Raw genomic sequence first — 57,671 nt, forward strand, 5'->3', positions numbered from 1 at the left:
CACCCTGCATGAAGCGGAAATGACCCTGCTGATCGCCGTCGCCCTGGTGGTGCTGGTGGTGTTCCTGTTCCTCGGTAACTTCCGTGCCTCCCTGATCCCGACCCTGGCCGTGCCGGTGTCGCTGGTGGGCACGTTTGCGGTGATGTACCTGTACGGTTTCTCCCTGAACAACCTGTCGTTGATGGCGTTGATCCTGGCGACCGGGTTGGTGGTGGACGATGCCATCGTGGTGCTGGAGAACATCTCCCGGCATATCGACGAAGGCGTCCCTCCTATGACGGCAGCGTACAGGGGGGCCGAAGAGGTGGGTTTCACCTTGCTGTCGATGAACGTCTCGCTGGTGGCGGTGTTCCTGTCGATCCTGTTCATGGGCGGGATCATCGAGAGCCTGTTCCGCGAATTCTCCATTACCCTGGCGGCGTCCATCGTGGTCTCACTGGTGGTCTCGCTGACCCTCACGCCGATGCTCTGCGCCCGCTGGCTCAAACCTCACGTGCCGGGGCAGGAAAACCGCCTGCAGCGCTGGAGTCAGCGCCTCAATGAACGAATGGTCCGTGGTTACGCCATTAGCCTGGACTGGGTACTGCGCCATCGACGCCTGACCCTGCTGAGCCTGCTGGTGACCATCGGCGTGAACGTCGCGTTGTATGTGGTGGTGCCGAAAACCTTCATGCCACAGCAGGACACCGGCCAACTGATCGGTTTTGTGCGTGGCGACGATGGGCTGTCCTTCAACGTGATGCAGCCGAAGATGGAAATCTTCCGCCGCGCCGTGCTCAAGGACGAGGCGGTGCAAAGCGTCGCCGGTTTCATCGGTGGTAACAACGGCACCAACAACGCCTTCATGCTGGTGCGCCTCAAGCCGATCAAGGAACGCAATATTTCTGCACAAAAGGTCATCGAGCGCCTTCGTAAAGAAATGCCCAAGGTCCCTGGCGCTCAGTTGATGCTGATGGCCGACCAGGACTTGCAGTTCGGTGGCGGTCGCGAGCAGACCACCTCGCAGTATTCCTACATCCTGCAAAGCGCGGACCTGGCGTCGCTGCGCACCTGGTACCCCAAGGTCGTGGCGGCCTTCCGGGCCCTGCCGGAGCTGACCGCCATCGATGCCCGCGACGGTGGTGGGGCGCAGCAGGTGACGCTGGTGGTGGACCGCGACCAGGCCAAGCGCCTGGGCATCGACATGGACATGGTCACTGCGGTGCTCAACAACGCCTACAGCCAGCGGCAGATATCGACCATCTACGACAGCCTCAACCAGTACCAGGTGGTGATGGAGGTCAATCCCAAGTATGCCCAGGATCCGAGTACCCTCGAGCAGGTCCAGGTGATCACCGCCGATGGCGCGCGCGTACCGCTGTCGGCCATTGCCCACTACGAGAACAGCCTGGAGGACGACCGGGTCAGCCATGAAGGCCAGTTCGCGTCCGAGGGCATTTCCTTCGACATGGCCGAAGGTGTCACGGTGGAGCAGGGCACCGCGGCCATCGAGCGGGCGCTTGCCAAGGTTGGGATGCCCGAGGATGTCATCGCGAAAATGGCCGGCACCGCCGATGCGTTCGCCGCCACCCAGAAAAGCCAGCCGTTCATGATTCTTGGGGCGTTGCTGGCGGTGTACCTGGTGTTGGGTGTGCTCTATGAAAGCTACATCCATCCTCTGACCATCCTGTCTACGTTGCCATCGGCCGGGGTCGGCGCGTTGCTGTCGATCTACGCGCTGGGTGGCGAGTTCAGCCTGATCTCGCTGTTGGGGCTGTTCCTGCTGATCGGCGTGGTGAAGAAAAACGCCATCCTGATGATCGATCTGGCGTTGCAACTGGAACGGGCCGGACAGACACCACTGGAGTCGATCCGCAGCGCTTGCCTGCTGCGGTTGCGGCCGATCCTGATGACCACGCTGGCGGCGATCCTTGGCGCCTTGCCGCTGTTGCTCGGCGCCGCCGAAGGCTCGGAAATGCGCCAGCCATTGGGCCTGACCATCATCGGTGGATTGGTGTTCAGCCAGGTACTGACGCTCTACACCACCCCGGTGGTTTACCTTTATCTCGACAAGCTGCGCCATCGCTTCAATCGCTGGCGTGGCGTGCGCACTGATGCTGCCCTGGAAACTGCGCTATGACCGACCGTTCGCCTTTCAATCTTGCCGCAATGCTGGCGACCGCCCGTGGCTCGCGGGTGCTGAGCCTGGCGCTGTGCGTGGCGATGCTCAGTGCCTGCGCCGTCGGCCCGGATTATCAACGTCCCCAGGCTAGCGCCCCGGTGCAATACAAGGAGGCCCAGGGCTGGCGCCAGGCCAACCCCAGCGATGCGTTGGCCCGCGGCGCCTGGTGGGAGCTGTACGGCGATGCGCAACTCAATGGCCTGGTGGACAAGCTCAATGCGTCCAACCAGACCGTGGCCCAGGCCGACGCCCAATACCGGCAGGCCCGGGCGCTGGTGCGCAATGCCCGTGGTGCATTTTTCCCCACCGTCGACCTGAGCGTTGGCAAGACGCGCTCCAGCCAGGGCACCGGCAGCAGCAGTTCGAGCCTGAGCAGTTCGTCCAGCGGCATTCGCGACACCTACAACGCCCAGGCCGGCGTCAGTTGGGAGGCGGACGTGTGGGGCAAGCTGCGCCGCACCCTGGAAGCCGACGAGGCGAGCGCCCAAGCCAGTTTTGCCGACCTGGCGGCGATGCGCCTGAGCCAGCAGTCGGAGCTGGTGCAGAACTACTTGCAGTTGCGGGTGATCGATGAACAGAAGCGCCTGTTGCAGAACACCGTCGACAACTATCAGCGCTCCTTGAAAATGACCGAGAACCAGTATCGTGCCGGCGTCTCCGGCAAGGACGCGGTGGCCCAGGCGCAAAACCAGCTCAAGACCACCCAGGGCGACCTGATCGACCTGATCTGGCAACGGGCCCAGTTTGAAAACGCCATTGCCGTGCTGGTCGGCCTGCCGCCGGCCGAATTCAACCTGGCCGAGACCCAGGACATCCCCTCGCTGCCGCAGATCCCGGTGGCGCTGCCGTCGCAGTTGCTCGAACGCCGGCCGGACATCGCCTCTGCAGAACGCTCGGTGATGGCCGCCAATGCCAATATCGGCGTGGCCAAGGCCGCTTATTACCCGGACCTGACCCTGAGCCTCAGTGGCGGCTACAGCAGCAGTACCTACGACAACTGGGTGAGCGTGCCGAACCGCTTCTGGTCGGTAGGGCCGCAACTGGCGATGACGCTGTTCGATGGCGGCCAGCGTTCGGCAGAGGTCGACCGTACCGTCGCAGCCTACGACCAGACCGTCGCCACCTATCGCCAGACCGTGCTTGACGGCTTGCGCGAGGTGGAAAACTACATGATCCAGCTCAAGGTGCTGGAAGACGAAGCCCGCGTGCGCCAGGAAGCCCTGGACGCCGCCCGCGAGTCCCTGCGCTTGACGCAAAACCAGTACAAGGCCGGGTTGATTGCCTACCTCGACGTGGTGACCGTCCAGGCCACCGCGCTGAGCAACGAACGCAGCATGCTGAGCCTGCAACAGAGTCGCTTGATTGCCAGCGTGCAGTTGATCGCCGCGCTGGGCGGCGGATGGGACGGGCAGATGCAGGCGAGCGAACAAGCTGCAGCGCACTGATACCCACCACTGTCCCTGTGGGAGCGAGCTTGCTCGCGAAGCGGTGGTTCAGCTTGCAGAAATGTTGACTGAGCAGCAGCCATCGCGAGCAAGCTCGCTCCCACAGTGGCTTGCGGTGGAGTCAGTCCCGCTTTTGGCCGATGCACTGCCTACGTCCTGTCGCGATGGCTTGTTATAGTTCAAGCTTCTTTTCAGTCGGTAAAGGATCACTGCCATGTCGCAATACCAAGCGTTCAGCGTCGAACTTGCAGACAACATTGCCCATGTGCAGATCAATCGCCCGGAAAAGATCAATTCGATGAACGCCGCGTTCTGGAGCGAGATCATCGAGATCTTCCAATGGATCGACGACACCGATGCCGTACGGGTGGTGGTGCTCAGCGGCGCCGGCAAGCATTTTTCTTCGGGGATAGACCTGATGATGCTGGCAGGCGTGGCCAACGAACTGGGCAAGGATGTGGGGCGCAATGCGCGGCTGCTGCGGCGCAAGATCCTGCAACTGCAAGCTTCGTTCAACGCCGTGGACAATTGCCGCAAACCGGTACTCGCCGCGATCCAGGGCTATTGCCTGGGCGGCGCCATCGACCTGATTTCAGCGTGCGACATGCGCTATGCCGCCGAGGATGCCCAGTTCTCCATCAAGGAGATCGATATCGGCATGGCCGCCGATGTTGGTACATTGCAACGCTTGCCCCGGATCATCGGGGACGGCATGCTGCGTGAACTCGCTTATACGGGGCGCACCTTCGGTGCCGACGAAGCGCGCAGCATCGGCCTGGTCAATCGTGTCTACAGTGACACCGCCAGCCTGCTCGACGGCGTGATGGGCATCGCCCGGGAAATTGCCGCCAAGTCGCCGATTGCCGTGACCGGCACCAAGGAAATGATCAGCTACATGCGCGACCACCGCATCGACGACGGCCTGGAATACGTCGCCACCTGGAACGCCGCCATGTTGCAATCGACTGACCTGCGCGGGGCCATGGCCGCCCATATGAGCAAACAGAAACCCGAATTTCTGGATTGACTGACCATGATTTCACGCTGGACCACCGCAGTACTCGATACCGCTCTTCCTGGCGGCTGGGCCGTTGCCCGCTGTCCGGAGGGCTTTCTGTTCGATGACAACGGCGCGCTGTTCCCCGCGAATGGCTCAAGCGCCAAGACCTGTCGATCCTCGCCGAGCACGGCATCGGTCACCTGGATGGCGAACCGGTCTACCTGTTGGAGTTGCACAGCCCACTGGACATACCAGGCTGCAACTGGAAAGGCCTGCGGGCGTTCATGCTCGAAGGCGACCACACGCTGTACAAGGTGTTGGGCTATGCCGCGCAGATCGGCACCTGGGCCCGGGAACATCGTTTCTGTGGCAGTTGCGGCAAGCGCATGGGCCAGATTCCGCTGGAACGGGCCATGTACTGCGATGCCTGCGACCTGCGCCACTATCCGCGGATTTCACCGAGCATGATCGTGTTGATCACTCGCGGCGATGAGGTCCTGCTGGCCCGTTCGCCGCGTTTCGTCCCGGGCGTCTACAGCACCCTGGCGGGGTTTGCCGAGCCGGGTGAGTCGGCCGAGGATTGCCTGGTGCGTGAGGTTCGCGAGGAAGTCAGCATCGAGGTGAAGAACATCCAGTACATGGGCAGCCAGTGCTGGCCGTTCCCTCATTCGATGATGCTCGGTTTCCACGCTGAATATGCCGGTGGCGATATCGTGCCCCAGGAAGATGAAATCGAGGACGCCCAGTGGTTCAACGTCCATGACTTGCCACCGTTGCCGGCTTCACGTTCCATCGCCCGCTACCTGATCGACCTGTATGTGGCGCGGCGCCTAGGCCATGCTGAACCAGTGCTGCCAGGCTAGGCGCACGGTCAAGCCCAGCACCACGGTGATGAACACCGGTCGGATGAACTTCGCACCGCCACTGATGGCGGTGCGAGCGCCGAAGAACGCGCCGACCATCACCGACAGGCCCATGCTCAGGCCGATGACCCAGTCCACTTGCCCGGAAAAGATGAACACCGACAGCGCCGCGATGTTGCTGACGAAGTTCATGCTGCGTGCCACGCCACTGGCCTTGACCAGGTCGATGGGGTAGAGCAGCAGACTGCTGACCGTCCAGAACGCGCCCGTACCCGGCCCGGCCACCCCGTCATAGAAACCCAGGCTGAAGCCTTGGGACGATTGCCATGTCTTCTTGATCGGGGCATCGCTGTCCAGCGGTGCCTTGGGCGTGCCGCCGAACAACAAGTACAGGCCACAGGCGAAGACGATCACCGGCAGCATCTTGTTCAGCCATTCGGCGGGCAGGTAATGAGCGACGATGGCGCCGGTCAGGGCACCGACCAGGGTGCCGACGAGGGCATGTGTCCACTGCCGTGGATGAAACAGCTTGCGTCTGTAGAAGGTGAAGCTGGCCGTCGCCGAACCGAAGGTCGAACTGAGTTTGTTGGTCCCCAGGACCAGATGGGGGCAAACCTGCCGTCAGCAGGGCAGGCGTGGTCAACAGCCCACCGCCACCGGCAATGGCATCAATGAAGCCGGCAATGAACGCGACAACAGCAAGGATAGCGAGGGTAGTGAGGTCAACGCTGAGTTCAAAAGGCATGGAATAGGCTTATTTAGCAGATCGCAGAAGGGCTGCGGGGAAGGCCGGTATGTTACCCATAATGGTGCAGGGCTGCGACAACCTCTAAGATCGGCGACATTCCCTGTGGCGAGGGAGCTTGCTCCCGCTGGGCTGCGCAGCAGCCCCAAAAAGCTTTCCACCCTCCACCTGACACCCGAATGTGTTTGTCTGGCGGAAGTGGCCGCTGGACGATTTTTTTTTGAAATCAAGGGGTTGTCAGCCTAGGCAAATGAGTACATAATTGCGCCCATCGAACGCACTGGGACGTAAAAAATCTCAATGTTTTCAAGGAGATAGCGGCGCCCAGGTGCCCTGTATCCCGATCAGTTTGTACTGCGGTTGATGTGGCAGTATCGCATCAAGCGTTCTGAGGCCGAATAGCAAAATGGTTATGCAGTGGATTGCAAATCCACCTACGCCGGTTCGATTCCGACTTCGGCCTCCACTTTTAAAAAGCTCTGTAGATCTATGATTTACGGAGCTTTTTTATTTGTGAAGCATTGAAAGCTTTTGTCTTTAAAAGCACATGAGCGACCTTGCTTCACAGGGGAGGGATGTATATATTCCCCCTCTTGCTGCACGAGCCAGGACATCGGCCTCTGGATTTTGCCGACGTTCCCATGGCTAATCGCGCTACCGCCCGAATGGCGAAACTGGTAGACGCATGGGACTTAAAATCCCCCGCTCGTAAGGGCGTGCCGGTTCGATTCCGGCTTCGGGCACCATCTAAAATCAAGGGTTTGCGAGCGAAAGCTAATGCAAACCCTTGTTCGTTTCTGCTTCTGAAAACTGCTGCCGGAACGCAGTCCAAGCCTGCGGGTATTTTCAAGCGCAAGCCTCTACACTCGGCGTTGAGATTAGCAAGGTAAGTGGTCTGGCGGTCATGTCCTCCAGGCCCTGCCCAGTGCGCTAATCCTTTAACCATGGAGAGGTAACGAGTGAAAGCAATCGCAACGATGAGTCTGTTGGCCTTGATGAGCAGCGCTGTATACGCTGGGGAGACAACGTCCGCTGATGGAAAAACGCTGGCCGTGAACTTTGGCGAGCCGACCGTTAAACAAGTTCTGCATTACCGGAAAATGTACGATAAGAAACCCTTTCCCGATGCGGAAATTTATTACTACAGCAACGGTTTGTACAAAATCATCTCTCAGGGAGAAAATCATTACGGTGTCTACGTCTTGCAGGGCCAGCACACCGACGAGACATACACCGTGAAGTTCATCTCCCTGCCTTCCCTGGACTGGGGAAATAAAACGGCGTATCACCAGCTCACCTTCATTCGAGGTGATGCACAAAACGTCTTTATCCAGAACGCAATTGTCGACACTGGCGAGGCGATAGCCCAGCAGAACGGGACCTATACGCAGGAAAAAAATACTGTGGTCAATCCGATCAGTACCGCCTGGCAGAAAAAGTGAGCCTGTTGCCCTCCAGTCCAGCGGCTGATGGCAGATTTTCGGGCAACTTTTTATAATCTAATTTCTATAAAACAATAGGTTGCATGATGTTTCTCATGCAACCTATTCGGGTGGTCATCACTGCTGGTGCTTCACAACCGCCGCCGAAACGCCTCAAGAATGTCCCGCGTCCCCTTTTTCATTTGCAGTTGGGCAATGGCGTCCAGCGGGTGCCAGAGGCAATCGCTGATTTCATTCTGTGGCTTGGCCGCCGTCGTGTCGCTGACCGACGCTTCGAACACATGATGTTCGGTTTGCCCGTCACTGATTCGCATCAAGTAGAGCAGGTTCTCGACGTTCAGGCCGGTTTCTTCTGCCAATTCCCGGATGGCTGCCCCGGCATGGGTTTCGCCGCGCTCGACGGTACCGCCCGGCAACGCCCAGCGGCTATTGGCTTTGCGAACCAGGAGGATGTGGCGATTTTCCTCGCAGATGACGGTCGCTCGAATTTTCATGGTCGTGCTCGATCTGTGACTGTCATTAAACTGAAATATAACTGCAATATTTGAGCCTGGCATTATCTGCTTCGCTCAAATCCCGAGTTTTTCAAGGTCTTATCCAATACGACCGCGACGGAGCGGGAAAGAGTGAGCTTATTTCAGGCCGCCGTCGTTCCAGTCCAATCTCTCCGACCGCTAGCACTAGGCTTTCGACCGGTTATCGCCTCAAATGAATCAGCTTCAAAAAAATGAATCCATGTTGGGTGCATTGGCCGGCCCCGGTAGGGGAAGGAAGCGAGAAATGACCACCGTTGAAGACTTCAAGATCAAGTCCCATGAGCTCCTTGTGGAGCTCGATACGGCAACGTCGGAAATGATGAAACTCATATGTGTCCATCAAATGAGCGGATCGACCTGGGATGAGGCGGTCCAGCGTCAACACGAAGCTTATGAGCGGTGGGTCGCTTATCTGAATGAGCGGGGATAGGCGCCATGTCGGCGCCGAAGGCGAAAACTCTTTGAACGGCGACTCAACGACTGTGCCTAATCCTTGGACCGACAAAAGGACTGGGCCGTGTCTGAATTAGTCAGTTAGAGGGGCACGTGGAGTCAAGGAAGGCCCCTCATCGCCGGAGCACGGCAAGGGCAGCCCGCAAGCGGCATTGGGAGCTACCCCGGTCACTGGTTTATCCAGTTGCCATTCTTTGTGGCTTTGCACCGTTGTCTATCAATTTCGAGGTGCAAAAAAGCCCGTGTTCCATCAGTTTTCCAACCGGTAGAACTCAAGGGGCACATGCCTGGCGCAGTGGCTCAGCGAAACTTGGGCAGAGGGCGTTCAGTGGGCTTTAGCGACGTCAGTGCGCTTTGAATCGACGGGGCGTCTTTCTCGATATCATTGAGCCGGTCCCGGATGCGCACTGCGGTGGGATGCCCGCCTTGGTGGTCGACCCAGTCGGCGATTTCCTTGCAGGCTGCCGTGAGCCTGGCCTGACGCGATTCGAGCAAGGTGAGCAGGGTGGTGATGGACTCTTTTTCGGACATGTCGCACCTCCATTCAGGGGTTGATGAGGCAGCACGAAACCCGCCAGGGGCGGGCTGTGCCGTGGTTTAAGCGTAGTTGAGTTATTTCAGGTCTGTCGAAGAATCCGGCGTCCGGCTAGACAGCCGGTTCGCCGCAAACAATGCGAGGGGTGTTAGCTGGATTCCTTGACCCAGGACGGCGTGACGCTCGCCCGCCAGCGCACGTCGGTAATACCGTATTTTTCGGCAAGGGGCTTGGAGACCCGCTTGACCTTTTCTCTCCCGAATTTCGGGATGCGCCCGACCCCCGCGTCGCAGCTGGCCCAATGCCAAGCCTCGGAGTTATTCATCACTTCCGCGCGAATAATGAATGACTTGGGTTCGCCATGGAGCATGTAGTCGATAATGTAAAGCGATGGCCCGCCCATAAATCCTCCCTAATTAGTCCTATACGGATGGATACAAAGGCATGCGGAAAATTCCATCGAATTTCCAGACGGTCAAATTTAATACGACCCAGGCTCAAGCGCGGAGCAACACCCGAGCGGCCGGAACTCGCGGCAAGGAACCAAACCCGGTTACCCTTCTCCAAGGTGAGCTTCAACACCATAGGCCAGGGAACAAAGGCGACGTAGCGCGGCATCAACAAAAGGCAAAACATGAAAAACATCGCCAGGGTGCTGTTCATCGCAGCCCTCGCCATCGGTTTGTCGGGCTGCATTGGCGCCCCTATCGAACTGACGCCGCAAACTGAACAACGCTTGCACGAACAACCCCCGATCCGTTTCCTGCTGACATTCGATGATGGGCCCAGCGCCTCGTCTCTCTGGAACCCTAGCCTAGAGGTGCTCGACGCACTCGCAGACAACCCGGTACAGCCCGGCATCAAGGCGGTGTTTTTCCTGCAGACCCGCGCACGGCGCGCCGGTGGCAGTGATATTGGCCGCTCAGTGATGCGCCGTGAGCAGCAGGAGGGTCATGTGCTGGGCTTTCACACGGCGACCCACTGGCACACCAATCACCGCTCCCTGGATCCTGAGGAGCTGGAACAATCGCTGACCCATGGCGCAAGCGATATCGCCTCTATCACGGGGGCTGCACCGACCTTGCTGAGGCCGCCATTCTGGAGCTTCGACAGGCGCACTGCTGCCGCCTACCGAGAGCATGGCCTGCACATTCTGTTGACCGACTTGAGCGCAAATGACGGCAAAGTCTGGGGTATCACGATGAGCCCGCGGCGGCGGATCAACCTGACCCGACAACTCTCCGAGGTGCGCGAGCGCATCGCCGCCGGGCAACTGCCAGCGGTGGATGGGGTTATTCCGGTGGTGGTGACGTTTCACGACATCAATCGTTATACCGCCCGGCATGCTCGCGAATACCTGCAAATCCTGCTCGACAGTGCCGAGGCTACCGGCGTGAGGACCGACGCCAAGCCGTTCTATGATGACCACCAGGCGCTGGAGCGAGCGGCGTTGGCTCGGACGGTCGATCACAGCACCGAGCCTGTACATTTGCCGGGGCTATGGGACTGGTTGTGGGATTCGGATTCACACTGAGGGCGCCATGAATGCGGCGGGTGTCGCGACGTTCGGTTGGCCGCCCAGCGCAATCAGCGTGTATGGTAGGCCGTGCACCCTTGGTTAAAGTCGGAGGTAACCAATGAGTACTGCAATGCTGACGAAAATGCACATCAACGGTTATGACGTGCTTAGCGTAAACAGCGGCCCATGGAGGGTCTGTACCCAGGCTGACCGGTTGGGTTCCTTTGCTTCCCGTGAGGAAGCGCTGGCCTACGCCGCCGCGTTGCCGACCCGCAGAAGCCGTAGCGGCCGGCCTGTGAACACCAAATAGGTGAGGGCGGTACGTCCAATATCTTGGTGACAGGTACACCGCCGTCGCGAGCAAGCTCGCTCCCACAGTATTTTCCGGGTGGTCACCAAAAATCCCCTGTGGGAACGAGCTTGCTCGCGATGACGGCTAGTCAGCCTGTACCCGTCATTGTGATCAGGCGCGTGCCAATTCCAGCGGGACTTCCAGGGTAAACAGTGCGCCTTGCCCCGGTCCGTCGCTCTGAACATAGAGGCGGCCATTCATTTCAACCGCCGCCAGGGCACAGCTGTGCAAGCCAAACCCATGGCCGTCCTTGCGGGTCGTGAAACCGTGATTGAAGATGCGGGCCAGGTTTTCCGGGGAAATGCCTTCGCCTCGGTCCTTGACGCTGAGGCATAGCGTCGTTTCGTCGAGGATGCGGATCCCCAGGGTCATTTCCCGCGGGTGCTCGCTGATGTGCGACATCGCGAATTTGGCGTTGCTGATCAGGTTGATCAGGATCAGCAGCAACCTGTGCTTGTCCCCCATGATCGCAGGAACGTCCTGATATTCCTTGAAGACAGTGACGTGGTGCCGACTGAGCGCGCCCGAATTCATGCGTAGCGCATCTTCGAACAGATCGCTGACATTGAGCGGCTCGATCAGCCTGGCGGCCCCTGCATAGGTTTGTTGAGTGGTGACGATTTCCTTGATGTGATCGATGCTCTTGGTCAACTGCGCCAGCTCATCGATAAGCACTGCCTGTTCCGCGGCGATGGCGTCGACCAGTTCGTTGAAATAACGCGGCAGCAACCGGCCTTTTTCATCATGGGTGATGAACTGGCCAAGATCCTCGGCATGTTCATTCATCATTTTAACCGCCTTGGTGAGCCCGATCGTCTTGCTGTTCCTCAGCTTACGGGTCACGAGCTCGGCTGAAATGTTCACGCTGTTGAGCACATTCCCGACGTTGTGCAACACATTCGTGGCTATTTCGGCCATACCCGCCATTCGGGCTGCATCCACCAGTTCGCGTTCGGCCTCCATCAGCTCTCGTGTGCGCTCTTGCACGCGCTCTTCAAGCCGTTCATTAGACGTTTGCAGTTGCTGGTTGATTTGGTTGATGACGGCGTAACTGCGAACCAGCCGCACTGCCAGGTAGACCAGCAACAGTGCCATCAGGCTGGCGCACACAGCCAGGTAGAGATGATATTGACGGTCCGTCGCGGCGGTCCTGCGCTGTGTTTCGTTCAACAGCTCATTGATATTGTCCAGCTCCTGGGCAACCGGAATGACACTGATGCGGTCAAGCAGGTCATTGACGACAGGTTGTTCCTGGACAATGGTCTTGACGTGCTGGGTCAGGGTCATGAAGGGAGGCTGATAGATCGCGGGCAACTGGTGAATGTAAGGCTCCAGCTCTGTCAATTTGCCTTGCACTTCCTTGGCCTTGTCCGTCGTGACGTAAAGCGCGAACTCCAGTGTTGTCAGGGTCAACTCACGCACATTGGACGCTGCGGTCAGGCGCTCCATGGCGTTTTCGATATTCATGTCGTTGAGTAGCGCTTGAATCTGGTTTTCGACCTGCGGCAACGCATCCAGGGATGTGCGTAGATTGGCGTTGTGCTGTTCGAACTGCTCCACCAGCAAAGTCTTGTTGTTGACGGCATCCACGTAGCCCTTGCGCCTGGAGGCCCAAAGCGCCGCCAAGGGGCCGGAATTATTGAGTCGCTCCAACTGTTGCCAGCGACTGTCGGCCTCTGGTGGCGGGGCCAGTGACAGGTTGTTGTTGACGCCGATCTTCTTCCTCAGGATCTTGCCGTTCCAGTTCGCGTCGGATTGTTTGAGTTGACGAATGAAGTCGCGGGATTCGAAGTAGGTCGATGAGTCGTACGTGTATGACTTGATCAAAAAGAATATCAGCGCGGAAAACACAACAAGCGCGACGGCCAATAGGGCGGGCCATTTATATTTTTTGATAATAGTGGTCACGCTATTCTCCTGTTCAGGGCGCTTATCGAAGGAGTCGGTGAATTCCCGAGGGGGGAGAGATGCTCGAGGCGGGAGCCGGAAGGGGGGAAAGGTAAATATCGTGCGGGTTGGCGTGCCGGTCTGCTGTGGCCTGGGTACACGTTGGGCTCCCTGCTAACGATGAACATCGGGTTCATGGCTGAGTGTAGCGCTAACGAGCGGGGTGATGCTTGCCTGGGGCGCTGCGCAATGGAGCAGGCGCGGCCGGGCAGGCCGCGCCCGTGGCGTTACTTGATGTCGATGAAGGGCAGGGCGCCGTTTGGCAACACGGTGGTGGGCAAGACACCATTCCAGCGTTCGGCCTTGGTCAGTTCCACCAGGTTCTGATTGCTGGCCAGGGCCTGGGCCCGTGCCTTGATGGCTTCTGCTTCGGCTTTGCCGCGCAACTCGGTCGCCAGTGCGTCTGCCTTGGCTTGCGCCACTTGCGAATCGGCCTCTGCCTGGGCCTGAGTCACGCGAATCTGCGCTTGCACCTGTTCGGTGGCGAGCTGTTGCTCGCGGGTCTTGACCTGGACTTCCGCGGCCATGCGCGCTTCGATGGCTTTTTCATAGGCGTCACTGAAGTCGATGTTTTCGACCTGGACGCTGTCGATGATCACCGGCCCGGTAATGGTGGCCTTGATGGCCGTGGAAATATCGTTGACCAGTTGGACGCGGTTCTGCACGGCAGCCACGGCGTTGAACTTGCCAAAGACGTTTTCCACCTGGGTAGGCACTTGGCGGCTGATCATCCGGTCGCGGATACCTTCAAGGTCCTTGAACTGGGTATAGACCTTCGCAACATCGGAAGGCGCGATGTGCCAGGACACGGACACCTTGAGCTGGGCAGACTGCTGGTCCTTGCTGTAGGCCTGGAGGTCTTCATAAGCCGTCACTTGGCTCTGGACGCTGATCAGGCGTACCGACTCGATAAAGGGGGTCTTGAAGGACAGCCCTGGTTCAATGACGCCGACCAGCGCCCCATTGCGCAGCAGCACACCACGCTCGGTTTCATCGATCGTGTACCAACTGCCGAAGAACACGCACAACAGGGCGATGCCCGCGATTGCAGCAACGATGGAACCGATGGTTTTACTGGTCACTTTTCTTTCCTTGAGCGGCTGGGGAGGGTTTGCCATAGCTGTGTCCAATGTTGAAGCTTCAATCGGCATTCTGAATGCCAGACACGAAAAAGCCCTGAATAATCAGGGCTTTAACGTTAAAAAATGGCGGAGGCGATGGGATTCGAACTCATGGACCTGTTACAGTCGACGGTTTTCAAGACCGTTGCCTTAAACCACTCGGCCACACCTCCGTATTGCGTTGCGGGCGCCATAATACCCGAATGAAACACACTGTCAAACTCTCTACGTAGCTTGTTACAGAGCGTCTGTTATGATCCTTGCCACTGAATGTTTCAAAACCGGAGGAGTGTCGCCATGCGCGAACAGGATTACGCAGTGAACAACAGCGTGCAGGCTGAGCAGCTAGAGGTTAGCCGCGTCCTGCGCAACACTTATGGCTTGCTGGCACTCACACTCGCTTTCAGCGGTGTGATGGCCTACGTCGCACAACAGATGCGGGTGGGTTACCCGAACATCTTCGTCGTGCTGATCGGTTTCTACGGCCTTTTCTTCCTCACCAACAAACTCCGTGATTCGGCCTGGGGCCTGGTGTCGGCTTTCGCCCTGACCGGCTTCATGGGCTTTCTGCTCGGCCCGATCCTCAATCGCTACCTGCAAATGCAGGGCGGCGCCGAAGTCGTCAGCTCGGCCTTCGCAATGACCGCGCTGGTATTTGGTGGCCTGTCGGCCTACGTGCTGATTTCCCGCAAGGACATGAGCTTCCTGGGTGGCTTCATCACTGCAGGTTTCTTCGTGTTGCTGGGGGCGACGCTGGCCAGCTTCTTCTTCCAGATCAGCGGCCTGCAACTGGCGATCAGCGCCGGCTTCGTGCTGTTCTCGTCGGTCTGCATCCTGTACCAGACCAGCGCCATCATCCACGGGGGCGAGCGCAACTACATCATGGCTACTGTCAGCCTGTATGTATCGATCTACAACCTGTTTGTCAGCCTCCTGCAACTGTTCGGCCTGATGGGTCGCGACGACTGATTGCATTGGTGATGAGTGAGGAACCCGCTTTGGCGTGAGGCTCTTCACTTGGAAACACGGCGCTTCTCCTGACAAGGAAAAGCGCCTTTTTTTTCGTCCGCGATTCAGCATCGTGGCCAATAGCCGCAAAAAGCCTGAAACATGATGGCACCTTTGAATAAATGATCTACACCTATGGCAAGGGATTGCATTGCCAAGGTCGGCATGCGGTTGATTGGTCGATCACCGCGCGAAGTCTTCGCCACACTCCCTCGATATCGTTCGCATCCGGCTACCAGAGCCAGGTCTGACTGCGCCCATTGTTTGAGCGAGAAGGAGGTGCCTCACCTCACTGAACGTGGACCGTGAGCAAGCTTGGGCATCGTGCCCAAGCCTGATAACAGAAGGAGGCCCTGCGCATCGCTCAACCGTTCGATGGGACGGCAGGTGTCTCCCTATAAGGAGATATCGATGAACCACCCCCAAGGAAAGATCGCTGCACTGCTGGCCCTGACAGGTGCGTTGTCCATGGCTGGCGCCCAGGCTGGAACGTTCCCTGATTACGGCTTCTCACCGCCAAAAAGTTCGTATCCCTCTCCATTTTTCCGGCTCAGTCAGGACTACCCCACCGTAGCGCCGGGCCCCTCTTCGATGCCGTCGTTCTTCAAGAAACTGCCGGCCAATTTCAGCAGCAACTTTGAAAGCTGGCGCACCTACATGAACGAGGCAAAGAAGTACTGCCTGGAGGGCAACACGGAAGTAGGCTGGAACGTGCAGAAAAACAAGGTTCGTCAGTGGTATCACATGCCCTGGCAGCACTACGGTCCCAACGGTCGTGAAGCTATCCACGGCTTGACCAAAGAGGCTCCGATCCAGCCCAAGCAGTTGGCGAGCACCCAAACCGGGAATGGCCAGACCTATGCGGTAGGTATCTATAACGATATAGGGGCGTACACCATTGGCCAGGTCTGGAAGGACCCGCAGAATCCTGACCCGAGCTATACCTCGCAACCGAAGGGCTTTCCCAACGGCACAGTGGTGTGCAAAGCGTTGTTCGCAGACATCGATATCAATACGGTGCCCTCGCTGGTCAATCCGGTGCTTTGGAGTGCCTACACCACCAAGGACTTCTACTCAACCAGGCGTGCCATCACCAAGGTTGCGTTGATTCAGATGGACATCGCCGTCCGGGATACTCGCGTGAAAGATACCGGCTGGTTGTTCGGTACCTTCCAGTACAACGGTGCGATGACCGGTAAATCGGGCTGGGATAACCTGGTGCCGGTGGGAATCATGTGGGGGAACGATCCGAAGGAGAACGGTAACGCGTTCACCAACCCGACGCCGACTGAAACCAAGATCAACCCGGCGCTGAAGCAGACGGCAATCAACGCCAACGTCAAGGAGCTGCCGCCGACTCACCTGGGTTGGAACGGGCGCCTCAACGGCCCCGTGGACAACCCCCAGGCTTCCTGCCTGAGTTGCCATATGACGGCTGAGTATCAACAACTGGCGCCGATGAATCCGACCTTCCAAGCCAACCCGCCACCGGTGGGAGGCGAGCAATGGATGAAATGGTTCCAGAACATCCCGGCCGGACAGCCGTTTTCGCCGGGCACCCGGAGTACGGACTACAGCCTGCAATTGTCCGGCGCCCTGGCGAACTTCTATGAATGGAAATGCAACCACAGTGGAATCTATGCCGACGGCAAGAATGCTTGCACCAAAGTCCAGTCGCTTAACCTGATGAAGGCGAGCAATGCGCCTGAACAAGAGGTGTTCAAAGTACAACGCAGCCCTGAACTGGAAGATCTCCAGTAGCGTGCCCCCGGCCTCGGACAAGCGCCGAGGCCGGATTTCCTGTGGGAGCGAGCGTGCTCGCGAAGAGGTCAGCACATCCAGCCTCGCTGTGACCGACCCATCGCCATCACGAGCAAGCTCGCTCCCACAGCGCAATGCGTTCGACGCCTACGCCATCGGTGGCAAGCGCCGCTTGACGGGCGTCTTCTTGACGATAGCCGTATTGGTCTCGGCATGGACATTGAGCTTGTCCAGCAAGGTGTCCAGCTGTTCCATCGAACGTACGTGCAGGCGGGCGATAAAGCAGTCGTCACCGGTCACCTTGTCGCATTCGGTGAATTGAGCGATGGCCTGGATCTGCCGTTCCACTTCCTGCAACTGACCCGGCAGCGGGCGGATACGCACGATGGCCTGGAGTTGATAGCCGAAGCACTTGGGGTCCACCTCGACGGTATAGCCCCTGAGCACGCCTCGTTCTTCGAGACGGCGAAGGCGCTCGGCGACACTGGGGGAGGAGAGGCCACTGAGGTTTGCCAGGGCCTTGAGGGAGCGTCGGGAATCTTCCATCAGGGCACTGATGAGGATCTGATCAATATCGTCAGTCATTTCAACTCCATTAGGCGAATGTGTGAAGTTGCCTTGATAAAAAAGGTCGAATCGCAGTTTAGCCTTTTTCAGGCCATGGAGAAGGCCCCAGTCGGCTCGGCATACTGTGCCCACTTGCTGAAGGAGCCTGAAGATGGACAAGACCTTACGCCGCGGTTCGCTGGAAATGACCGTCGCCATGCTGATCTCCGGAACCATTGGTTGGTTCGTGCTGGTTTGCGGTTTGCCGGTGCTGGATGTGGTGTTCTGGCGCTGCGTGTTCGGTGCCGCGACCTTGTTGCTGATCTGCGCGGGTTTCGGCTTCCTGCGCCCCGGCATTCTGACCCGTACCACGTTCCTGCTGGCAGTAGTCAGCGGCGTGGCGATCGTCGGCAACTGGGTACTGTTGTTTGCCTCTTATTCCCGCGCCTCGATTGCCATCGGCACGGCGGTGTACAACGTCCAGCCGTTCATGTTGGTGGGGCTGGCGGCGTTGTTCCTGGGGGAAAAGATCACCGCGCAGAAACTGTTCTGGCTGGCGGTGTCGTTTCTCGGAATGCTGGCCATCGTCAGTGCCCATGGCGAGCAAGGGCAGGGTGGTGGTGATTATCTGCTGGGCATTGCCTTGGCGCTGGGTGCGGCGTTGCTGTACGCCATCGCGGCATTGATCATCAAGCGCCTGACCGGCACGCCACCCCATCTCATCGCGCTGATCCAGGTCAGTACCGGCGTGTTGCTGCTGGCGCCCTGGGCAAACTTCTCGGCACTGCCGCAACACGCCCAGGCCTGGGCCAGCCTGTTGACCCTGGGCGTGGTGCACACTGGCGTGATGTACGTGTTGCTGTACAGCGCCATACAACGGTTGCCGACCGCGTTGACCGGGGCGCTGTCGTTCATCTATCCGATCGCGGCGATCTTCGTCGACTGGTTCGCCTTTGGCCATCGCTTGGAGCCGCTGCAATGGTTGGGCGTGGCGGCGATCCTGCTGGCGGCTGCCGGTATGCAACAGGGCTGGGGCATCAAGTCGCGGCGCCCAGCCCTGTCGTAGCCACGTTCGGGCGTGGATCAGAAGATGTAGTCAGTGGTCAGGAAGTTGGAGTCCCGGTCACGGATAATGTCGCTGATCAACGCCTTGTTGCTGTCCTGGAACTTGGTCGCCACCAGCGTGCGGATGGAAAAGGTGCGCAGCGCATCATGGACCGACAAGGTGCCCTCGGCCGAATTCTTCCGGCCATTGAACGGGAACGTGTCCGGGCCCCGTTGGCACTGGGCGTTGATGTTGATGCGTCCGACTTGGTTGGCGAAGGTGTCCACCAGTTTGCCGACTTGTGCCGGGTTGGTGCCGAAAATGCTGAGCTGCTGGCCGAAGTCGGACTCCAATACGTAATCGATTACGGTATTGAGGTCGCGATACGGCACGATGGGCACGACCGGGCCGAACTGCTCCTCATGGTAGACCCGCATCGCCGTGTTTACCGGGTACAGCACCGCCGGGTAGAAGAACGAGCTTCGCGATTCGCCGCCGTGGGCATTCTTCACTTCGGCACCCTTGGCGAGTGCATCGGCGACCAGCGAATGCAAGTAGTCGACTTTGCTCGCTTCGGGCAGCGGCGTCAGTGCCACACCGTCCTCCCAGGGCATGCCAGGTTTCAGGGTGGCGAGCCTGGCGTTGAACTTCTCGATGAACGCCGGCGCCACATCCTCATGGACAAACAGAATTTTCAGCGCCGTGCAGCGCTGGCCGTTGAATGACAGCGAGCCGGTCAGCGCCTCGTTGACCGCGTTGTCCAGGTCGACCTCCGGCAGCACCAGCCCAGGGTTTTTCGCATCCAGCCCCAGGGCGGCACGCAAGCGATGTGGCCGCGGGTGAAGTTTCTTCAGGTCACTGGCCGCCTTGTTGGTGCCGATAAAGGCGAAGATGTCGATCTTGCCGCTGGCCATCAGAGCGCTGACCGTTTCGCGGCCGCTGCCGTAGATCACGTTGATCACGCCGGCCGGGAAGCTGTCGCGGAAGGCTTCAAGCAATGGCCGCACCAGCAGGACGCCGAGCTTGGCCGGCTTGAACACCACGGTGTTGCCCATGATCAAGGCCGGGATCAATGTAGTGAAGGTTTCGTTCAGCGGATAATTGTAGGGGCCCATGCACAAGGCCACGCCCAGTGGCACGCGCCGGATTTGCCCGAGGGTGTCCTGTTCCAGCTCGAAGCGGCTGGAGCGGCGGTCCAGCTCCTTGAGGGCGTTGATGGTGTCGACGATGTAGTCGCAGGTGCGGTCGAATTCCTTCTGGGAATCCTTGAGGTTCTTGCCGATTTCCCACATCAGCAACTTGACCACGGTCTGGCGTTGCTCGCGCATGCGCGCCAGGAAGGTTTCCACGTGGCGGATGCGCTCGGCGACGCGCATCGTGGGCCACTGGCCCTGGCCGCGATCGTAAGCCCGCACGGCAGCGTCCAGGGCGGTGAGGGCGGTCTCGGCATCCAGCAGCGGCGTGCTGCCGAGAATCACTTGCTCATCGCCCAGCTCACCCGTCAGGTAAACGGGGCTGCGGACGACGGCCAGTGGCCCTTGCCAGGTTTCCAGGACGCCGTCGACCAGGTATTCGCGCTGTTCGATCCGACCTTCGAGGCGGTAGGCGTCCGGGATGTCGGTGGCACCGGGAAAAAGGTTGGCGAGAAAGGGGGCGGTGGTCATGTCGTTACTCCATCAATGAAATGAGCCAGGGGCAGACGGCTTGCAGGTATAAATCGCTTTTAGCGTTATACGCCTTAATGGAGGTATTTTTTAAGTGGCGGCAGATTGCTTGCGCCGTGTTTATGTAGGCGCTGTGTAGGAGCTGAGTAGGAGCTGACGAGTGCAACGAGGCTGCGATCTTTCCCCAGACACTTGAGTCCCAAGCGAAAGATCAAAAGATCGCAGCCTTCGGCAGTTCCTACAGGTCGGCGTCACCAGCGCATCCGCACCCCCAGGCTGGTAATGATGCCGTTGAGGTCGTTGTCGTCGACGTCACTGCTGTAATCGGCGCTGACATACAGGCTTACCGCCGGCGTGACCCGGGCCACCAGGCCCAGGCCGACTTCGACAGTGGAGGATTTTCGGCTGCTGCTGATCTTGTCGACCTTATCCAGGGACAAGGTATCGGCGCTCTGGACCGTATGCCACAGGTTGGTTCGCACATAGGGCTCCATACCGAGGCTGTTGACTTGGTAATTGCCTTTGAGTCGTGCGCCGACGCGGCCGCTCCAGCTGTTCAGTTCGTTGCCGGTGCCGCTCTCGGCATTCGGTGTGTCGAGGGTGATGCGTTGGTTGATCAACTGCGCCTGTGGCTCGACTACCCAGTGCGTCCCGATGCCCACCGCAAAGCCGCCTTCGACCGACAGCGTCACGGCATTGCCTTCGGTTGCCTGGCGCTGGCCTTGTTCGGTGCGGCGGTAGCCATTGACCCGGCCGCCGCTGGCGCTCAGGTCCACGTGCCAGCCTGCAGGTCCGCTCAGGCTCCAGTAGGCGCCGAGGCTCGAACCTTTGAGATTGAGGGCATCCTTGCCCGGTTCGGCCATGACGGGCGTCACCAGCAGGCCATTGCCCATTGAAATGATCTGGTTTTGTCCACTGATCAGCCCCATGCGTTGGGTATGGCCGCTGTCGTTTCGTAATGTGAACAGGGCGGGGCTCTTGTCGGACGCGGGTGTATTGAGGTCGTGGGATTGTGTTCGGCCATACCAGGGCTGCATTGTCTCCTCGGCAGGCCAGGCCTGTACCTCCAGGGAGCAAAGCAGCAACAACGAAGTAGAAAGGGTGTGGAAGGTGATGGAGATCTCTTGCGCACGGAGGGAGGTTTTCATGGGGGTCTGCCTTGCAATCGCATGCATTTCTCGCTTTTTGGCGTCTCTCCTACCCCGAATGAGGAGCGGCCGAATGGGTTGAGGCAAGCCTCTGGCGGCCCGTCTTGGCGGGTTCCAGAGGCCTGCCCCTGACTGTATTTCCGGGGGTAGTACGGTGTAGTCAAGAAGACCGATGGCGGTGCGTCAAGAAAATGAACGATGAATGGCAAGATGAAATCAGCGTCATTAAGACGCTGATTTAAATTGGTTAATAATGGCTTTGTTTGAGCGTCATATCATCGTCGCAGAGGCTGCCTACCAACTGATCCGTACACCGAGATTCCCCGCGACACTGCGTTGCTGAAGGCTGTCGAGGTTGTTGCTGTAGTCCGCTGCGGCATACACGCTGACCGTGGGCGCCAGGCTCACGTTGACACCGACGCCCAGGTCGCCAGTGGTCGCGCGTTGTTGGGTCTCGACCCGCTCAGTGTCGTCGAACGTTACCGTATCGGTGCCGGAAAACGTGTGCCAGAGATTGGCGCGCAGATACGGTTCCACAGGCATGCCGCTGACCTGATAACGGCCCTTGAGGCGAGCGCCGAGGCGGCCGGTCCAGGCACTGTCGGAATCAAACTCGACCCTTGAGACCCCATCGTCCTGGGTGTCCAGGGAGACCTTCTGGTGGATGATCTGCACCTGGGGCTCGAGGACCCAGTCGGCGGTCACCGCGAAGGGGTAGCCGGCTTCCGCCGACAGGGTCAGGGCGTGCCCGCGATTGTCGATTTTCAGCCCGCGTTCGGAGCGGTTGTCACCGTCCAGTCGCGTGCCCATCACCACGGCGTCGACGTAGCCGCCAGTGGGGTCGGTGAGCGTCCAGTAAAGCCCGTAGCTATCGCCGTCGAGTTCTATCCTGCCGGCGCGGCGGCCTTCGAAACCCAGGTTGAAGCCTTTGACATCGCCGTTCAGTTCCGTGTGACCGATGAAGAATCCGATGCGCTGGGTCTGGCCGCCGGACAGCAGGGAACTGTACAGATCGTTGCCCACCTGAAACCCCTTGATCGACCCATCGAACTGCGGCGTCACCGTGCCGGCCCAGGTTTGCTCCAGATCCTTGCCGTAGACCCGGCCCCAGCCCGCGCCGAACGCGCCGGTTTCCGCAAGCAGGCGTTGGTCGCCCTGACGGTCATGGAACGTGCCCAGGGCCATCAGGGTCAGTTGCGCCGCCGCCGGAGGCAATACCGACCAGGTCGGTACTTCCGGCCGGTACAGAGGAATGGGCGCTGCGCCGGGCACCGCCGTTGGCAACGGCGGTAGCGTCGGGACCGGTGGCGCGCCCGGTGCAGGAGGCGCCGTAGGGATGGGCGCCGGTACGGGGCCGGCGACCACGGTGGAGCGCAAGTACCAGTTGTTTTCGTTGCCGGTCACACCGCCCTTGAACAGGCGGTAGTCGAACGCACCGGCCGAGACGGATTGCGCCAGCGAAAAAGCGCCGGCGTCACTGACCGCGCCGCCCTGGGCCTGGACCACTTCGATGCCGTCCTGGGTCGTTCGTGCGCCCGTGCCGCCCAGGTTTGTGACCGTGATGGCGGTACTGCCGGTGAGTGTCCCGCCATTAACCACCAGCTTGTCACTGGGGGAGTCGTCGGCGCCCAGTAGCGTTTGCAAGTGCAACTGGCCGTTGGTGCCGATGTAGTTGCCCTGGACGGTGAGGGTATCGTTGGTGCGGGTGTTGCCCTGTGCGAGGTCCACCGCGCCGGCGTTGTTGAGCGTCACCAACTGACCGGCAGTAACAGGGGCAATGACGCCTTGGGTCGATGTTAGCGTGCTGCCGGATTCTATGTTGAGCGTCCCGGTGGCGGTGGCGCTGTCACCCAAGGTCAGGGTGTCGTTAAGGTCCAGTTGCGAGCCTTGGGTGAGGTTGATCGTTTCCCAATTGAGGTAGCGGGCGCCGGTGCTGGAGGTGCTGTTACTGAACGTCAAGACGTCCTGGCCCAACCCACCGTTCAGGCTGGGGGTGGTGGCGAGCAGGCTTTCATCGAGGTTGCTCAATAGCGCCGTGTCGTTGCCGTCGCCCATTAAAATAGCCGAGTGAATGAGGCCGCCGCTCCACCGCAGTTGGTCATTGCCGGCACTGGCGCGGACCTCGCCGATGATTTCGCCACCGCTGACGGTAATGCTGTCATTGCCGCCGCTGACGCTCACATTGCCGCCGATGCGTCCAGCGGAGAGGATGATGGTGTCCTGGCCGAAACCGGTCACCAGGTTGCCGATGATCTGCCCGCCCGACATATCGAAAACGTTGTCATCGAGTTTCATGTCGACCCGGCCGATCGTGCCGCCGGTCATTTTTGCAACGTCGCCGTCTTCGAACGCGCCGACGATGGTGCCGCCGGTCATCAAGAACGTATCCAGACCGTCACCTTGGGCCAGGGACAGGATCCTGCCGCCATTCATGATGAAGTCATCCACGCCGGAGCCTTGCTGGACATCACCGTCAATCACGCCGTTGGCATTGATCACGATGCGGTCGACGCCGGTGCCGAACGTGACGTCGCCACTAATGACGCCACTGCCGTTGGCGGGCATGGTCAGGCTGTTATTACCCGAAAGGTCTGTCAGCCCGGGACTGGTGCCACCGTCGCAGACATAGGCGTCATCACCTGCGGTTGGCGTCAGCGTGCAAGCCGCCATGGCGGCTGGAACGGGTAACAGGAAAGGGGCTGATACCCACACAGCGTTGAGCAGCCGATTGAACCCTCTATCGTGCCGAATCATGTGCTATCCCTCTGCGTCGGCATTTCGCAAATGCCGGTTTCAGCATCGGTTGCACAACAGACGGCACACAGGGCCCTGGCAACGCTCGCTGTATGGGATGGCACCCTAACAATGAAAAACCAGCGTCGCTACTGTCAGAACTTACAGGTCCGCGCGCAGAACGAGCAGAAAAGGCCCGCTCTACAAATGCACTTCCACCGAAAGCGGCAGGTGGTCGCTCAGGTGCGTCCAGGGTTTGTTGCCCAGGATTTGTGGGGCGTGGCTGCTGGCGTTGCGCAGATAAATACGGTCCAGGCGCAACAGGGGGAAGCGGGCCGGATAGGTCCTGGCGGGGCGACCGTGGTGCTGCTCGAAGGCTTCATGCAGGTAGCCTCGGCGGGCGAGGGCGAGGTTGCCACGCAGTTGCCAGTCGTTGAAATCGCCAGCGATGATCACCGGGGCGTCCTCGGGCAGCGAATCGAGCAGTTGGCAGAGCAGTTTGAGCTGTAACTGGCGATGGCTTTCCAGAAGACTCAGGTGTACGCAGATCCCGTGGACTGCAGCGTGGCCGGGCACATCCAGCACACAATGCAACAGCCCGCGGCGCTCCGGGCCAGTGATGGACACGTCGAGATTGCGGAATTGGCGGATCGGGTATTTGGAGAGCAGGGCGTTGCCATGATGGCCATCGGGGTAGACCGCATTGCGGCCGTAGGCGAAATCGCTCCACATGCTGTCGGCGAGGAATTCGTACTGGGACGTCTGGGGCCAATTGTCGTAGCGTGACGCGTGTCGGTCATGTTCGCCCAGCACCTCTTGCAGGAACACCAGGTCGGCGCCGGTACTGCGCACCGCTTCGCGCAGTTCGGGCAGGATAAAACGACGGTTGAGGGCGGTGAAACCCTTGTGGGTATTGACCGTCAGGATCCGCAGCCGATGAACCGCCGCAGGCCGCTCCGATGGCATTGATTCGACGGCCCGCCAATCGGGATCTTGAGTCACGTTCCCTCCTGAATCAGACGTACCTGTTCATGCGACTGACCCAAGGCGTCGGCAGTTCCGGATTTTTCATGTCCTTGCCGATCGCTATCGCGAGCAAGCTCGCTCCCACAGGGGATTTGTGCTGGGCCGGGGTTCGGTGACCAACCGAGACTCAGTGTGGGAGCGAGCCTGCTCGCGATAGCTGAGGGTCAGTTTGCGCGGATGTTGGATGTGCCGACGCCATCGCGAGCAGGCTCGCTCCCACAGGGGATTTGTGCTGGGCCGGGGTTCGGTGACCAACCGAGACTCAGTGTGAGAGCGAGCCTGCTCGCGATAGCTGAGGGTCAGTTTGCGCGGATGTTGGATGTGCCGACGTCATCGCGAGCAGGCTCGCTCCCACAGGTTTTAGTGTCGTGTCCGAAGGTTGTAGGCAGCATGAAGCCCATGTGGGAGCGAGCTTGCTCGCGATGGCGGTGTATCTGAACCACCTCCATCGCGAACCAGCCCAGTTCCTACAAGCAGGTGTTCAGATAAAGACAATCTCATACGGCAGCCCCATCCGATCAAGGATGACCCGGGGGAACAACGGGGCGATGCCGCTCGCCGGTTCGCCGTTGAGCTGGCTGACGTACGCGTACATGGCGTGACGCTTGCGGGCGGTGGTCCAGACGTCGAGACGCAGTTTGCGGGCCCGGTGCCAGGGGATTTTATTTTGCTCGCGGACCGGCCAGTGCCAAGCCCATACCGGCAGTTCGTTGAACGCCACTCCGATCCTGTCGGCCGCCAGGGCCCCGGCGCGCCCGACGGTGTCGTGGTCGCTGTCGCCATCCTGGCGCCAGGTGCTGAACACCACGTCACCGGGGCGCAGGTGACGTGCAATAAAGTCGGTGAGCTCGGCTTCGTGTTCGATCAGGTTTTTTTCCGGGAAGCCGCCGCGCACCCATTGCAGGCCATGGGTTGCTATGCCCAGGCGATGCAGGGCGTCCACGCTTTCCTGCGGGTGAGGGCGGTGCGCACGCAAGCGTTCATCGGTCCACAACGGTGAACCGGGGTGGATCAGGGCTCCATCGGAGACCGAGATCAGCAACATGGGTTGATCCAGGTTGTTCAGCAACTGCAGCAATCCACCACAGGCGCCGATCTCATCGCCCGGATGCGGGGCGAGGACAACGGCGCGGGCGCCGGCGGGAATGAGCGTCTGGGTACTGATGATCGGAATATCGGCCAGTTGCGCAGCACTGTTCCAGATTTGCGGATGTTGCCGGCCGGGCAAGCGAGAGGCGGGTTTCATGAGAGACATCCTTGTGTGTATTCAATCTTTCAGCCATGTACCGGGCCTACTGTCAGATGGCGCCCGCGTGGGTATGGCTGCGATTCACAGCGCTCCGAATCCTGGAGACTACCGCATGTGGAGTATTGACCATGTCGGCCGATTCGTCTCGTGACATGTGTGCCTGAACTGCATTTTTTTCTTCAAACTGGGCTGTGTGCCTCGCAAACCGCTTCCTTGCGGTCGTCTGGCTGTCTAGAGCTGGTACTTCATTCCTCTTCTTCGCGTTGCAGCTCGAACAGCAGCAACGAGCGCCCGGTGACGGAGTATTCTGAGTCGAAATCGAAGCGCTCCTGTCCACGAACGTTAGGCTGGTTGGTGTCGACCATGCAGGTCCAGAAACTGCCCTCGGGGACTTCCGGCAAGCGGAAATTGACGATGTCATGGTGCGCGTTGACCACCAGCAGCAGTGTCGCATCGCCGCCTTTGCGCCGAATGCCGGTCTCTTGGGCCCGGCCGTCCATCAGCATGCCCAGGCAGCGGCCATGGCTGTCCTGCCATTGCTCAATGGTCATTTCATTACCGTCCGGGGCCAGCCAGGTCACGTCCTTGACGCCGATGTCCTCGTTGTAGTTACCCACCAGGAACCGCCCGCGCCGCAGGATCGGATAGGTCAGGCGCAACTTGATCAGGCGCTTGACGAACTTGAGCAGCGCAGCGCCATCCTCGCTCAGGTCCCAATTGACCCAGCCGATTTCACTATCCTGGCAATAGGCATTGTTATTGCCGTGTTGGGTACGGGCAAATTCGTCGCCGGCAACGATCATCGGCGTGCCTTGGGCCAGCAGCAGGGTGGCGAAGAAGTTACGCATCTGTCGATGGCGCAGTGCGTTGATCTCCGGGTCATCCGTCGGGCCTTCGACACCATGGTTCCAGGACAGGTTGTTATTGCTGCCGTCCTGGTTGTTCTCGTCGTTGGCCTCGTTGTGCTTGTCGTTGTACGACACCAGGTCATGCAAGGTGAAACCGTCATGGGCGGTGACGAAGTTCACCGAAGCGTACGGACGCCGGCCACGCTGGTTGAACATCTCGCCCGAAGCCGTCATCCGACTGGCGAAATCGGCAAGCTGGCCGTCATCACCCTTCCAGAAGGCCCGCACCGTGTCGCGGAACTTGTCGTTCCACTCGACCCAGCCCGGCGGGAAGCGTCCCACCTGGTAGCCCCCAGGGCCGCAGTCCCAAGGCTCGGCGATCATTTTTACCTGGCGCAGCACCGGGTCCTGGCGACAGGCCACGAGGAAGCTGTGGCGCTCGTCGAAGCCGTCATGGTAGCGGCCCAGAATGGTCGCCAGGTCGAAGCGGAAACCGTCGACGTGCATCTCCGTGGCCCAATAGCGCAGGGAGTCGGTGACCATTTGCAGAACGCAAGGATGGCTCAGGTCCAGGGTATTGCCGGTGCCGGAATCGTTGATGTAGTAGCGTTTGTCGTCGGGCATCAGCCGGTAGTACGAGGCGTTATCGATGCCGCGCATGGACAGGGTGGGGCCCTGTTCATTGCCCTCGGCGGTGTGGTTGTAGACCACGTCGAGGATGACTTCCAGGTTGGCCTCGTGCAGGTGCGCGACCATCTCCTTGAATTCGGCGATCTTGCCACTGGCCAGGTAGCGTGGGTCCGGGGCAAAGAAGGCGATGCTGTTGTAACCCCAGTAGTTGGTCATGCCTTTGTGCAGCAGGTGCTGGTCATTGACGAAGGCATGGATGGGCAGCAGTTCTACCGAAGAGACCCCCAGCTTGCGGACATGCTCCAGCACATCGTCGACCATCAGCCCGGCGAACGTACCGCGCAGGTTCTCCGGCACCGAAGGGTGACGCATTGTGAGGCCGCGCACGTGGGTCTCATACAGGATGGTCTTGTCCCAGGGTACGCTGACGCGATGGTCATGGCCCCAGGTGTGCGCAGGGTCGATGACCTTGCACTTGGGGACAAACGGGGCGCTGTCACGTTCATCGAAACTGAGGTCGCCATCGGGATGGCCAATGGTGTAGCCAAAGAGGGCTTCGGACCACTTCAACTGACCGACCAGTTGCTTGGCATACGGGTCGATCAACAGCTTGTTCGGGTTGAAACGGTGGCCGTTCGCCGGGTCGTATGGGCCGTAGACCCGGTAGCCATAGATCAAGCCCGGGTGGGCATCCGGCAGATAGCCGTGGTAAATCTCGTCGGTGTACTCCGGCAGCTCGATGCGTTCGAGTTCGACTTCGCCGGCATCATCGAAAATGCACAGTTCAACCTTGGTGGCATTGGCTGAAAACAGCGCGAAATTGACCCCGAGGCCATCCCAGGTTGCACCCAATGGAAAAGGCAGCCCTTCACGGATCCGCGAAGCCTCGATCACGGGCGGCGGCGTGGTTTTGTTTGGACGGGTCATAGTTGCTCCTGCAAAAGACAGACAGATTCAGCGATGCGGTTCACTTGGGATGGGTGGCTCCACCCTTCATCTTTGGCGAGGCGATTTAGCGAAACGTCGCATCGCCCCGCTATGTGGGACAACGTTGCTTCTCTGTGGGAGCAAGGCTTGCCCGCGATTGAGCGATGCACGCGAAAAAAACGAGGCCTGTTTCGCGAGCAAGCGCTGCTCCCACCTGGCGAGGAGACCGACAGGAGGAATCAAACCGCCGGCGGTTTGCGTGGTGCCCGGGGTTTCTTGTCGGCTGTTTTGTTGGCCGGTGGCACTACCGCGGCAGTCGCCGCAGAAGGTTTGGCCGCAGGCTTGGCCTTGGGCGGTGTGTTTTTTGCGACGGTCTTGGCCGTGGTGCTCTTGGCGCTAGCGGACTTGGCGCCATCGGTTTTGCTGGCCGCTGATTTGCTCGCCGCCTTGGGTGGCTTGCTGGGGGCCAGTGCTTCGGCTTCGGCCAGTTTGCGCGCCATCTCCCAGTGGCGTTTCTCCTGCCCGGTGGGCTTACCCTCGGACTCCCAGATCTGGTAGGCGAATTCGCGAATGCGTTTATCGTCGGTACTCATCGCAGTGCTCCTGATTCAACTCAAGGTTGGATAAAGACATTGACCGGGAAATTCCCCAGCGCGGTGCTGATCAGCAGCTCCCTTTGGGGTGTGACTGTTGCGCTGGAAAAAAGTCCCTTCAGTTTTTCATCCCCGGCGGCGAACGGTAACGACACACGGGTATCGCCCCAATCCGACGCAGCCACCAGCGGCACGGCACTGTTTTCCAGCAACGGCGCCGCATGGACAGGTACAACAATGATCGCCCGTTGTTGCGAGTCTTCACGCATGAACGCCAGTACTCGCTCGGCTTGCTCGCCGAGCACTTCCAGCGGCTGGTAGCGCCCCTGGCGCCATAGCCGCGGATACTCGGCTCGCACGGCCAGCGTCCTGGCGATCAATGCCTGTTTGACTCGGCCGTCCCGCCAATCGCGTATCAACGCGGCTGGCGTGCTGTCGGCCCGTAACGCCTCGCGGCGTGCCTGAAAATCCACCGGGCGGCGGTTATCCGGGTCCACCAGGCTGAAGTCCCAGAACTCGTTGCCTTGGTACAGGTCCGGTACGCCGGGCACCGTCATGCGCAGCAAAGTTTGCGCCAGACTGTTGAGGGCGCCCGCTGGGGCGATGGCCTGGACTGCCTCGGCGATGGCGCTGCGCAACGGCAACCCCTCATCGCCCAGCAGCAACCGTTCGAGAAACATCTGCGTGGCTTGCTCATAAGCGTCGTTGACCGCCGCCCAGCTGCTTTGCAGTTTGGCTTCCCGCAGGGCCTTGCGCTGCCATTGCCACAGGCGCTCGTTGTAGGCGGCCAGGGCCTTGTGGTCCTGGAGGTCGAGGTCCAGTGGCCAGCTGCCGAGCAGGGCCTGGTACAGAATCAGTTCATCACCGGCCGAGGGCGCCGCCGGGTCACTGTGCAGCGAAGGCGAAAGGATGCGCCATTGCCCCACGCAGGCGCTGTACCAATCGCTGCGCTCGCTGAGCACGGCCAGCCTGGCGCGGGTGTCTTCGCCGCGCTTGTGGTCGTGGGTGGCGGTGGTGATCAGGTTGTCGGGGAAATGTTCGAGTCGCTCAAGGCACGCGCGGTGGAACACCTCGGCCGGGGCACTGAAGCGCTCGGTGTCATAACCCACGTCATTGCGTGACAACAGCACCGCCGAGCGATAGAGCGCGGTGTCCTCCACCGCTTTGGCGGCAGCCGGCGAGGTCAGTTGCTGGAAACGCACGCAGGCATGGCGCAGGCGTTTACGCTGGCTGCCACGCGGACGTTGCCGCCAGGGCATCCCACCGAGCCAGCCGGCCAGGCAGTCGAGCACTGGCCAGTCGGCTTCGCTGAGCGTCCGCCGGGCGCCTTCCAGGGCCTGGTTAAAGAACACCTCGTCTTCGGCCGAACGCCCCAGGGGCGTGATGTAGGTGCGATACACCGGGAAATGCACGATCAGTTCCTGCAAGGCCCGACGGATCGCGCCCAGGGTCAGGTCGCGGGTCATCACATCGTCACGGGCCACCTGCAGCAGGGCCTGGGCGACGCTTTCGAAGTCTCCGGCCAGGGAGCCATTGAGAATCTGCTGGCGGGCCAGGCGAGCTTCTTCGATGAAGTGCGCTGGCCGTTCACTGTGCCGGCTCCAGAATTCGGCGAGGGGGGCGGCACCGGTCGGGTCATGCTGGAGCAGCGAGACCTGGTTCATGAATTCGTAGCCGGTGCTGCCGTCGATGTTCCAGTCCCGCCGCAACGTCTCGCCATCGCCAAGAATCTTCTCGACGAAAATCGGCAGGTGTCGGGTTGGCGACAGCGAATCGAGGTGTCTGCGCAACTTGCGGCAGTAACCACGAGGGTCGGCAAGACCGTCGATGTGATCGATCCGCAGGCCGTCCACCAGTCCTTCGCCGATCAACTGGAAAATCTTGGCATGGGTCGCCTCGAAGACCGCCGGACGCTCGACCCGCAGCCCACCCAGTTCGTTGACATCGAAAAAGCGCCGCCAATTGATGTCGTCCGCCGCCGTGCGCCAGCTGGCGAGCCGGTAGCTCTGGCGCTCGAGCAGTTGGTGCAGGCGCTCGAAGCCTTCGGGGGCTGTGGAGTCGTAGCCGCCCAGGTTGTCCTCGATGGCGGTGAGGATGCCCGCTTGCGCCGCCAGGTCCCGCAGCTCTTTTTGCAACGGGCGGGCGAGGGTGTGGGCGTCGGTCTGGTAATTGAGTGTGGTGAAGCGTTCGGCCAGTGCCTTGAGCGATTCGGTTTGCTCGGCGGGCAGGGTTTCGGTGGGTTTGAGCAGTTCGCCATAGTGCATCGGGCAAATCGGGAAGCGGTGTTCGTAGTGCTCGACGTAGAAGCTGCCTTGGCCGGCATCGAAGTGCAGCTGCAAGGTGCCTTCCTGCAACGCTACGCCGTAGTCACTGCCGAGGAACGGCAGCAGCAATTGGCCTTCCATCAGTGGGTCGGGGGAGTGCCACTGGATGTCGAAGAATTCACCGTAGGGGCTCAAGCGACCCCATTCCAGCAAATCCAGCCACCAGGGGTTGTCATTGCCGCCAACGGCCATGTGATTGGACACGATGTCGAGGATCAAGCCCATCTGGTGCTCGCGCAACGCTGCGACCAGACGCTTGAGCGCGGCTTCGCCACCCAGTTCGGGGTTGACCAGGGTCGGGTCGACCACATCGTAGCCGTGCATCGAGCCGGCCCGGGCCTTGAGCAGCGGCGAGGCATAAATGTGGCTGATGCCCAGTGAGGCGAAGTACGGCACCTGGGGGATGGCATCGTCCAGGGTGAAGCCTTTATGAAACTGCAGGCGCACTGTTGCCCGCAGGGGTTGGATCAATGTCTGCTTCATCGGTCACGCTCGTTCGCCTGAAGCCTGGCACAGGCAAGTATTTCCAGGCGCCGGGCTGCGTCCGGATGATCGAGCAACGCCTGGCTTTGCCCGGCCAGGCGGCGACGCCAATTGGGGTGGGTGTCGATGGTGCCCGGCAGATTTGCTTGCTCCTCGATGCCCAGGGCGTCTTCGAGTGGCAGCAGCACCAGCGGCGCGCGGGTGTGGCCGAGAAAACGTACGCTGGCATCGAGGACCTGGTCGGTCTCGCGGTGTTCTTCGCGAAAGTTCTGCGGATCCTGGTTCAGCACCTGGCGCAGGCCTTCACGTTCGCGTTCGCGGTGTTTGCGCCAGTCCATTTCGGTGTGGGAATCGATCAGGTCCAGCCGGGCGTTCCAGTCGATGTCGTGACCGTGCCACCAGCCATTGAGCGTCGGCAAATCATGGGTGCTGGTGGTGGCCAGGGCATTGTCCGGCCAGTCGAGAATGGGCTTGAAGTGGGTGTTGTCCTGTTCGAACAACAGCACGCGCATGCCCAGGATCGAGCGGGCAACGAGTTTGTCCCGCAGGCCGTCGGGCACGGTACCGAGGTCTTCGCCGAGCACGATAGCCTGATGCCGATAGGATTCCAGCGCCAACAGGCGCAGCAGGTCGTCCACTGGGTAATACAGGTAGGCGCCATCGCTGGGGGGGGCGTCGTTAGGGATCACCCAGAGCCGTTGCAAGCCCATGACATGATCGATGCGCAAGCCGCCGGCATGGGCGAAGTTGGCCCGCAACATTTCAATGAAGGCGCGAAAGCCGTTACGCACCAGGCCTTCCGGGGAAAACGCGGAAATCCCCCAACCTTGGCCGGAGCGGTTGAGAATGTCCGGCGGCGCGCCCACGGTCAGCGAAGCCAGCAATTCGTCCTGCCGGCTCCAGGCCTGGCTGCCGCCGCCATCGGCGCCCACCGCCAGGTCGGCGATCAGGCCAATGCCCATGCCGCTGGATCTGGCTGCACTCTGGGCGCGTTCCAGGCAGCGGGCGATCAACCATTGGCAAAAAGCGTAGAAGCCGATCTCATCGGCATTTTCCTCGGCGAAATGGGCCAGGGCGGGGCTGCGCGGGTCACGCCATTCTTCCGGCCAGTGGCGCCAGTCGAGGCTTTCACCCCGGGCCGCACGTTCGGCCTGCAAGGCCTCGAAGCGGCAATGGTTTTCCAGGGCCTCGCCGCTGGTGTGGCGGAAACTGCTGAAGTCTTCATGCAGCGGATGCTCACCCTGGCTGAAGCCGTCGTACAGGGCACGCAGGATTTTCTGTTTGGCCTGGGCGGCGACCGGCCAGTCGATCAGCGGTTGCTCTTCCAGGGTGCGCAGTTGATTGGTCAAGCCGGTGGCGTCGATGGCGGTGCGCAGCGCACGTTCACCGAGGATGGTGCCCGGCGCGGCGTACAGGCTGTTGAAGAACAGTCGGCTCGACGGTGAGTAGGGGCTGTAGCGCCCGGTGTCGCTGCTGAACATGGCGTGCATCGGGCTGATGGCAACGGCCTCGGCGCCGCGCTCGCCGGCCACCCGCGCCAGTTCCTCCAAGGCTTGGGTGTCACCGAAGCCACCGTCGCCGGGACGCCTGAGGGCGTACAGTTGCGCGCTCAGGCCCCAGGCCCGTGGCGTCGGGTCGTCCACCGCATCGGCCACGCTGTAGCAACGGGCCGGCGCGACCGCCAGGGTGAAATGCTGGTCCTGGATGCTGATGTGCTGATAACCCACCGCAACCATCCCTGGCAGCTTGGCTTCGGCATCGAGGTTCAGGTTCAGTGTCGCGCCATCTTCGAGTTTGATTTCGCAGGGTGTCCCGGCATCGAAGTAGCGGCTCAAATCCAGGCTGACCCCGACGTCGGCGGTGAGCAGCGGTGGCAATTGATGGTTGTGTTGAGCTTCCTGCAACTGCAGCAGGCTGGCGTCGATTTCCTGGGCGCTGCCGGCTGGGTGGCCCAGGCCGGTGAGGACCGAACGCAAGACCGCCGGCGAGACTTTCTGGGCCCGGCCATTGGCATCGATCCAATCCACCGCCAGGCCCGCTCGGCTGGCAAGGATTTCCAGTTGCGCATCGCTCATAGGCGCTCTCCAGTGATGTTGGGCAAGGTTGTCGCCTGCGTCAGGCTGACCAGCGCGCTGTAGGGCGCAAGGACGCCCTGTTGCAACAGACCCATGACCTGCTGCGGATGTTCGAAAAGAATGCGGGCCTCTTGCGGGGCGTCGTGTTCAACGGGCTGATCGCCGAGGTTGAAGTCGATGCGCAACACGCAGCCATCGCCCAACCGCCAGCGTGCGCTGATGGCGCCATGGCCCAGCACATCGGTACCCAGGGCCTGGGCACCGGGCAGGCGCGGGACGATCTCTTCACGGCGGATTTTCAGCAGATGCCGATACAGCGCCTCGTTGGCCTGCTGCTCCGGGCCTTGCGCTTCCGGGCTTGGGCGTGAAGCCTCGAAGGTGCTGGCGGCGTTGGGGTCTGGAATTCGCTCGCGCTTCTGCGGATCGGCAAAGGCACTGAAGGCCTTGAACTCGTTGCGTCGGCCTTCGCGCACCCGCTCTGCCAGCTCGCCGTGGTGGCTGGTAAAGAACAGGAACGGTTGTTCGGCTGTCACCTCATCGCCCATGAACAGCAGGGGGATCATCGGTGATAGCAGCAACAAGACGGTCGCTGCCTGCAGGGCCTGGGGGGCGGCGAGTTGATGCAGGCGTTCACCCAAGGCACGGTTGCCGATCTGGTCATGGTTCTGCAGGAACAGCACGAACGCGCTCGGCGGCAGGTGACCACTGGGTTCGCCCCGGGCTTCGCCATGGCGATTGAGATGCCCCTGGAAGACAAAACCCTGGCTCAGGCAACGGGCCAGTTGTTCGGTCGGCTGCTCGGCATAGTCGGCGTAGTAGGCGTCGGTCTCACCGGTCAGCAGCACGTGCAGGGCATTGTGCCCGTCGTCGTTCCACTGGGCGTCGTAGCCGTGTTCCAGCAGGCTGGCCTGGTTGTGTTCGTTCTCCACGGTCAGCCAGACATGCCGGATCGGGTCCACTTGCTCGCGCACCCTGGCCGCCAGTTCCTGGAGAAAGTCCGGGTCTTCGATGGCGTGTACCGCGTCCAGGCGCAGGCCGTCGAAACGGTACTCCAGCAGCCACATGAGCGCATTGTCGATGAAGAAGTCCCGCACTTCGCGGCGTCGGAAATCAATCGCCGCGCCCCAGGGCGTGTGCTTGTCTTCACGGAAGAAGCCCTTGGCATAACGATGCAGGTAGTTGCCATCGGGGCCGAAGTGGTTGTAGACCACATCGAGAATGACGGACAGCCCATGGCCGTGGGCGCTGTCGATCAGATGCTTGAGCTGTTCGGGCGTGCCGTAGGAGGCCTGGGGTGCGTAAGGCAGGACGCCGTCGTAGCCCCAGTTGCGATCACCGGGAAACTGCGCCAATGGCATCAGCTCGATGGCGGTGACGCCCAACCCGGCCAGGCGTGCCAAATGCTGTTCGACGCCATCGAAACCGCCCAGGGCGCCCACGTGCAACTCGTAGATGACGGCTTCGTGCCAGGGGCGGCCGGACCATTGGGTGTGTCGCCATGAATAGGCATGCGGGTTGACCACCACGCTGTGGCGGTCGATGTCGCCGGCCTGGGCGCGCGAGGCCGGGTCCGGCACCTCCAGCTCGCCATCGATGTTGTAGCGGTAGCGGGTGCCGGCGGGGCAACGGGTCTGGATCATGAACCAGCCGTCGGCTTGGGGCAGTAGCGGTATTGAATCTCCAGTGTCGAGCTCGACACTGACAAAAAATGCATCCGGGGCCCAGAGGGCGAAGCGGGTGTGCTCGTCATCCAGCATGACCGCCCCGTGGGTCCATGTATCAGGCGTCCTTGACGTCATTGTTACCTCATTGTCTGGCCGATTTTCCCAGTGACTTAGCCACCAGCTGTTCGTAAAGCTCGGCGTAGGGTTCCACGGCCTTGCACCAGTTGAACGGCGCCGACATGGCCCGGCAGCGCATGGCGTTGAGCAGATCGGGGAACTCGAAGACCTTGAAGGCCCGGCTCAAGGCCTGTTTGTAGCTTTCCACGGTGGACTCATCGAACAGAAAACCGGTGATGCCGTCTTCGATGGTGTCCGCCAGGCCTCCGGTATTGCGCGCCACCGGCAGTGAGCCGAAGCGCTGGGCGTACATCTGGCTCAAGCCGCAGGGCTCGTAGCGCGACGGCATCAGCAGGAAATCGCTGCCGGCGAACATCCGCCGCGCATCGGTTTCGTTGAAGCCGATACGTACGCCGATGCGTCCGGGGAAGCGCAGCGCCAGTTCACGCATGGCCTGTTCTTCCTCCGGTTCGCCACGGCCGATGATGGCGATCTGGCCGCCGGACTCGACGATAAACTCGGCGACCGCTTCGGTCAGGTCCAGGCCTTTCTGGTAGACCAGGCGCGAAACTACGGCGAACAGCGGGCCAGTGGAGTCGTCGAGGCCAAACAGCTCACGCACATGGGACGCATTGACCGCCTTGCCTTCCCAGTCGCCCATGGCGAACTGACGGAACAGGTGGGTGTCGGTGGCCGAGTCCCAGCTTTCATCGATACCGTTGGGAATGCCGCTGAGCAAACCCTGGTGGGTCTTGGCAGCGAGGAAACCGTCGAGCCCGCAGCCAAACGCCGGGGTGGTGATCTCCTGGGCGTAGGTGGCGCTGACGGTGGTGATATGGCTGGAGTAGGCCATCCCGGCCTTGAGGAACGACAGTTTGCCGTAGAACTCCATGCCTTCTTGTTGCAGGGCGTGTTCGGGGATACCCAGCTCCGGGCAGGACGCCAAGCTGACGACGCCCTGGTAGGCCAGGTTGTGAATGGTAAACAGGGTCGGGGTGCGTTGCCCGCGCCAGTGCATATAGGCCGGCGCCAGCCCAGCTGGCCAGTCGTGGGCGTGGACCAGGTCCGGGCACCAGTGGATCTGCGCGAGGTTGGCGGCGATGTCGGCCGCGGCCAGGCCCAGGCGGGCGAAGCGAATGTGGTTGTCGGGCCAGTCGCGACCGTTGTTGGCACCGTAGGGGGAGCCTTCGCGGGCAAACAGTTCCGGGCAGATCAGGACGTAGATCACCAGGCCGTCGGCCATGTCCATGCGCCCGATCTTGCAGGGCGGCAGCGCTGCGTGGCCGCCCAGTTCGCCGATAATGTGGATCGGATTGCCGCTGTTCATCACTTGCGGATAACCGGGGATCAGCACCCGGACATCATGCAGCCCGGCCATGGCCCGGGGCAGTGCGGAGGAGACATCGCCCAGGCCGCCGGTCTTTACCAGGTCGGCGATTTCCGAGGTAACGAACAATACTTTCTTGCGGTTGGGATTCTGTCGAACGACGGGGAGCAGTGCCTTGCCGCCGGTGGCCAGCACCGGAGCCGTTGGCGATTCGGCCGCCGGCGGTAATTGAGAACGGACTTGTTGTGGTTCCAAGGCAGCACTGATCATAAATATCTCCCATTTTCTCGATCTGTTTCCGGCAAGCGCCAGAGCTGTTGTTTCATTGGCCAAATCCTGCGGCCAGGCGCACAAGCGCTACGCAAGGAAAGCGAACGGCTACCCAACGCGGCGAAGCGAATCAGCTGAAGGAGCTGTTGCAATGACTAGTGCAAGGACTGCACCAGCCGCGATTGCCCTACCTCTAACCTGACCTGTCGCCGTTGCGAAAAGTTTCGACTTTTTTTCGTCTGGATGACCGGTTGGTTTTCCCCACGGTTAGGCAGTCTAGGTCAGAACTTAGAGCGGTGCGGCTCGGTTCGTCGCATTGTCCGACAATCACGTTTTTTAGCGGCAATGTCTTACACGACGAAGTGGAATACGCACCGACGAAGTGCAGTTTTCTGAAAACAAAAAGGTGTAAGGGGAGAGCGTTGTCTCATCGGCGTGCGCGATGGAATGGCGCGATGCACCATTGGAGGGCGGCTGGCATAGAGGCGTTTTAGTGGCCAATAAAATACAAGGCCTCTTGCTCGCGATAGCGGTGTGCCAGTCACCAACCTTGCAACTGATCCTCTGCTATCGCGAGCAAGCTCGCTCCCACAAGGGGAGGTGTGGATGCTCCAGTTTCAGCCCGCCGGTGTCAGCAGCCGAATCGGCTGCCCCGCCGCCCAGGCCAGCAGGTCTTCGATCATCAGGGAATAGAACCGCTGGTAATTCTGTCGGCTGACGTAACCCACATGAGGCGTGGCCAGTACGTTGTCCAGGGTTCGGAACGGATGGGCCGCGGGCAAGGGTTCCTGGGCGAATACGTCCAGGGCGGCGCCGGCCAGGCGCTTGTGCTGCAGCGCATCGATCAGGGCGGTTTCATCGACGATCGGCCCGCGGGAGGTGTTGACCAGCAGCGCCTCGGGTTTCATCCAGGCCAAGGCCTGGGCATCCACCAGGCCGCGGGTGCGTTCGCCGAGCACCAGGTGGATCGAAAGAATATCGGCCTGCTCGAACAATGCCTGCTTGCTGACGTAGGTCACGCCCACTTCGGCGGCGCGTTCGGCGCGAAGGTTCTGGCTCCAGGCGATGACCCGCATGCCAAACACCTGGCCGAACTGCGCTACCCGCGTACCGATGCTGCCCAGGCCGAGGATCGCCAGCGTCTTGCCGTGCAGGTCGCCGCCCAAGCCCTGCTGCCACAGGCCGGCGCGCAGGGCGTTGGCCTCCTGCACCAGGTTGCGGGTCAGGGCCATGATCAGTGCCCAGGTCAGTTCGGGCGTGGCGTGTTTATAGCTGTCGGTGCCACACACCTGGATACCCAGCTCGGCGGCAGCCTTCAGGTCCAGGGCGGCATTGCGCATGCCGCCGGTGAGCAACAGCTTGAGATTGGGCAGGCGGCGCAGCAGGCCTTCGTCGAACACGGTGCGTTCGCGCATCACGCAGATCACCTCGAAGCGCTGCAAACGTTCGGCAAGGGTGTCTCGGTCGGCGGGGTAATCGTGGAGAAACGTCACCTGGCCGACACTGTCCAGCGCCGACCAATCCACCACGCCGCGTGCCACATCTTGCCAATCGTCTATCACCGCTATTTGCACCGCCATGGAACACCTCGTCAGGGAATGGGTTTGTCCAGCCAGCCGAGCAAGGCCTTATGGAACCGATCCGGCTCTTCCATCTGCGGGGCATGCCCCAGATTGGGGAACTCCACCAGGGTCGAGCGGGGAATCAGCCTGGCGGCCTGCTTGCCCAACACCTCGTAGTGGCCCAGCGTGGCCTTTACCGTCGGCGGCGCGATATCGCTGCCGATGGCGGTGGTGTCCGAGGTGCCGATCAGCAGCAGGGTGGGTACCGTCAGGTCCTTGAATTCGTAATAGACCGGCTGAGTGAAGATCATGTCGTAGATCAGCGCCGAGTTCCACGCCACTTGCGTATGACCCGGACCCTGGTTCAAGCCGGCGAGCATGTCTACCCAGCGCTCGAACTCAGGTTTCCAGCGGCCGGCGTAATAGGTCGTGCGCTCGTAGTTGCGAATACCCTCGGCGTCGACTTTCAGCTCCCGCGCGTACCATTGGTCCACGGTGCGATAGGGTACGCCCAAGGCTTTCCAGTCTTCCAGGCCAATGGGGTTGACCATCGCCAGGCGTTCGACCTCGTCGGGAAACTGCAAGGCGTAGCGGGTGGCGAGCATGCCGCCGGTGGAGTGACCGAGGATGACGGCTTTGTGTATGCCGAGGGCCTTGAGCAAGGCCTGGGTGTTACTCGCCAGTTGCTGGAAGCTGTACTGGTAATGCTCGGGTTTGCTCGATGTGCAGAAGCCAACCTGGTCCGCTGCGATGACCCGGTATCCGGTTTCGCTGAGCACCTTGATCGAATCGCCCCAGGTGGCGGCGCAGAAATTCTTGCCGTGCATCAACACCACTGTGCGGCCATTGACCTTGCCTTGGGCCGGCACGTCCATATAGCCCATCTGCAACGCCTGCCCTTGGGACTCAAAGGCGAAGTGCTTGAGGGTATAGGGGTATTCGAAGCCCTCCAACTGCGCTCCATACGCCGGGCCTTCGGGCAGGCTGGCGGCCTGGGCGAACAGAGGCAGGGCGGCGGTGAGGAACAGGCTGGGCAACCGGCGCGCAGTGGTGCGGGGCATGGTCAATCTCCTTGTGGCCGCAGCCGATCCTGGCGCGACCCGATTATGGCGACATTAACCACAGGCAACCGAACAGCCCGAACGTTCAGTCCATCCAGCCCAATGTCGCCAGGGCGAGAACGCCATAGCGCAAACCCTTGGCAAGGCTCACGAGCAGCAGGAAACGCCGCCACGGCTCGCCCATCACCCCGGCCACCAGGGTCAACGGATCACCGATGATCGGCAGCCAGCTGAGCAGCAGTGACCAGTGGCCCAGGCGTTGGTAATGCACGCGAGCCTTGTCCAGGTGGGCCGGGCTGACCGGAAACCAGCGCCGATCCTTGAAGTGCTCCAGCCTTGTGCCCAGCCACCAGTTCACCAGCGAGCCCAGGACATTGCCCAGCGTGGCAACGGCCAGCAACAGCCAGATCAGATGGCGTTCGCTGAGCAACAAGCCAACCAACACTGCCTCCGATTGCAACGGCAACAAGGTCGCCGCGCCGAAAGCCGCCAGGAACAAGCCGATATAGGCTTCGCCCATCAGTGGGCCGGGTAATCCGCCACTACGGTTTGGGTCCCGTCTTTCTTCAGGCCGATGACTTGGTAGGCATCGCTCATGCCATCCATTTCCATGCCGGGTGAGCCCATGGGCATGCCCGGCGCGGCTACGCCGAGCAAGTCATCGCGCTTGCTCAGCGCCAGCACCTGGTCGGCCGGGACATGGCCTTCGACGAATTTGCCGTTGATCTCGGCGGTGTGGCAGGAACGCAGATTCGGCGCCACGCCCAGGCGTTGCTTGACCGAACTCATGTCGGCCTCGACATGGTCGTTGACCTTGAAGCCGTTTGCTTGCAGATGCGAGATCCACTTTTTGCAGCAGCCGCAATTGGCATCGCGGTGTACATCGATGGTGACGGGTTCGGCGGCCTGGGCCAGGGTGGTCATGAACAGGGCGCTCAAGGCGAGCAGGTGCAGAGGATGGGCCATGGGGGTGGTCTCGTGTCGAACGGTTTGGAGGGAGGATAACAGAGTAGCGAGCGCGAGCTGACGGGGGGCTGAGGCGGGGATTACAGAATTGTCAGGTTGCAAGGGCGGATAAGTCATGCGGGAGCGAATTGCTCGCGATTGCAGTGTGTCAGTCACAACTTTGCAACTGTTGCGCCGCTATCGCGAGCAAGCTCGCTCCCACAATTGGATCGGAGTACGACCGGTAGAGCCAGGTCGGCGGTTAGGCCGTCTTCGCGAGCAAGCTCGCTCCCACAATTGGATCGGAGTACGACCGGTAGAGCCAGGTCGGCTGTTAGGCCGTCTTCGCGAGCAGGCTCGCTCCCACAATTGGATCGGAGTACGACCGGTAGAATCAGGTCGGCTGTCAGGCCGCCTCGCGGTGGACGTTGATCTCGGCGCCCCGTTAACCACGATGGCCGAACGCAGGCATTGCGTAGTGGGCATCCCGGCATGGATGCCGGGATAGCCGCGCTGGACCATGGATGGTCCTTCGCGGCGGGCCCACGGAGCAATGCCTTCGTTCGGGCATGCCGAGCCTAAGCGAGGCACCGAGTGGTGGGGCAAAGCGTTTTTGGTTACTTTTGGCGCTTTTCCAAAAGTGACCCGCCGTAAGGGCGGAACCCTAAGTAGCCGTTACCGCAGCAACGGATATGCACCCGATCAACAAAACCCTGATCGACTGTCAGGCCGCTATCGCGAGCAAGCTCGCTCCCACAGGAAAATAGAGGCGCTTCAGCGAACCTTGAACCGCCCCATGATCGCATTCACCCGGCTGTTGGCATCCAGCAGTTGCCGGGTGTTGTTTTCGCTGGCCAGGCCGCTTTCCACCAGTTCCTCCACCATGTGGCGGATTTGCACCATGCTGCGATTGATCTCCTCGGTCACCGCGCTCTGTTGCTCGGCGGCGGTGGCGATCTGGGTGCTCAGGCTGTTGATCTGGCTGACGGAGCCGGCCATTTCGTCCAGGCCCGAGTTGACCCGGGAGGTTGCATCGGCGGCCGACTGGCAGCTGGCCTGGGTGTTTTCCATGGCCGAGACCGACGAACTCACGCCTTGGGTCAGGCGAGTCAGCATTTCGTTGATTTCCGACGTGCTGGCCTGAGTGCGGGCGGCGAGGGCGCGTACTTCGTCGGCCACCACGGCAAAACCGCGGCCTTGCTCACCGGCCCGGGCGGCCTCGATGGCGGCGTTGAGGGCCAGCAGGTTGGTCTGCCCGGCAATGGCACCGATGACGCCGAGAATCTCGGTGATGCGCTGGGCGTCCTGCTGCATGCTCTCGACCTTGCGGGTCGCGCTGGACACTTCGTCGATCAGCGCGACGACGCTGTTGGACGCCTCGCCGACCACCACGCGGGAGCGGTCGGCATGCTCGTTGGCGCGCTGGGTGAACGCGGCGGTCTCGGCGGCATTTTGCGCGACGCTTTCGGCCGTGGAGCTCATTTCGGTAATGGCGGTCACAGTCTGGTCGGTTTCCGAGGCGTGGCGCATCAGGATCTCGCTGGTGTGGGCCGAGGTCCGCTGCAGGTTTTCCAGGCTCGAGGCCATGGCGCCGGTGGCCTGGGTGACTTCGCCAATCATGTTCTGCAGGTAGGCGATGAAACCGTTGACCGAATGACCGATGGCGCCCAGTTCGTCTTCGGCGCGAATGATAATGCGCCGGGTCAGGTCGGCATCGCCAGTGGACAAGGCGTCGATGTTGCCCTTGAGAATCTTCATGCGGTTAGTCAATTGACGGATCGCGTACAGCTGCAGCAGCACCAGCAGGATCACCATCGGGATTTGTAACAGGCTCAGCGTGTTCAACACGTCGTCGCGCTGGGCGGTGATCAGCCGGGTTGGCAACGCGGTCGCCAGGAACCACGGCGAACCTTCGATAGGGCGCATGAAGAAAGTGCTGGCCACGCCATTGTTGTCGAATTCGACCCGTTGCAGCGACTGGTCACGGTGGGCCAGGCCGGCCTGGACCTGGGCGGCGAATGGCGAGCTGGCGGCCAGTTCGCTGATGTTTTTCAGGACGATGGGGCCGTTGATGCGCGAGCTGTTGCTGATGATTTTGCCGTCGCCTTCGACGATCAGCATCTCGGCGCTCAGATCGGCTTCCTTGCGCGCCACCAGGTCATTGAAGAAACCCAGGGTCACGTCGATGGTGGAAACGCCGTAAGGCACGCCGTTCTTCTGGATGGCCATGGCGCAGTTGGTGCGTGGTTCGGCGCTGGCATCGTCCTTATAGGCGGCGGCCCAGGCGCACTTGCCAGGAGGAGTGGCCATGCCGCCCTTGTGCCAGGGTTGTTCGTAGTAGTTCGGTGCGGCGTCACTGTTCCAGAAGGTATTGACCACCAGCTTGCCGGAGGCATCGCGGTGCCAGAACGTACTGAACTTGCTGCGCCCCTCGGCGCGCTGGTTCGGCAGTGGCCAGATCCCGCCGCCGAACACTTTCAGTTCGCCGTACTGGTCCACCAGCCCGGGCAGGACCTTGTCGATGGCATCGCTGTCGAGCAACGGGATGGTCTGGGTGATGCTGCGTTGCTGGGCCTGCACCTTGTTCAGCTCGCCCTGGATCTGCCCGGCGACCTCGCCAATGCGGTTGAGGACCACCTGCTCTTCGGTATGGCGCAGCTTGGGCGCGACGAGGTAGCTGATGCCCACGACCGTCAGGATGGACAACACCAGGATGAATAGAACCAGGAACAGTGTGTAGCGGGCCTGAATCGTTCGGAATGCGGGCATGGGGGTGGGTCCTTGCACAGAGGCGTCTTTCAAGGGCAATTGGTATGAACGTACCAATTTGTATCGGCTCGTCCGTGCCAAGCTTGAATGCCATGCATCTTCAGGGCTGACGGTTCGTGCTGGTAGTGACCATAGGCTAACAGGCGAGTGGGCTGTACCATGGGGCGCCCGTGCGCTGCCCATCGCCGCTCGATCCGGCGTCATCCCGACAGGCCCGGGCTACAGAACGGAAACATTCAGGAAATTGGCAATGACTCATTCACAACGTTTGAAATACTCGATTCTGATCGTCCTCGTCGTCCTGGCAATCATGCTTGGACTGTCGTGGATGCAGGGCAAGGGCATGATCAGCGAGCAGCTGTTTCAATACATCGCCATCGCCGTGGCGGTCATCGTGGTGGTGATCAACGGTGTGATGCGGCGCAAGGTCAAGTCCTGAGCGCCGGCTTCAATCTTCGGCCAGGAGCACGGCTATCGCACTGGGGTGCAGGCAGTAGCTTTTATCCGGGTTGAGGGTGACGACGCCCTCGCTGCACAGGCGCTTCAACACCTCGCGCACGCTGAGAAAGGACAATGGAATGTCCAGCCCCAACAACTGGCTGTGTACCCCGCGAACGCCCAGGCTGCGGTTTTCGTTGGCGGCCTTGAGCAGCGCGTCGATGACCTTGAGGCGAATCAGGCTGGTCCTGAGCCCGAAGCTCTTGAGCAAGCGCCTGATGTGGTCGTTGCCGCCTCGCTCTGCCGATTTGTCGAATACACGGTGGGGGGCGTTCAGCGAGACGCCGGTCGCCCTTGGCTTGCCCTCCATGGGCAGTTGCGCGTTACGCATGCAAAAACTCCTTACCAGCCTGATCAGAAAAGGTCACGGATACTCTCCTGTAATAGGACGAACGAGGACGCACAATCATGAGGGCCATGATGTGAAAAAAATGCCTTTGCTGCGTCAAACACCCGCGTTCAACAGGCTGCCAGCCATTAATTTTTTTTCATCCGGTTCGTTTTCAAGGTAGGCACATTCCGGTTCTGCACGCGGTATGTGATTTCCCAGGCGGGCCGAGTGTTTGTCTACTGTCGCACCGGTAGCCGTCCTGGTTTCTGAAGCTTTATCAGGAGTGAACGTGAGAATGTCCGGGCAGTTATCGAGGATTGGCCTCGCAGGCGCTTTTCTGGGGATCGCCCTCGGGCTCAGTCCCGTGGTCAATGCGCAAGACGATGGGCAGCAGGCCAGTGCCGAGATTCGTCGCACCCGTTTTGGCGTACCGCATATCCGGGCGCAGGATGAGCGCGGGCTGGGTTATGGCATCGGCTACGCCTACGCCCAGGACAACTTGTGCCTGCTGGCTAACGAAATCGTAACGGTCAACGCCCAGCGCTCGCGCTATTTCGGGCCGCAGCAGGTCACGGTCGAACAGCGGGAGAACCGCGTCAGCGATCTGTTTTTCAGCTGGCTCAACACACCGCAGGCGGTTGCCGGTTTCTGGCAGGCCCAAACGCCGCAAGTGCAGCAACTGGTCGAAGGCTACGTGGCGGGCTACAACCGTGCGCTGGCCGAGCGCAAGGCCAAAGGCCTACCCGAACAATGTGCCAGCGAGTGGGTGCGGCCGATCACGGCGCTGGACCTGGTCAAGTTGACCCGCCGACTGCTGGTGGAAGGGGGCATCGGCCAGTTCGCCGAAGCCCTGGCCGGCGCGCAACCGCCCCAGGCGAGCGCACTCACGGGCACCCCGGTCACCGGCTTCGCGGCCGCCGCAACCCGGCAGCAGCGTTTTGCCCTGGAGCGCGGCAGCAATGCGCTGGCCATCGGCAGCGAGCGCTCGTTCAATGGCCGTGGGATGTTGCTGGCGAACCCACATTTTCCGTGGCTGGGCGGCATGCGTTTCTACCAGATGCACCTGACCATTCCCGGCAAGCTGGACGTCATGGGCGCGGCGCTGCCAGGCCTGCCGGTGATCAACATCGGTTTCAGCCAACACCTGGCCTGGACCCACACCGTCGACAGCTCGAAACATTTCACCCTGTACCGCCTGCAACTCGACCCGAAGGACCCGACCCGCTATTTGCTCGACGGCAAGTCTGTGCCGATGAGCCAGCAGACGGTCGCGGTGGACGTCAAGCAACCTGACGGCCAAGTGCAGACGGTTTCCCGAGTGGTCTATGGCTCGCAGTTCGGCCCGATCGTGCAATGGCCTGGCCGGTTGGACTGGGATAACCGGTTCGCCTACAGCCTGCGGGATGCGAACCTGGAAAACGATCGCGTGCTGGCCCAGTGGTACGCCATGAACAAGGCGGTCACGCTCAAGGATTTGCAGGACGCTGTCCATAAGATCCAGGGCATTCCCTGGGTCAATACCCTGGCGGTGGACGACCAGGGGCAAAGCCTGTACATGAACGTGTCGGTGGTGCCGAACGTCGACGCTGAGAAACTGGCCCGGTGCAGCGATCCCCGGGCCGGGTTGCGACTGATCGTGCTGGATGGCTCTCGCAGCGAGTGTGCCTGGGGCATCGATTCCAAAGCCGTGCAAAAAGGCACCTATGCCGCCGACAGGCTTCCGCAGTTGCTGCGCCGCGATTATGTACAGAACTCCAACGATTCGGCCTGGATGGTCAATCCTTCGCAGCCGCTGTCCGGTTACTCCCCGTTGATCAGCCAGCAAGGTCAGCCCCTGGGACTGCGGGCGCGTTTTGCGCTGGACCGGATGGGGCAATTGGCCAAGAACGGGCCGGTGACGGTGGAGGATTTGCAGCGCATGGTCATGGACGATCAGGTTTACCTGGCTGACCAGGTGATGCCGGACCTGCTCGGCGTGTGCGCCGGTGACCTGGGGGCCGGGGCTTCGGCATTGGTCGAGGTTTGTGCCAGCCTCAAAGCCTGGGATCGCAAGGCCGGCCTGAATAGCGGCCTGGGGTTCGTGCATTTCCAGCACATCATGGACCGGTTGCAAGCGGTGCCTGATTCATGGCGCGTTGCGTTCGACCCCAAAGACCCGCAACACACGCCGCGTGGCCTGGCGATTGAACGGCCAGCAGTGCTTAAGGCCGTGCGCGATGCCATGCTGGCTTCGGTGGAGGCAGTGAAGGTCGCCGGATTGTCGAAGGACAGTCAATGGCAAGATGTCCAGGTGGCCAGCAGCGGCAACCGACAGACACCGATTCACGGCGGTCCCGGGGAGCTGGGCATCTACAACGCGATCCAGAGTGTGCCCGGGGCGAACGGTAAGCGGGAGGTGGTCAGCGGTACCAGCTATCTGCAAGTGGTGACGTTTGACGGTAAAGGTCCGCAGGCCCAGGGGTTGTTGGCTTTTTCCATTTCCAGCGATCCGGCATCGCCTTACTCGGCGGATCAGACCCAGGCGTTTTCGCAGAAACAGTGGAGTGTGTTGCCATTCACCGAACCGCAGATCAAGGCCGATCCGCACTATCAGGCGCTGATTATCCGCGAGCGTGATGAGACGGGCAGGGTGGCGACGCAATAGCCGTGTGCGGTCACATTCAAACTGGATGTAGATTGATCCACCGCTTTCGCGAGCAAGCTCGCTCCCACAGGGGATTGTCTGTTGGCCGGGAATCGCAGGCTGACACCGATCCTATTTGTGGGAGCGAGCTTGCTCGCGATGACGGCGCGACATTCGACATCAAGGCAAGCTGATCCACCGCTTTCGCGAGCAAGCTCGCTCCCACAGGGGATTTGTGTTGGCTGGGAAATCGCAGGCTGACACCGATCCTATTTGTGGGAGCGAGCTTGCTCGCGATGACGGCGCGACATTCGACATCAAGGCAAGCTGATCCACCGCTTTCGCGAGCAAGCTCGCTCCCACAGGGGATTGTCTATTGGCCGGGAAATCGCAGGCTGGCACCGATCCTATTTGTGGGAGCAAAGCTTGCTCGCGATGACGGCACGACATTCGACATCAAGGCGAGCTGATCCACCGCTTTCGCGAGCAAGCTCGCTCCCACAGGGGATTTGTGTTGGCCGGGAAATCGCAGGCTGGCACCGATCCTATTTGTGGGAGCAAAGCTTGCTCGCGATGACGGCTGCACATTCAACATCGAGGCAAGCTGACCCACTGCTATCGCGAGCAAGCTTTGCTCCCACAGAGCAACGCTTTCAGTGAGTGGCCGCGCGTTGCCCGATGGAATTGAGGACGGGGTTGCCGTCCTTGTTCTGGGTCAGGTAGACCGGCAGTACTTTGGGCAGCGAAGGCACGAGGTTCTGCACTTCATTGATGTTGTAGACGCCCCCGATACGCAGGCCGCCGGTGCTGTTGTCGGCCAGCATGACGGGGCGCTCGAGGTAGCGGTTGATCAGTGGCAGCGCGTCGCTCAGGGCGAGGTTATCCAGCACCAGCTTGCCGTTGCGCCACGCCAGCGAGCTGTCGTTGGGCTCGGTCTCACGGACTTTTGGCTGGTGGTCGCCCGCCTTGTAGCTGGCCTGCATGCCCGGGGAAAGCGGCAGGCCGTCACGGTTGAGTACCTGGTTGCTGGTCACCCTTACCGAGCCCTCCAGCAGCGTCACCCGTACCTGATCCTGGTACATCCACACATTGAAGCGAGTGCCGGTCACGCGCACTTGGCCTTGGCCGGCCCGAACGACAAACGGATGCTGTTTGTCATGGCTGACGTCAAAAAACGCCTCGCCCTTTTCCAGCGTTACCCGGCGCTCGTTTTTGTAGTTGGCAAACACCAGCTCACTGCCCAGGTTGAGTTCCACCTCGCTGCCATCGCCCAGGGTGACGTGACGTACGCTTGCGTCGGCTTCGAAGCGCTGATAGGCGTTGGGAATCCAGCCCAGGTTCCAGCCGGTGTAGGCGGTGACGGGCATGCCCACGACAAACACTGCAGCGGCGATAGCCAGGCGGCTCCAGCGCGACCTGGAGCGGCGCACAGGAGCTGCCGGCGCCGACTCGACGCGCGGCAGATGATCGGCAACAGCCCAGATCTCCAGCATGGCTTCGTATTCGAAAGCATGCAGGGGATCGGCATCGTGCCATTGCTTGAACGCCTGCCGTTCGGCATCGGTGCAATCGACGGCATGCAAACGCATGCACCAATGGGCAGCGGCATCGGTAATGGCGTCGTATTCGGCTTCCGAGAGGGGATGTTCGGTCATTGACTCTTCCTGGTTTGCCGCATTCTAACCTTCGGCATGAGCTGCCGAGAACAGCCGTCATGGCATTTGCGTATCAATGAACCCGTTTTTTATTCAAACATTCGTCGTAGGCTACCGTCGCATACATTGCGTGAAAAAAAGATCAACGCCTCACAACGCTTCGCGGCACGGCAACTTGCCGGGACAGGCTTGGGTCGAGTTGGCGTCCCAATTCACAAATCAACAGCGTGATCGAGTCGGCGTTGCGAAGTATGACGTCGATGCGCTTGTCCGGTAAAATCGGATCGAGAAAATCATCGCGAGCGTGATCCATTGTTCTGGCGCCGGTTATCTTCAGGATCTCCCGGGTGGTTTCCTTGTACCCCGGCAACAGTTCCATCTTCTTGTAGGTGTTGTCCCTGCTGTCCCACTGCGTAAACAGTTTTGACTTTGGCGTTGTCAATGAAAGCCCGTTGAGTTGCAAGTCCTTTTGCCTGTCGTACTGCAACTTTCCTGAATAAGTCGCCGTTGAAATCAAGTCCAGAAATGGCAGCGAGGCGTCCAGGTAGATGAAGTCGAACGTATTGAACAACTGATGAGAAATTTCGTGGATGAAGGTCGCTCCCTGGGCATGGGCATCGACATTGAAGAATGACGGGACGACGGCCTTGTACCAATCCAGGCCCATGTCGAAGAAAAACTGCGTGATATAGATTCTTCCGACGGCCGCGGGCTCAAGTACGAAGGCGGTCGCTCTGTCTTCCAGGTGCTTGAGGTGACCGACCACGATGCGGTCGGCATTTTGCAGCTCCCAGGATGGATCGGCCAATGCCCGGCATATGGGCGAGATCGCCGCCTCTATCTTGCCGATCAGACGGGCGTCGACCTTGCTGACTCCAAAAAACAACTTGAGAAAATTATCCAGCCGAGAGCCCGTCAGCGGTCGTTGCTTGAATTGATCGAAGTTGTGAAGGGCATTGAATGAATAGAACCTCGCGGTCTCCAGTGCCTGGACAATCATATTGGCGCGGTGCGGATACTTTCTGCGTATCTCAGGCATTCCCCGCGCTTCGATATTCAGCGAACCCTTGGCCTTGAAGTCGCTGTAGGTGACGGCCATTTTCGACCCGGCTTTGCCAAAGCGTATGGTCTGGCGCTGTGGGTCGAGTTCCCATGCCAGGCCGTCAGGCGACTTTTTCAATAACGGCCCCTCGCCGTACTCATGCACGATTCGCCAGGTTTGGTTGGCTCGCGCCACCTGGAAGACTTTGCCGGCGAGGGGCACATACCGCCTGCCATTTTCCAGTGCCTGGTAGGTTTTCTCGATCGGGTCTCTTTGCAAGTTCGCCAGGCTGATGCCTGAGGCCTCGAAAACGTTCAGGTCGGTCCGGATCTGGGCGGTGGAGGCGATGTTCTTCCAGTTGCCCGCCGGTGTCGCGCCTGGCGGGAGCGGTTCCATGGGATCGAGAAGACCGAATGTATCTTCACGATTGATCATGCCCAGCGACACCATTTGCGCGGCACCGGCGATAAAGTCGTGCAAGCCTGTTTTCCAGTCATGCTGCTGCAAGGCTTCGGCTGAACGCTTGAAGTCCTGGTAGCTTTCCCAGAGCGTTTCGATAAAAGTCAGTTTGCCCGACAACTGCTCTCCCACTAACTGGACGCCGGAGCTGAATAGGTGCAGGACTGTCCTCCAGTCAAACTGGCGGTTTTCATTGGTTTGTGTGGTCAGCATGTCCAATAACAATGTCGCATTGTCGTCGAACAGGGTGTCGAGCAGATGGGTCTGGATAGGATTCGAGGCCAGGGTGATTTCCGATCGCTGCCCGAGCGTGGCGGCGAACAGGTTTCTGAAAGTGGCCTGCTGGTTCTCGGGAAGCCGGCGAATCAGCAGATCTTGAAGTGTTCCAGAGATATTGAATGCGGCAATAACGCTTTTTTCGTCCTTGAACTCGGTAAAGCAATGACCCTCATGGTAGGGCGAATACAGGACCTGAGGGCTTGTTGCATCGACGCTTGATCCGATCAAGTACAGCCCCAGCGCCTTGACCGGCACCGCGCCAGCGGTCTTGATCAACTCCAGGGGACGAATAAGCGCGTGGGCACCTTCAACCGCTTTGCGGGCGATGGCATCGGGCATGTCCATCACCTGGCGGATCAGGTCAAAAGCCGGGGAGCTAAGGTGTTGTTGTAGATGGCGAGCGTGAGCGTGCTGCAGCAACTGCCAGGGTAATTGTTGGCGGAAAGCTGTTTTTCTTTGCAGGACATGCGCAGTGGTGCCGGACAGTTGTTGCGCGACATATTTTTTATAGTCGGTCGAGATATTCAATGAGGACAACATCTGCCTGACAGCGGTTTCGTTCAGGCCGTCCGGTAGCTTCTGCGTGGACGTCGAAGACACTTTGAAGCCTTCCCGGGTCACTTCGATGTGATGCAAGGCAAAGTCGGTGAGCGAACTGGCCGGCCCGACGATGGCAAGGTTCGGTGTGATCTGGAGGGTGTCGGGGTCAAGGTCCTTTGCAGCGAAGCGTGCGCTCAACAGCGCTTTGAGTTTGTTACGCACATAGGTTCGCAGCGGTTCGATACCGTCCAGATAGTCCTTGCCATCGGCCACGCTGTTTTTATATTGCTCAAGCAATTCAATGTGCAGGCGCTGGTCTTCAAGATCGGCGGTACCGAGCCAGGCGGGAAGTTTCTGTTGCCATCTGTTGGCCTGGGCGATGTGTGTGGCGCGCTTGAGGTTGGTGGGCGCGCCTTTGGCCAACATTGCCTGGAGGCTTTTTAATAGTGCCTTGCCGGTCAGTTGCCAACTTCCGGCTTTCAATGTGCTCAGATAACCCTGCTCGGCCTCGAAGTGCCTGATGAACGAACTCATCCGATTCACCAGCACGTTATCTTCGATCAGTTCGTACGCCTGGAGCTGATAACGCCCATGGGGCTTGCGTTGGTCGGGCGTGAGGTTGGTGAGCAAACCAAAGCGCTTTCGGGAGTCGAGTAAGTGTCGATTCAGTTGCCGGGTGGCCACTTCCACGGACGAAAAGGCCTGCAAGCCATCGGCGGGCGTCCAGAGGATTGCCATGCCCGAGTAGGGTGTATCGAGTCCTCCGCGTTCGGTTAATAGAAAACAGTTGGCAAGGGGCAGGTAAGCCGTTCGACTTTCTTCGCTGCAGGCCAGCGTCAACGAATAGACATCCGGCCGAAACCCCCTGACACCGATACGTTGTGAGCGGTCCGGATATTCTGAATCGTAGGCAAAGACTGTTCTGATCAGCTCATTCGCAATCGCCGGCAGGCTCGCGTTGAGCTCCCTAAGTTCGGCTTCGGCGCGTATGCCCAAGGAAAAAACATTGGTCAGTTCAGGCAGTAACTGCCGGAGCCCATTGTGCAGCGAAACGCTATGGGATGCCGGCAACCGAGTAAAGAGGCCATCGAAAGCCTTCTCGACATCGGTATAGCTCTTGACCTTTCTTTGCAGTTGATCGGCCATGAAATTGGACGGACGCAGACTTCCATGAAAGGTGGGGTGAGTCCCCCAATGTCCGGCGGTTGGCTGACTCAGCAGGTTTTTGTTGATGAAGCTGCGTACGTCCAACGCTTTGTCAATGAGTGAGTGAATGTCGACGTCGCCCTGGCGAGACATTTCCAGTGCGTAGTGGAGATTATCTTTCTGCTTTTTGATGATGGCGTTCGCCAGGGATTCGGACACCGGCAAGTCCAGTGTTTCGCCCGAGATCTGTGGCGCGTCAAAGCGCAGGAAACGGTTGCGCTCTTCCAGTCCCAAGAGGTTATAGAGTGCTTCTTTTTGCGCAGTGCCTGCGGAGTTACCCAACAGCGCTTCCTTGAAACCTAGATGGTTGTCTATCTTCTGTAGGCCATGAATGGGGGTGTAGAGATAGTTTCCTTTGGCGCTGATCATCAGGGAGCCTGCAAGCTCTACATAATGCGGCTCGTACTCCCAGAGACGAATCGTTTCGATGAACAGCAGCGTCTCGTCCCGGCGGGAGGCCCGAAACAGTCGGAGCAGTTCACGACTTTGTTCATCCGTCAGTTGCCTTTTTTCCCGCTCGACCAGGATCGCTGCCCAGAGCCCATCGTGGATGACTTGGGAAAGCAGTGTGCGCCGAGACATGTAGAAGCGGGCCGTTGTGTTTTCCCAGAAGGTATCGATGCAGCCCAGAAGTGTTGGAATCAGTTTCCTGGCCGTGTCCTTTATGATGTTTTCCCATTGCTGCGGGGTGTAGGACGATGGGAGCGCACCCGGGTGAGTCAGGTCGATGTCATGCCCGGGCGGCCAGCCTTGATTATGGAAGTAGCCCAGCACGGCGTCGCTCAGTGGAATGCTTTCGGTCACCTGAATTGCCTTTGGATCGCCCAGGTGAGTGCCCTTGCTGAATGCCACGCGGATCTGTCGATGATCCAGGTCCGGCAGCGCCTCGTTCAATACCTGGTCAAGCATCGATCGTAACGAGGGCAGTTTGATCAGCTCGTTCACTATGGTCTGGGCATTGAGGCTCTGGGCGTATTCGATGGATTTGAGCTGGGTCTGGAAAACATCCTCTTGGATGAGTCGCCGGGTCTGTTTGATGTCGGTCGTGCTGTTCAATTCGCTGCGCTGGGAAATCGACAAGAGACGAAACAGGTTGTCGCGTTGCGCAGTGTCCTGGCGCATCTGGTCAATCTGTTCTTCGAGGGATGCCAGGTTGTCGAGTTTTTTGATTCCACCACTGGGCGTGTAGAGAAACGCCGGTTGGGTGCTCGCTGCGCTGCGGTTTGTCGAGCTGCTGAGGGCAAGGCAGCCGGCCAGTGCTATGGGCAGTTTTTCCTCGGCTTGCAACAGAATCGTTTCGGCGAACATCGGTGGTGTCTGCGCCGTGCGCTGGGTGTGGCTGGGCAGGGCGATATGGTGTAACCAGTCGAGGTCTGCCTGCGTCAGCCCGTGGGTGGCGGGCAATTCGTCCAGGCGATGGGCGTCCAGTACCTCGGGAAATAAAAGGGGGGTGGTTTCAGTGAGCATCGTTGCTTCTCGATCAAGGCGCCTCAAGGCGGCGCGAACGTGGAGGAAGCCGCCAGACTAGGCAACGATGAGTGGGGCAAGGTGGTACATAGTTACCGCACGCCGGGCCTCAGGCCTGGCAGACTGGAACATCGATGCAGCGGACCTACCGCTACCGCGAGCAGGCTCGCTCCCACAGGAGAGCTGCGGCGCTATCGCGAGCAGGCTTTGCTCCCACCGCGAAGCGGTGTTTAATCACCTGCCGGTCCTTTACGCTGTTGCTACCTCCAACAATCATTCTGGAGCTTCAGATGTCTGCGCCATCCGATCATGCCGCTTCTTGCCCCCTGTCCTTCGATGCTCTGGTGAACCTGCTGGAGAAAATTTTCCTGCGTCATGGCACGTCGACCGAAGTCGCTCGGTGCCTGGCTGAAAACTGTGCCGGGGCCGAGCGCGACGGCGCCCATAGCCATGGGGTGTTTCGCATTCCTGGTTATGTCTCGACGCTCAACAGCGGTTGGGTCAACGGTCAGGCCGTGCCGACGGTCGAAGACGTCGCCTCAGGGTTTGTCGCCGTAAACGCCGGCAATGGGTTTGCCCAGCCAGCCCTGGCCGCCGCGCGACCATTGCTGGTGGCGAAAGCCCGCAGCGCCGGTATCGCGGTCCTGGCCATTCGAAACTCCCATCACTTTGCGGCCCTCTGGCCGGATGTCGAGCCGTTCGCCTATGAAGGCCTGGTGGCATTGAGTGTGGTCAACAGCATGACGTGTGTGGTGCCCCATGGCGCGGACCGTCCATTGTTCGGCACCAATCCCATTGCCTTCGCCGCACCACGGGCCGACGGTGAGCCGATTGTCTTCGACCTCGCCACCAGCGCCATTGCCCACGGCGACGTACAGATTGCGGCACGCAAGGGCGAGTTGTTGCCGCCAGGAATGGGCGTGGACAGCCTCGGCCAGCCGACCCGCGACCCCAAGGCGATTCTCGAAGGCGGAGCGCTCTTGCCCTTTGGCGGGCACAAGGGCTCGGCGTTGTCGATGATGGTCGAGTTGCTGGCGGCAGCCCTGACTGGCGGCAACTTTTCCTTCGAATTCGACTGGCACAACCATCCGGGCGCCAAGACCCCGTGGACCGGTCAGTTGTTGATCGTGATCGACCCGAGCAAGACCGCCGGGCAAAACTTCGCCGAGCGCAGCCAGGAACTGGTCAGGCAGATGCATGGCGTCGGGTTGCGGCGCTTGCCGGGAGACCGTCGCCATCGCGAACGCAGCAAATCCAATGAGCATGGGATTAGCTTGGACGAACAGACCCTGTTGCAGTTGCGCGAGTTGGCGGGAATTTGAACCAACTTGCTGTGGCGGCCAGCCTGGCTGCCACTGCCTTGCCGTGACACGCTGGGCCAAGCCTTCTACTATGACGGCTTATTTTCTGTGGAATCGCCTGGATGAGTAAGCCCGGCCAAACGGTGCTGGTTGCGCTGCGCAAGATGATCGCCTCGGGCGAGTTGGCCGCTGGCGAGCGCCTGATGGAAATACCCACGGCCGAGTTGTTCGGCGTTTCGCGCATGCCGGTGCGCATGGCGTTCCGTACCTTGGAGCAGGAAGGGTTGCTGGTGCGCTTCGGCGGCCGAGGTTTCCAGGTGCGTTCGGTCAGTGCCGAGCAAATCGCCGGGGCAGTGGAGGTGCGTGGCGTGCTGGAAGGCCTGGCGGCACGGCAGACGGCTGAGCATGGTTTGTCTGAAGAGGCCCGCGCGATACTCGAGCAATGCCTGGTGCAGGGCGATGAACTGTTCGCCAAGGGCTATGTGACCGAGGACGACCTGGAGGTCTATCACGACCTCAACATGCGCTTTCATCAGGTGATCGTCGAAGGCAGCCACAACCCGGCGATTGCCGATGCCCTGGCTCGCAACGATCATCTGCCATTCGCCTCAGTCACCGCCCTGGCGGTCGATCGCCAGAACATGGCCGGCGAATTTCGCCGCTTCAACTATGCCCATATGCAACACCATTCGGTGTTCGACGCCCTGATCAACCGCCAGAGCGGCCGCGCCGAGGCAATCATGCGCGAGCATGCCAACGCGACCCTGCGCTACGCCGAAGTGTTCGGCTCGACGCTGGCTGACGAACGGATGACAGTGATTCTTCGTTCGGAGTGAACAGCCGCCGTTGCGGATGACTGCTGAATTTGTGCCCCCCTATGAATATGTATTCACCCAAGCCCCCTGTGGGAGCGAGCTTGCTCGCGATAGCGGCGTGTCAGCCACTATCAATACTGCCGAACCGACGCCATCGCGAGCAAGCTCGCTCCCACAATGTCCGGTGTTGGATCCAGAACGATCAGACGACACAAAACAACTGTGGGAGCGAGCTTGCTCGCGATAGCGGCGTGTCAGCCACTATCAATACTGCCGAACCGACGCCATCGCGAGCAAGCTCGCTCCCACAATGTCCGGTGTTGGATCCAGAACGATCAGACGACACAAAACAACTGTGGGAGCTAGCTTGCTCGCGATAGCGGCGTGTCGGCCACTGTCAATGCTGCCGAACCGACGCCATCGCGAGCAAGCTCGCTCCCACAATGCCCGGTGTTAAAGGTCAAGTACCAGCACTGGCGTCCTGGATCTGGAGCAACACGGGGTGAACTGGTCGTTGCAGGCCTGTTCAGCCTCGGTCAGGAACATGTCCCGATGCTCGGGTACACCTTCCAGCACACGGGTCAGGCAGGTGCCGCAGACACCTTGTTCGCACGAGATCGGGATCTCGATGCCATGGCGCTCCAGCGCCTGCACCACACTGCAGTCCGCCGGCACGTCGAACACTTGGCCGCTGCGGGCCAGCTTCACCGAAAAACTGCCGTCGGCACGGGTGTCGGCAGGGACGGCGGCGAAGTATTCGCGGTGCAGGCAGTCTTCCTGCCAACCCTGGTTCTTGGCGGTGTCGAGGATGTGTTGCATGAATCCGCCGGGGCCGCAGACGTAGAGGTGCAAGTCGTCGCTGGGCGCGGCCAGCACCTTGGTGGCGTCCAGCTGGGTGTCAGGCTCTTCATCGAAATGCAGGAAGACCTGGTCGGCGTAAGGGGATTGGCGCAGGCGCTCGACAAAGGCCGCGCGGTCCCGGGAGCGGGCGCAGTAATGCAACTCGAACGCCGCACCGCTCTGGGCCAGGTGCTCGGCCATGCACAGGAGCGGCGTAATGCCGATGCCTCCAGCGAACAGCAGGCTGCGCTGGGCTTGCGCAGCGAGAGAGAACAGATTGCGCGGTTCGCTGATGTGCAAGCGCATGCCTGGCTGGACCACCTCATGCAGGCTGCGCGAACCACCGCGTGACGCCGGGTCCTTGAGCACGCCGATGAGGTAGCGATGCCGCTCCTCGGGATGGTTGCACAGCGAGTACTGACGAATCAGCCCGCCAGGCAAGTGCACATCGATATGGGCGCCGGCGGTGAAGGCCGGTAGCGGCTCGCCATCGACACGCGTCAATTCGTAGCTGCAGATATCGAGGGCTTCGTTGTGTCGCGCCGCGACCTGGACTTCGATCATGGCCGTTGCTCCACCTGTTGCGGTTGATGACTGCTGGCAATCAACCCGGCCTGTGCTTCCCGTTCCCGTGCGATCCAGCGCTCCAGCACCCGGCGGGACTGTACGCCGCCAGCGTCGATGTTGAGCTTGAGCAAGTTGCGTTGCGGATGGTCCAGCA

Annotated in this window: 41 protein-coding genes, 3 tRNA genes and 2 pseudogenes (2 of these 46 cut by a window edge); 17 read left to right on the forward strand and 29 right to left on the reverse strand. The window is 60.5% G+C overall.

Features of this window, described 5'->3' with window-relative positions; translation table 11 throughout:
- From KI237_RS14145 to nudC, 4 genes and pseudogenes are all read left to right on the forward strand, one after another.
- On the forward strand, nucleotides 1-2,119 hold the 3' portion of the coding sequence (locus KI237_RS14145) for an efflux RND transporter permease subunit (RefSeq protein ID WP_212800343.1). Its footprint begins 986 nt before the window's first position; the window shows 2,119 of its 3,105 coding nt (coding positions 987-3,105); its start codon lies off the left edge, out of view; its stop codon occupies nucleotides 2,117-2,119.
- On the forward strand, nucleotides 2,116-3,606 hold the full coding sequence (locus KI237_RS14150; protein ID WP_212800344.1) for an efflux transporter outer membrane subunit: 1,491 nt from the start codon (nucleotides 2,116-2,118) through the stop codon (nucleotides 3,604-3,606). The genes KI237_RS14145 and KI237_RS14150 overlap by 4 nt, the downstream gene beginning before the upstream one ends.
- A 214-nt stretch (nucleotides 3,607-3,820) precedes the next feature.
- Entirely contained in the window at nucleotides 3,821-4,633 is an 813-nt protein-coding gene (locus tag KI237_RS14155) for a crotonase/enoyl-CoA hydratase family protein (RefSeq protein WP_212800345.1), read from the forward strand.
- A gap of 6 nt (nucleotides 4,634-4,639) precedes the next feature.
- Nucleotides 4,640-5,469 (forward strand): annotated as a pseudogene (gene nudC / locus KI237_RS14160) (NAD(+) diphosphatase).
- On the opposite strand, the pseudogene KI237_RS14165 reads toward nudC, so the two are convergent.
- Nucleotides 5,437-6,214, reverse strand: a pseudogene (locus KI237_RS14165) (TSUP family transporter). The pseudogenes nudC and KI237_RS14165 overlap by 33 nt on opposite strands.
- Before the next feature lie 392 nt (nucleotides 6,215-6,606).
- On the opposite strand from KI237_RS14165, the gene KI237_RS14170 reads away from it, so the two are divergent.
- The 3 genes from KI237_RS14170 to KI237_RS14180 all read left to right on the forward strand — a co-directional run bounded on the left by KI237_RS14170 (nucleotide 6,607) and on the right by KI237_RS14180 (nucleotide 7,656).
- Nucleotides 6,607-6,680, forward strand: a tRNA-Cys gene (locus tag KI237_RS14170).
- Between the two features lie 193 nt (nucleotides 6,681-6,873).
- A tRNA-Leu gene (locus KI237_RS14175) sits at nucleotides 6,874-6,960 on the forward strand.
- A gap of 231 nt (nucleotides 6,961-7,191) precedes the next feature.
- Nucleotides 7,192-7,656: a hypothetical protein gene (locus KI237_RS14180; protein ID WP_212800605.1), complete on the forward strand. Its 465-nt coding sequence runs from the start codon at nucleotides 7,192-7,194 to the stop codon at nucleotides 7,654-7,656.
- A gap of 131 nt (nucleotides 7,657-7,787) precedes the next feature.
- Here the strand turns inward: KI237_RS14180 and KI237_RS14185 are convergent, their stop codons facing one another.
- A complete protein-coding gene (locus KI237_RS14185; RefSeq protein ID WP_212800346.1) occupies nucleotides 7,788-8,150 on the reverse strand; it encodes an NUDIX hydrolase in 363 nt (120 codons plus the stop codon).
- Nucleotides 8,151-8,436: 286 nt separating this feature from the next.
- Between KI237_RS14185 and KI237_RS14190 the strand changes: the two genes are divergently transcribed.
- Nucleotides 8,437-8,622 (forward strand): hypothetical protein, encoded by a 186-nt coding sequence (locus KI237_RS14190; RefSeq protein ID WP_212800347.1) that lies wholly within the window; start codon nucleotides 8,437-8,439, stop codon nucleotides 8,620-8,622.
- Nucleotides 8,623-8,945: 323 nt separating this feature from the next.
- Here the strand turns inward: KI237_RS14190 and KI237_RS14195 are convergent, their stop codons facing one another.
- On the reverse strand, nucleotides 8,946-9,176 hold the full coding sequence (locus tag KI237_RS14195; protein WP_212800348.1) for a hypothetical protein: 231 nt from the start codon (nucleotides 9,174-9,176) through the stop codon (nucleotides 8,946-8,948).
- 152 nt (nucleotides 9,177-9,328) lie between these two features.
- A complete protein-coding gene (locus KI237_RS14200; protein WP_212800349.1) occupies nucleotides 9,329-9,583 on the reverse strand; it encodes a DUF6555 family protein in 255 nt (84 codons plus the stop codon).
- A gap of 231 nt (nucleotides 9,584-9,814) precedes the next feature.
- Between KI237_RS14200 and KI237_RS14205 the strand changes: the two genes are divergently transcribed.
- Both KI237_RS14205 and KI237_RS14210 read left to right on the forward strand, forming a co-directional pair.
- On the forward strand, nucleotides 9,815-10,714 hold the full coding sequence (locus tag KI237_RS14205) for a polysaccharide deacetylase family protein (RefSeq protein ID WP_212800350.1): 900 nt from the start codon (nucleotides 9,815-9,817) through the stop codon (nucleotides 10,712-10,714).
- 103 nt (nucleotides 10,715-10,817) lie between these two features.
- Nucleotides 10,818-11,009 carry a DUF2188 domain-containing protein gene (locus KI237_RS14210; protein WP_079303114.1) on the forward strand — a complete coding sequence of 64 codons (192 nt, stop codon included), beginning with the start codon at nucleotides 10,818-10,820 and terminating at the stop codon, nucleotides 11,007-11,009.
- A 153-nt stretch (nucleotides 11,010-11,162) separates the two neighbouring features.
- On the opposite strand, the gene KI237_RS14215 is transcribed toward KI237_RS14210, so the two are convergent.
- The 3 genes from KI237_RS14215 to KI237_RS14225 form a co-directional block, all read right to left on the reverse strand.
- Nucleotides 11,163-12,959 (reverse strand): DAHL domain-containing sensor histidine kinase, encoded by a 1,797-nt coding sequence (locus KI237_RS14215; protein ID WP_212800351.1) that lies wholly within the window; start codon nucleotides 12,957-12,959, stop codon nucleotides 11,163-11,165.
- A gap of 266 nt (nucleotides 12,960-13,225) precedes the next feature.
- Nucleotides 13,226-14,080, reverse strand: coding sequence for a prohibitin family protein (locus tag KI237_RS14220; RefSeq protein WP_212800352.1), 855 nt, complete (start codon nucleotides 14,078-14,080; stop codon nucleotides 13,226-13,228).
- A 124-nt stretch (nucleotides 14,081-14,204) separates the two neighbouring features.
- A tRNA-Ser gene (locus KI237_RS14225) sits at nucleotides 14,205-14,292 on the reverse strand.
- Nucleotides 14,293-14,416: 124 nt separating this feature from the next.
- Here KI237_RS14225 and KI237_RS14230 point away from each other — a divergent pair.
- Together KI237_RS14230 and KI237_RS14235 are read left to right on the forward strand one after the other, a co-directional pair.
- On the forward strand, nucleotides 14,417-15,088 hold the full coding sequence (locus KI237_RS14230) for a Bax inhibitor-1/YccA family protein (RefSeq protein ID WP_018601985.1): 672 nt from the start codon (nucleotides 14,417-14,419) through the stop codon (nucleotides 15,086-15,088).
- A gap of 450 nt (nucleotides 15,089-15,538) precedes the next feature.
- Nucleotides 15,539-16,888 carry a hypothetical protein gene (locus KI237_RS14235; protein ID WP_212800353.1) on the forward strand — a complete coding sequence of 450 codons (1,350 nt, stop codon included), beginning with the start codon at nucleotides 15,539-15,541 and terminating at the stop codon, nucleotides 16,886-16,888.
- Between the two features lie 147 nt (nucleotides 16,889-17,035).
- On the opposite strand, the gene KI237_RS14240 is transcribed toward KI237_RS14235, so the two are convergent.
- On the reverse strand, nucleotides 17,036-17,473 hold the full coding sequence (locus tag KI237_RS14240; RefSeq protein ID WP_018601377.1) for an Lrp/AsnC family transcriptional regulator: 438 nt from the start codon (nucleotides 17,471-17,473) through the stop codon (nucleotides 17,036-17,038).
- Between the two features lie 133 nt (nucleotides 17,474-17,606).
- On the opposite strand from KI237_RS14240, the gene KI237_RS14245 reads away from it, so the two are divergent.
- Nucleotides 17,607-18,500: a DMT family transporter gene (locus KI237_RS14245; protein WP_212800354.1), complete on the forward strand. Its 894-nt coding sequence runs from the start codon at nucleotides 17,607-17,609 to the stop codon at nucleotides 18,498-18,500.
- 17 nt (nucleotides 18,501-18,517) lie between these two features.
- Here KI237_RS14245 and KI237_RS14250 read toward each other — a convergent pair whose 3' ends face one another.
- The 16 genes from KI237_RS14250 to KI237_RS14325 form a co-directional block, all read right to left on the reverse strand.
- On the reverse strand, nucleotides 18,518-20,143 hold the full coding sequence (locus tag KI237_RS14250) for an NADP-dependent glyceraldehyde-3-phosphate dehydrogenase (protein ID WP_212800355.1): 1,626 nt from the start codon (nucleotides 20,141-20,143) through the stop codon (nucleotides 18,518-18,520).
- A 251-nt stretch (nucleotides 20,144-20,394) separates the two neighbouring features.
- On the reverse strand, nucleotides 20,395-21,291 hold the full coding sequence (locus KI237_RS14255; protein WP_212800356.1) for an autotransporter domain-containing protein: 897 nt from the start codon (nucleotides 21,289-21,291) through the stop codon (nucleotides 20,395-20,397).
- 294 nt (nucleotides 21,292-21,585) lie between these two features.
- Nucleotides 21,586-24,045, reverse strand: coding sequence for an autotransporter family protein (locus tag KI237_RS14260; RefSeq protein WP_212800357.1), 2,460 nt, complete (start codon nucleotides 24,043-24,045; stop codon nucleotides 21,586-21,588).
- A gap of 180 nt (nucleotides 24,046-24,225) precedes the next feature.
- Nucleotides 24,226-24,990: an endonuclease/exonuclease/phosphatase family protein gene (locus KI237_RS14265; RefSeq protein ID WP_502937120.1), complete on the reverse strand. Its 765-nt coding sequence runs from the start codon at nucleotides 24,988-24,990 to the stop codon at nucleotides 24,226-24,228.
- A 541-nt stretch (nucleotides 24,991-25,531) separates the two neighbouring features.
- Entirely contained in the window at nucleotides 25,532-26,296 is a 765-nt protein-coding gene (locus KI237_RS14270) for a PIG-L deacetylase family protein (protein WP_212800359.1), read from the reverse strand.
- Between the two features lie 248 nt (nucleotides 26,297-26,544).
- On the reverse strand, nucleotides 26,545-28,704 hold the full coding sequence (gene glgX, locus KI237_RS14275) for a glycogen debranching protein GlgX (protein ID WP_212800360.1): 2,160 nt from the start codon (nucleotides 28,702-28,704) through the stop codon (nucleotides 26,545-26,547).
- Between the two features lie 239 nt (nucleotides 28,705-28,943).
- The gene (locus KI237_RS14280; protein ID WP_212800361.1) at nucleotides 28,944-29,297 is read right to left on the reverse strand and encodes a DUF2934 domain-containing protein; all 354 of its coding nucleotides are present in this window, start codon (nucleotides 29,295-29,297) and stop codon (nucleotides 28,944-28,946) included.
- 20 nt (nucleotides 29,298-29,317) lie between these two features.
- Complete coding sequence (locus KI237_RS14285) at nucleotides 29,318-32,104, reverse strand: malto-oligosyltrehalose synthase (RefSeq protein WP_212800362.1); 2,787 nt, start codon at nucleotides 32,102-32,104, stop codon at nucleotides 29,318-29,320.
- Nucleotides 32,101-34,179 (reverse strand): 4-alpha-glucanotransferase, encoded by a 2,079-nt coding sequence (gene malQ / locus KI237_RS14290; RefSeq protein WP_212800363.1) that lies wholly within the window; start codon nucleotides 34,177-34,179, stop codon nucleotides 32,101-32,103. The genes KI237_RS14285 and malQ overlap by 4 nt, the downstream gene beginning before the upstream one ends.
- Nucleotides 34,176-35,978, reverse strand: coding sequence for a malto-oligosyltrehalose trehalohydrolase (gene treZ / locus KI237_RS14295; RefSeq protein ID WP_212800364.1), 1,803 nt, complete (start codon nucleotides 35,976-35,978; stop codon nucleotides 34,176-34,178). The genes malQ and treZ overlap by 4 nt, the downstream gene beginning before the upstream one ends.
- Before the next feature lie 7 nt (nucleotides 35,979-35,985).
- Nucleotides 35,986-37,557, reverse strand: coding sequence for a glycogen synthase GlgA (gene glgA / locus KI237_RS14300; protein WP_212800365.1), 1,572 nt, complete (start codon nucleotides 37,555-37,557; stop codon nucleotides 35,986-35,988).
- 617 nt (nucleotides 37,558-38,174) lie between these two features.
- Entirely contained in the window at nucleotides 38,175-39,137 is a 963-nt protein-coding gene (locus KI237_RS14305; protein ID WP_212800366.1) for a D-2-hydroxyacid dehydrogenase family protein, read from the reverse strand.
- 11 nt (nucleotides 39,138-39,148) lie between these two features.
- Nucleotides 39,149-40,180 carry an alpha/beta fold hydrolase gene (locus KI237_RS14310; RefSeq protein WP_212800367.1) on the reverse strand — a complete coding sequence of 344 codons (1,032 nt, stop codon included), beginning with the start codon at nucleotides 40,178-40,180 and terminating at the stop codon, nucleotides 39,149-39,151.
- A gap of 85 nt (nucleotides 40,181-40,265) precedes the next feature.
- Nucleotides 40,266-40,700, reverse strand: coding sequence for a YqaA family protein (locus KI237_RS14315; RefSeq protein WP_212800368.1), 435 nt, complete (start codon nucleotides 40,698-40,700; stop codon nucleotides 40,266-40,268).
- Complete coding sequence (locus KI237_RS14320; RefSeq protein WP_057450668.1) at nucleotides 40,700-41,146, reverse strand: DUF411 domain-containing protein; 447 nt, start codon at nucleotides 41,144-41,146, stop codon at nucleotides 40,700-40,702. Before KI237_RS14320 ends, KI237_RS14315 begins: the two co-directional genes overlap by 1 nt.
- A gap of 753 nt (nucleotides 41,147-41,899) precedes the next feature.
- Nucleotides 41,900-43,894, reverse strand: coding sequence for a methyl-accepting chemotaxis protein (locus KI237_RS14325; protein WP_212800369.1), 1,995 nt, complete (start codon nucleotides 43,892-43,894; stop codon nucleotides 41,900-41,902).
- A 250-nt stretch (nucleotides 43,895-44,144) separates the two neighbouring features.
- Here KI237_RS14325 and KI237_RS14330 point away from each other — a divergent pair, with 250 nt between their 5' ends.
- Nucleotides 44,145-44,333, forward strand: coding sequence for a hypothetical protein (locus KI237_RS14330; protein ID WP_003202135.1), 189 nt, complete (start codon nucleotides 44,145-44,147; stop codon nucleotides 44,331-44,333).
- 9 nt (nucleotides 44,334-44,342) lie between these two features.
- Here KI237_RS14330 and KI237_RS14335 read toward each other — a convergent pair whose 3' ends face one another.
- Nucleotides 44,343-44,723, reverse strand: a complete 381-nt coding sequence (locus KI237_RS14335) for a fe2+ zn2+ uptake regulation protein (RefSeq protein ID WP_212800370.1) — start codon at nucleotides 44,721-44,723, stop codon at nucleotides 44,343-44,345.
- 295 nt (nucleotides 44,724-45,018) lie between these two features.
- Between KI237_RS14335 and pvdQ the strand changes: the two genes are divergently transcribed.
- Nucleotides 45,019-47,367: a bifunctional acylase PvdQ gene (gene pvdQ, locus KI237_RS14340; protein ID WP_212800371.1), complete on the forward strand. Its 2,349-nt coding sequence runs from the start codon at nucleotides 45,019-45,021 to the stop codon at nucleotides 47,365-47,367.
- Between the two features lie 632 nt (nucleotides 47,368-47,999).
- Here the strand turns inward: pvdQ and KI237_RS14345 are convergent.
- Both KI237_RS14345 and KI237_RS14350 read right to left on the reverse strand, forming a co-directional pair.
- Entirely contained in the window at nucleotides 48,000-49,001 is a 1,002-nt protein-coding gene (locus tag KI237_RS14345; RefSeq protein ID WP_212800372.1) for a FecR family protein, read from the reverse strand.
- A gap of 142 nt (nucleotides 49,002-49,143) precedes the next feature.
- Complete coding sequence (locus tag KI237_RS14350; RefSeq protein ID WP_212800373.1) at nucleotides 49,144-53,994, reverse strand: dermonecrotic toxin domain-containing protein; 4,851 nt, start codon at nucleotides 53,992-53,994, stop codon at nucleotides 49,144-49,146.
- Nucleotides 53,995-54,284: 290 nt separating this feature from the next.
- Here KI237_RS14350 and KI237_RS14355 point away from each other — a divergent pair, with 290 nt between their 5' ends.
- On the forward strand, nucleotides 54,285-55,316 hold the full coding sequence (locus tag KI237_RS14355; protein WP_212800374.1) for an Ldh family oxidoreductase: 1,032 nt from the start codon (nucleotides 54,285-54,287) through the stop codon (nucleotides 55,314-55,316).
- Nucleotides 55,317-55,417: 101 nt separating this feature from the next.
- Nucleotides 55,418-56,131 (forward strand): GntR family transcriptional regulator, encoded by a 714-nt coding sequence (locus tag KI237_RS14360; RefSeq protein WP_003202123.1) that lies wholly within the window; start codon nucleotides 55,418-55,420, stop codon nucleotides 56,129-56,131.
- 432 nt (nucleotides 56,132-56,563) lie between these two features.
- On the opposite strand, the gene KI237_RS14365 is transcribed toward KI237_RS14360, so the two are convergent.
- Together KI237_RS14365 and KI237_RS14370 are read right to left on the reverse strand one after the other, a co-directional pair.
- Nucleotides 56,564-57,514 (reverse strand): PDR/VanB family oxidoreductase, encoded by a 951-nt coding sequence (locus KI237_RS14365; protein WP_212800375.1) that lies wholly within the window; start codon nucleotides 57,512-57,514, stop codon nucleotides 56,564-56,566.
- Nucleotides 57,511-57,671: the 3' end of a Rieske 2Fe-2S domain-containing protein gene (locus tag KI237_RS14370; RefSeq protein WP_212800376.1), read on the reverse strand. It continues 925 nt past the right edge of the window; the window shows 161 of its 1,086 coding nt (coding positions 926-1,086); its start codon lies beyond the right edge, outside the window; it ends in the stop codon at nucleotides 57,511-57,513. Before KI237_RS14370 ends, KI237_RS14365 begins: the two co-directional genes overlap by 4 nt.

The organism is Pseudomonas sp. St316 (genome assembly GCF_018325905.1).
In the GTDB taxonomy this organism is placed as follows: domain Bacteria; phylum Pseudomonadota; class Gammaproteobacteria; order Pseudomonadales; family Pseudomonadaceae; genus Aquipseudomonas.

What these genes read in the sequence shown, in the direction of transcription:
- KI237_RS14150 (WP_212800344.1), top strand. Translation starts at nt 2,116, where the DNA reads ATGACCGACCGTTCGCCTTTCAATCTTGCCGCAATGCTGGCGACCGCC.
- KI237_RS14155 (WP_212800345.1), top strand. Translation starts at nt 3,821, where the DNA reads ATGTCGCAATACCAAGCGTTCAGCGTCGAACTTGCAGACAACATTGCC.
- KI237_RS14180 (WP_212800605.1), top strand. Translation starts at nt 7,192, where the DNA reads ATGAGTCTGTTGGCCTTGATGAGCAGCGCTGTATACGCTGGGGAGACA.
- KI237_RS14185 (WP_212800346.1), bottom strand. Translation starts at nt 8,150, where the DNA reads ATGAAAATTCGAGCGACCGTCATCTGCGAGGAAAATCGCCACATCCTC.
- KI237_RS14190 (WP_212800347.1), top strand. Translation starts at nt 8,437, where the DNA reads ATGACCACCGTTGAAGACTTCAAGATCAAGTCCCATGAGCTCCTTGTG.
- KI237_RS14195 (WP_212800348.1), bottom strand. Translation starts at nt 9,176, where the DNA reads ATGTCCGAAAAAGAGTCCATCACCACCCTGCTCACCTTGCTCGAATCG.
- KI237_RS14200 (WP_212800349.1), bottom strand. Translation starts at nt 9,583, where the DNA reads ATGGGCGGGCCATCGCTTTACATTATCGACTACATGCTCCATGGCGAA.
- KI237_RS14205 (WP_212800350.1), top strand. Translation starts at nt 9,815, where the DNA reads ATGAAAAACATCGCCAGGGTGCTGTTCATCGCAGCCCTCGCCATCGGT.
- KI237_RS14210 (WP_079303114.1), top strand. Translation starts at nt 10,818, where the DNA reads ATGAGTACTGCAATGCTGACGAAAATGCACATCAACGGTTATGACGTG.
- KI237_RS14230 (WP_018601985.1), top strand. Translation starts at nt 14,417, where the DNA reads ATGCGCGAACAGGATTACGCAGTGAACAACAGCGTGCAGGCTGAGCAG.
- KI237_RS14235 (WP_212800353.1), top strand. Translation starts at nt 15,539, where the DNA reads ATGAACCACCCCCAAGGAAAGATCGCTGCACTGCTGGCCCTGACAGGT.
- KI237_RS14240 (WP_018601377.1), bottom strand. Translation starts at nt 17,473, where the DNA reads ATGACTGACGATATTGATCAGATCCTCATCAGTGCCCTGATGGAAGAT.
- KI237_RS14245 (WP_212800354.1), top strand. Translation starts at nt 17,607, where the DNA reads ATGGACAAGACCTTACGCCGCGGTTCGCTGGAAATGACCGTCGCCATG.
- KI237_RS14250 (WP_212800355.1), bottom strand. Translation starts at nt 20,143, where the DNA reads ATGACCACCGCCCCCTTTCTCGCCAACCTTTTTCCCGGTGCCACCGAC.
- KI237_RS14255 (WP_212800356.1), bottom strand. Translation starts at nt 21,291, where the DNA reads ATGAAAACCTCCCTCCGTGCGCAAGAGATCTCCATCACCTTCCACACC.
- KI237_RS14260 (WP_212800357.1), bottom strand. Translation starts at nt 24,045, where the DNA reads ATGATTCGGCACGATAGAGGGTTCAATCGGCTGCTCAACGCTGTGTGG.
- KI237_RS14265 (WP_502937120.1), bottom strand. Translation starts at nt 24,990, where the DNA reads ATGCCATCGGAGCGGCCTGCGGCGGTTCATCGGCTGCGGATCCTGACG.
- KI237_RS14270 (WP_212800359.1), bottom strand. Translation starts at nt 26,296, where the DNA reads ATGAAACCCGCCTCTCGCTTGCCCGGCCGGCAACATCCGCAAATCTGG.
- glgX (WP_212800360.1), bottom strand. Translation starts at nt 28,704, where the DNA reads ATGACCCGTCCAAACAAAACCACGCCGCCGCCCGTGATCGAGGCTTCG.
- KI237_RS14280 (WP_212800361.1), bottom strand. Translation starts at nt 29,297, where the DNA reads ATGAGTACCGACGATAAACGCATTCGCGAATTCGCCTACCAGATCTGG.
- KI237_RS14285 (WP_212800362.1), bottom strand. Translation starts at nt 32,104, where the DNA reads ATGAAGCAGACATTGATCCAACCCCTGCGGGCAACAGTGCGCCTGCAG.
- malQ (WP_212800363.1), bottom strand. Translation starts at nt 34,179, where the DNA reads ATGAGCGATGCGCAACTGGAAATCCTTGCCAGCCGAGCGGGCCTGGCG.
- treZ (WP_212800364.1), bottom strand. Translation starts at nt 35,978, where the DNA reads ATGACGTCAAGGACGCCTGATACATGGACCCACGGGGCGGTCATGCTG.
- glgA (WP_212800365.1), bottom strand. Translation starts at nt 37,557, where the DNA reads ATGATCAGTGCTGCCTTGGAACCACAACAAGTCCGTTCTCAATTACCG.
- KI237_RS14305 (WP_212800366.1), bottom strand. Translation starts at nt 39,137, where the DNA reads ATGGCGGTGCAAATAGCGGTGATAGACGATTGGCAAGATGTGGCACGC.
- KI237_RS14310 (WP_212800367.1), bottom strand. Translation starts at nt 40,180, where the DNA reads ATGCCCCGCACCACTGCGCGCCGGTTGCCCAGCCTGTTCCTCACCGCC.
- KI237_RS14315 (WP_212800368.1), bottom strand. Translation starts at nt 40,700, where the DNA reads ATGGGCGAAGCCTATATCGGCTTGTTCCTGGCGGCTTTCGGCGCGGCG.
- KI237_RS14320 (WP_057450668.1), bottom strand. Translation starts at nt 41,146, where the DNA reads ATGGCCCATCCTCTGCACCTGCTCGCCTTGAGCGCCCTGTTCATGACC.
- KI237_RS14325 (WP_212800369.1), bottom strand. Translation starts at nt 43,894, where the DNA reads ATGCCCGCATTCCGAACGATTCAGGCCCGCTACACACTGTTCCTGGTT.
- KI237_RS14330 (WP_003202135.1), top strand. Translation starts at nt 44,145, where the DNA reads ATGACTCATTCACAACGTTTGAAATACTCGATTCTGATCGTCCTCGTC.
- KI237_RS14335 (WP_212800370.1), bottom strand. Translation starts at nt 44,723, where the DNA reads ATGCGTAACGCGCAACTGCCCATGGAGGGCAAGCCAAGGGCGACCGGC.
- pvdQ (WP_212800371.1), top strand. Translation starts at nt 45,019, where the DNA reads ATGTCCGGGCAGTTATCGAGGATTGGCCTCGCAGGCGCTTTTCTGGGG.
- KI237_RS14345 (WP_212800372.1), bottom strand. Translation starts at nt 49,001, where the DNA reads ATGACCGAACATCCCCTCTCGGAAGCCGAATACGACGCCATTACCGAT.
- KI237_RS14350 (WP_212800373.1), bottom strand. Translation starts at nt 53,994, where the DNA reads ATGCTCACTGAAACCACCCCCCTTTTATTTCCCGAGGTACTGGACGCC.
- KI237_RS14355 (WP_212800374.1), top strand. Translation starts at nt 54,285, where the DNA reads ATGTCTGCGCCATCCGATCATGCCGCTTCTTGCCCCCTGTCCTTCGAT.
- KI237_RS14360 (WP_003202123.1), top strand. Translation starts at nt 55,418, where the DNA reads ATGAGTAAGCCCGGCCAAACGGTGCTGGTTGCGCTGCGCAAGATGATC.
- KI237_RS14365 (WP_212800375.1), bottom strand. Translation starts at nt 57,514, where the DNA reads ATGATCGAAGTCCAGGTCGCGGCGCGACACAACGAAGCCCTCGATATC.